Below are 57,671 nucleotides of genomic sequence, written 5' to 3' on the forward strand. Positions count from 1 at the left end.
ATCAAAATCTACTTTTTGGCGTAGTAACTCATCATATACATATTTAAAGTTACCTGATAAATTCGGACGTGAATCTGATGTGAATAATATTGTTTTGCTTCTTTTAATATGTAGTAACTTTGTAATATTAAAAATAGCTTTGAATAAGAAACTTCTACTTTCAAATGAAGCTTTATGGCCTTGTTTATGAAGCCAGTGTGCGCTTGTCGCAATGACCCCTGATTTCTCTTGAGGTAAGGTGATTTCAATATCAAATACAAATTCGTTAACGTCACTTGCTATTTCTGGAGTAATGGTATAAACCGTATGTTGTGATACGCCACCTTTGCGGAAAACTTTAGCTTCGTTGGCTAACACATAGTTTGCTTTTCCATTTTGTGTAGTCAGCTCATTGTATTCTTCAATTTGCTCTTCATTTAATGCCGCATAAGCTTGATCAATAATATTTGGATTAAGTTGTCCAATATACTCTAACTGGTCATGATAAACAAATAAATATTTATCCATTGGTAAATAATACCCATCGTCTAATATTGCGACGTTGAATCTACATATAAATGTATTACCGTCTATTTTCATTTCATTTGCTTCTAATGTTTTTGTTTCGGTTAAATTCCTCAGAACAAATTGTCCTGATGTTAAATCTACGCCTTCACTATGTCCTTCAATATATAACTGAACACGTTCCCAGTATATGTTATCAATATGTATTGCTTGTTTCGTTTTTGTCATTGTTATTCCCCCATCGGTTTATTAAATCGTCCATTTCAATACTGTTTTTCCCCAAGATGTCGATAAATCCATTTCAAACGCTTGGACGATATCTTGCATCGTACATACATTAATTTCATGTCCTTTTAATAATGCTAACTTTTCAACAATGTCTGGGTACTTACGATATAAATCAACAACTTGCTCAAAATCTTTAGAGCCGCTTCGACTACTACCAATCAACGTTAATCCTTTTTCAAGTACTAATCGTGTATTCACTTCCACGGGTAATTCACTTACGCCTAACAAAGCAATACTGCCTTCTGGTGAAATATGTTCAACTATTTGTTGAAGTGCAACTTGACTTCCTTTACCTCCAACACATTCAAATGCATGATCAATTTTAAGATCATCTGGTATTTGATTTACTGTAAAGATGTCATCTACAAATGAAAAATGACTTAATTTATAGTCTGTCTTACCAAATACATAAATTTTAGCTTCTGGGTACAACTTACGTAGCAAAATAGCAGTAATATAACCTAAGTTACCATCACCCCAAATACCAAAACTGGTTTTCAAAGGTATAGATTTACGTTCAAATCGTTGTATAGCATGATAACTTACTGACACTAACTCTGTGTATGAAATCGTACTCAAATCAATGTCATTAGGCAGCGGAACGATACGATCATGTGCCATCACAACGTAGTCTTGCATAAAACCATCATAACCACTAGATCTAAAATAACTAGAGGCTAAGTAATTCTCCGCAATCACGTCGTGTTTTTCTGTAGGTGTATTCGGTACCATTACTACTTTCATACCTTTTTCAAATACCCCTTTACTATCGAATACAACTTCACCAACAGCTTCATGAACTAGTGACATTGGTAATTTTTTGCGCAGTACATTTTCATCTCTTCGACCTGTGTAATACCTTTGATCAGCTGCACAAATAGACAAGTATAAAGGTCTTACGATGACATGATTACCATAAATATCAACATTATTATATGTGACGTCGAACTGTCTCGGTGCAACGAGTTGATATACTTGATTAATCATCGGCAATATCACCTTGAATAATGGCATTTGCTACTTTTAAATCATACGGTGTTGTCACTTTAATGTTGTATAGTTCTCCACGTACCAATTTAACTGCATGTCCAGATTCGACAATGATTTTACATGCATCTGATAAGATTTCTTTTTGTTCACTACTTAAGGCGCGATAACTATCTTGTAATAATTTAATATTAAATGATTGTGGTGTTTGGCCTTGATACATTTCATTCCTTACAGGGATACTGTGTATGTTCTGTTTATCTTTAGACATTACAATCGTATCAATTGCTTCAATGACTGTATCTACTGCACCATATTTTGCTGCTACTTCAATGTTCTCTTTAATAATACGTTGAGTTAAAAATGGTCTTACGGCATCATGAGTTACAATCACATCATCATTATTAATACCCTGCGTATTGCGAATATGGTCGATAATGTTCATAATTGTTTCGTTTCGATCCGTACCACCTGCAACTACTTTGACACGTTGATCTGTAATGTTATATTTTTTTAAAATATCCTGTGTATGGGAAATCCACTGTGCTGGCGTTGCGATAATAATCTCATTAAATTCACTCACTAAAATGAACTTCTCAATTGTATGGATTAAAATCGGTTTATTATCAATATCTAAAAATTGTTTTGGTAATGGCACGTTTCCCATTCTCGAACCAATACCTCCTGCTAAAATACCTGCATAAATCATGTTGTCCTCCATTCTGTCATTACATCATTTCCATTTATACATTACTGACCTATGCCCGTACATAAGCCTAACCTATTGCTCACTTTCCTCTCTTATTAATCCAAAGGCAGTTGTCACAATAGTGTGATAATTTTTTATAAAAATGTATTTTTGTAACTGACCATTCTAAGTTGTTTTGCAATGCAGTTAATCATTAACACTGACGATATTAAATTGTTAAAGGTATTAATGTTTACTCTTTTTCAAATTCATTATTACTGCCATCATTTTACCATATATTATAATAAATTTATCTTATTAAGTGGCTGTACTTGATTTTCACTTTAAAAATTATCAAATATTGCCATCTCATTTTAAGTATACAAAATGCAAAACAACCGATTCACAAGCATATTTCACACAAGTAAACCGGCTATTTAGCAACGTATATTCGAAGATGAATTATTTCGATAGTATCTGTAGACCAGACGGCATTCGCACTTTCATAGCTATAACTATACCAGCGTTTTCGTCCTCAAAGGTGCATACTAATAAATCGTAAACATGACTTTATCAAATCGTTCTTTCTTGTTAACTAATTTATCAAATGTCTCCGGGCCTTTTTCTAACGGTAAAAAATGAGAAATAATAGGCTTTACATTAATATCTTTCGTCTTCATATAATGTAAGGTTGCCGTCCACTCTTTCCCCGGAAAATTACTGGACAAACAGTTCCAAGAGCCACATACTGTCAACTCGTTACGCAGAATTTTTTCAAAATGAACGCGATCAATCTCAATATCATCATATGGTATTCCGAGTAATACCACCTCGCCACCTTTTTTCGGTAGCGTCAATATTTGACCAATCGTAACTTTAGAACCTGATGATTCTATAGCTAAATCGATTTGATTGGCGTAATGATTTTCGATGAATTTCTCAAGATTTTCTTCTTTTGAATTAATTGTTTGATGTGCGCCCAATGATGTTGCAATATCTAGTTTATGCGCATCTATATCTATAGCGATGATATGTGCAGCACCAAATATTCGCGCCCATTGAATAGCTAACAATCCTATACTGCCACACCCCATTACTGCAACAGTCATACCAGGTTGTATATTCGATTTATAAAACCCATGCGCAACAACGGCTGATGGTTCAACCATTGCTGCTTCAATGTAATCAACATTGTCTGGAACCTTTAAAACATTTTGCGCTGGCAATTTGACGTATTCCGCGAACGATCCAGGTTCATATGAGCCAATGACGAACAACTTTTCACATCGTGCATATTCACCTTTTAAACAATACTCGCATTGATAACAAGGTATGGCTGGGCAACCTGTCACTTTGTCGCCTACATTAACATGCGTAACATCACTTCCAATGGCATCTACAACACCTGAAAATTCATGACCAAATGGCATACCTTTAATGTATGGCCCCATTTTTTTGTATCGTGACGTGTCTGAACCACATATGCCAGTCGCTCGTACTTTAACAATAACGTCATTCACACTTTCAATGACTGGCTTTTCATTATCCTCATACCGTAAATCTTCCACGCCATATAATTTCAATGCTTTCACTTGTAAATCACCTCAAATTTGATTTAATTCACAACTTTTTTCTTTTTAAAAATACCTGTCGCAAAATAACCTACAATGACGATGGAATTACTTACGAGTAAATGTTCCATATAAAAATCAGTGATTTGTCTCAATGGCCCAAGCATAAAAGTTAGCATTGATTCTACCATATTAATTCTCTCCTTCATTTTCATCTAAATCGAGCGGCTTAAGTAATGCTTTAATACCTTCGCCAGATTTTAAATGTTGATACGCCTCGTCCCATTTCGAAATATCATATATTTTTGTCACCAAAGCTTCAGCATTTACTAAACCATCCGCCATAAGTTGCAATGAAGGTTCCCAATCTGCTGGCTTTTGACTTCTACTACCAACAACTGTTATTTCTTTTTGAATCACTTTTTCCATATCAAATGGAATTTCAGCATCCTTAAAAATACCTATTTGACTGTAGAAACCTTTTTTGCGTAAAATATCCAAACCTTGTCGTGCTGCTGGAACTGCACCTGAACATTCAACAACAACATCTGCACCGTAACCGTCTGTAATTCCATTGATATACGTTTTTAAGTCTGTTTGTTGTAAATTGACTACATAATCCATGTGCAATGCTTCTGCTTTATCTAATCTGACTTTGTCATTGTCCAATCCAGTTACCACAACAGTTGCGCCTTTACTTTTCAACACTTGTGCTACAAGTAATCCGATTGGCCCAGGTCCCATTACAACTGCTACATCGCCAGAGTTCACTTGAATCTTAGAAACGCCATGATGTGCACATGCTAATGGTTCTGTCATAGCTGCAGACTGATACGATACTTCATCTGGAATATGATGCAAACTTTCTTCACGTGCAATGACATAATTAGTAAATGCGCCATCAACTTGTGTTCCAATACCTTTTCGATGGTTGCATAAATTATAGTCTTTTGATTCACAGTATTCACACTCATTACAAACATAGAATGTCGTTTCAGAAGTGACACGGTCACCAACTTTAAAATCTTTAACGTCTGCTCCAACTTCAACGATTTCACCAGAAAATTCATGACCTAATGTCACTGGAAAATTAACTTTATAATGACCTTCATAAGTATGAATATCTGTGCCACAAATTCCTGCATAATGTACTTTAATCTTTACTTTATCATCTAGCGGTGTTGCAACTTCTTTATCAAGAAGTTCTAAGTTGCCATGTCCTTCTCTTGTTTTTACTAAAGCTTTCACCACAAACACCTCGATTTTTAATTGAATAGACTAAATAGTTTAAAGATAAGATAGTTAACGATATTACCACCTTGATCAATACTTGAAATTTCAGATGAACCTTTTGGCATTTGTACATTCGTACCTTTCGCCATATCTGTGAAAATAGGTGCTACGTCTGTTGCAATATATAGTGAAATTGCAATCATAATCGTACCCACAATGACAGAATGAATAATGTTTCCTCTTGCTGCACCAACAATAAACGCGACAACAAATGGTATAGTTGCTAAGTCACCAAAAGGTAGTACTTGGTTTCCTGGTAAAATAACGGCTAATAAAACAGTGATAGGTACTAAAATTAATGCTGTCGAAATAACCGCTGGATGACCTAAAGCTACAGCCGCATCCAATCCAATATAAATTTCACGTTCGCCAAAACGTTTATTTAGCCATGTTCTTGCAGACTCTGAAACTGGCATTAAACCTTCCATCAAGATTTTTACCATTCTAGGCATTAATACCATTACTGCAGCCATTGACATTCCTAAATTAATGATGTCTCCAGGTTTGTAACCTGCTAACACACCAATACCTAAACCTAAAATTAATCCGACAAAGATAGACTCTCCAAATGCGCCAAAACGTTTTTGAATTGTTTCAGGATCAGCATCTAACTTATTCAGACCGGGTACTCTTTGTAACAATTTAACTAAGTAAATACCTGGTGCATAAGAAATTGTACTTCCTGTAGCAATCGATACACCTGGTAAATCAAAGAACTCACTCATCATCGGTGCTGTCCAATCTGCTACTTTCAAACAGATAACTTGGAAAATAACTGCTGCTAATAACGCTTGCCAAATACTGCCTGATACGGCATAAACCATTGCTGCTGTAAACGTATAATGCCAAAAATTCCAAATATCTACATTCATCGTCTTTGTCACTTTAGTTACTAGCAATACAACGTTAACTATGATTCCGAGTGGAATAATAAATGCTGCGACAGATGATGCCCACGCGATAGATGATGTTGCTGGCCAACCTACATCAATCACATTCAGACTGACGCCTAAATTTTTAACCATCGCTTGTGCTGCTGGCCCTAAATTTTTAACTAATAAATCGATGACTAAGAAAATCCCTACAAAAGCCACACCTATTGTTAAACCAGACCTAAATGCCGCTCCAATTTTCTGCCTAAAGAATAGGCCAAGCAAGAATATGACAACCGGTAAAATAACAGTTGCACCTAAATCTAAAAATCCCCTTACAAAATCAGTGAAGTAACTCATATTTAAACCCTCCCTGTTATATATGCATTGTCACGATACTTTCCGATTGTGATTACATTTGACGTTACAGTCATTTCAACGACAACCCTTGCTACATTCGACTGCAATCCCTTTGAATTACAGTCACTGCGTTTCTATGTCATCAACAATCATTTGTCGTGATAGTCATTTATATGCAATTTGCATATATTTATATGTTATTGACCCACATTACATATCAATTCAGTTATTTTTGTAACTCTGTTAAGATTTGTTGTTTTGTTTCTTCAATACCAATACCAGTTAAGAAATTACGTGCGTTGATAACTGGGAATTTATATTCTTTCTTTGTCATTGCAGTTGTAACTAATAAATCTGCAGTGTCTTCATAAGGTCCAACTTCTGTAATTTTGATTTGTTTAATATCTACTTTAATATTGTGTTCCTTTGCCATTTCCTCAATTGCATTATTTACTACTGTTGACGTTGCAATACCTGCACCACACGCTACTAATACTTGTTTCATTTTCAATTCCTCCAATTAATTTTTAGTTATATTCCAAATAATCATTGATTAGTGTTGCTAAAATTGTTTCATCTTTCGTTCGCAGAATCTGCTCCAATTTTTCTTCACTTTGAAAAATTTGCATCAACTGTTGTAACAGCTTAAGTTGATCATCTACTTTATCCATTGCTAACATAAAAACGATTTTCACTTCTGTCTGTTGATCAAGTGTTCCCATTTCAATAAACGGCACTTCTTTTTCTAGAACAGCCACACCTATCGTTCTATGGTTAATATGTTCGACATCTGTATGCGGTATAGCGACCGAACACAGATGCGTTGGTAAACCAGTAGCAAACTCTTTTTCTCTGTCGATGACTGCATCTTTAAACGTTGACTTCACGAACCCATTTTGAAATAACACATCTGACATTTGTGACAATACGGATTCTTTATCAGTTGCCGACAAATTGAGCATTATATTTTCTTTATGCACTAATTGCTGTCCCATCCATTTTCCCTCGCTTCTTTATTTGAATAATTTTTTAAAATCTCATTTACATCAGAATTTTTGCGACTTTGTATGATGCGCTTAATTGCGTCATTGTCTTGCGCCACATCTCTCAATTGTAGTAACGCTCTTAAGTGTGTCACTTTATCAACAGCAGCAATAGGTACAATAATATGGATTGCTGTGCCATCTGACATGTATATTGGTTCTTGTAATATCAACATACTCATCGCTGTTTTATGTACATGCTTTTCAGAATATGCATGTGGAATAGCAATATTTTGCATGATAACCATATACGAATCATCAAATGCCTGTTGCATCTCATGAATATATTTAATATCAATAAAATGATTAGCAACTAACACATCACTTGCTTTAGCAATAGCTTCATCAATATTTTCAACATGATGTATTCTTTTCACGTGCCTTGCTGGTATCAAGTCAGCTAAATCTAATGTCTTATTTTGTGTGACAATCGATCCATTAATAGTTGAAATTGAATTATAATTCGCAATAAAATCTTCTAAACCATCACGTAGTTCTGTAATGTCATTAACTGTCGTTGTGCGTTCAATTAATGCCATTAACTTGTTTATTTCCTTATCAATGTCAGCCGATTCCTTATTAATGTACTTCATCACATCTTTACGTAACTTTCGTTGCTCATTTTCAGATAAAGCTACTTTTGTGATAAATAATTTTTTATGTGTTAGGACAAACATTGGTGAAAAGACGATGTCATAGTCTAATGTGTAATTTTCAAATGTTCTAAGTGAAATCGCATCTAAGAAAATAATTTCTGGAAATAAGTTTCGCAACTCGTATAACATCATTTGTGATACTGATGTGCCTTGTGTACACACGATAATAGCTTTTATCTTGCCATCAAAGTTTTCATCTTGACGTCTCAAACTACCTCCAAACAACATGGTTAAATATGCTATTTCATTATCAGGCAACGATTTTCCAAAATATTCAGTTAACGATTGACATGATTGTTTCACCATATGAAATAAGGATTGATAATTTCCTTGTAAAGGATTTATTAATTCATCACGATCCGTTAAGTTATATTTAATCCTATAAAAAGCAGGCGTTAAATGTAACAAGAGTTGCTGTGATAATTTCTCCTTATCTTCAATGTTAATAAAAGTAATTTGTTCAAAATGGTGAATCATTTGAGCGATGGCCATCGTTAAATTCGATATGTTATCTGATTCCTGCAAATCAGTCCATTGCACACTTGTTGAAAGTAAGTGTAATGTCAAATATAACTTTTCCGCTTCTGGCAAATCCGGCTCATGTTGCGTCATAATCTCCGTTGCTTGATATTCTTTCGTATCCCTCAAATACTGATAATTAATATTTAATGGATTAATCACATGACCACTTTGAATTCGTCTACGAATCACACAAAGGACATAAGGCAATGAACTAAGTGATTTGTCTATAAAGCGACTCTTCAAAAATTGTTCTACCTGTTTGATCTTGTCTTTTTGATATGCGATATCTTCGAATGTTAAGTTGAGCGCCTTTAAAACTTCACTTTTAGTAATATCATGATTCAACCTTTGATCAATCAACTTAATGAAGAAACGGCGAACTTCAAATTCATCACCAACAATTTCATAACCATGTTTTCGAGAATACTTAAGTGACAAACCATGATCTTCCAATTGCTCTTTCACATGATTTATATCATGAATGACAGTATTTTTACTGACTTGTAAATCAATTGAAAAATGGTTTAGAGACATTGCGTTTTCCTTACTAAAAAGCATGAGCATTAAATAATAACGACGTGTTTCTATGCTAAAAATGACATTGTTGCCGTTTAACATTTGCTGCTCCGATACATCTCGTTTGAATAACGTCATGATTTCAGAACTTACAATAAAATTTCCTTGGCTTGTTCTTTCAAGTTTTGGATAACCCTCTTGTTCAAGCCACAAATTGATTTTTTGAATGCGATATCCTAGTTGTCTACGAGACAAACCAAATATCGATTCAAGTTCTTTACCATGAATAGTAGGATTCAATACAATTTCTCTGAGTATTTGCTGATTATCCCCGTTCATGTTCGATCCTCCTTTGAGCATCTGAGCTCAATTTATCATCAATCGTCACACCGATGTACACACTTTGAACACATATTTTCAAAATGAGTATGTACATCATTGTGATGTTTTAACAACATTTCAATTATATCTATATTTTTTGTGATTTTAATCTTTTAAAATAAAGCAATTGAAATTTTTGCATATATTTTTGTATTTTGTGTTTTTTGAAGCATTTTTAACATACATATCTCAATCATTATCAAATTGTCATGACCATTGTAATCCAATACAAAAACCCTAAGGACGCTTAAATCAGGCACCTTAGGGCTAACTGTATCTATTTAATTAAGTATTATTATTCGTATGTACGTAACTTATGATCTATCAAGTTCCACACTTCTTCAACATCAACTGCTGTAGCAAAATAAGCATTAGCAGGCTTACCTGTAACATGATTTAAATCGACAGCCATAGTGCCATAAGTTAGTGGACTTTGATGTTCAATATCGATATTAACGGGTACCATTGTAAACAATTCTGGTTGTAACAAATACAAAATTGTACAAGCATCATGTATTGGACCACCGTCCATATTAAAGTGAGTCTTGTATGTTTTCTTAAAGAATTGCAATAATTCTACGACGAACTGTGCAACAGGATTATTGATACTTTCAAAGCGTTCAATCACGTGATCGTCGGCTAAAACTTGATGTGTTACATCTAAACCAAACACATTTATAGTAATCCCACTTTCAAAAACACGCTTCGCTGCTTCAGCATCTACCCAAATATTGAATTCTGCTGTAGGCGTCCAATTTCCAAATGTACCACCACCCATCAAAGTAATAGATTCAATATGCTCAGCGATTCTTGGCTCACGAATCAATGCCGTTGCTACATTCGTAAGAGGACCTGTCGCTACAATTGTTACAGGTGTATCACTCGTCATCACTTTGTTAATAATCACATCTGATGCTGGCATTGCAACTGCTTGACGTGATGGTGTCGACGGTAGTTTCGGACCATCTAATCCAGATTCCCCATGTATTTCAGAAGCAAAGGCAGCTGGTTTAATTAACGGCCTATCCGCACCTTTCGCTACTGCTATATCTTGGCGTCCCATAATATCCAATACGTTCAAGGCGTTTGTCGTATTCTTGTCAACTGATTGATTACCTGCGACTGTGGTTACAGCTAATATCTCTAGTGGACTGTCAATTGCCCCCGCTAAAATTAATGCTATTGCATCATCGTGTCCTGGATCACAATCCATAATAATCTTTCTTTTCATTTATATATCCACCTTTCTTAAGTTGTTATCGATAGCTTATGTATATTTATTTATGTGGTGAATCATGTTTATTTTGAAAAATAGTTTTAACTTTCTCATAGTTTTGGATACAAACACTATTTATCTATTTTATGGCTTATAAATTTATCCGATATGCTTTGTCACCCTACCTCGCTAAAAAATAGGATGTCTACAGATCTATACCGACTTTTGTCAACTCATTTTCACAACAATATAAACAGCAATTTATATGATTGTTACATGATTCAAACAATTTTTATGAAAAATATTTTCATCCACAGAATATATATTGATATTAATTTTCTCAAAAGCTATATTGAGAATAATTAGGAGGGATGTTGATGAAATCTTTATTTGAAAAAGCACAGCAGTTCGGCAAGTCCTTTATGTTACCTATCGCAATCTTACCAGCTGCAGGTCTATTGTTGGGTATCGGTGGTGCATTAAGTAATCCAAACACCGTTAAAGCATACCCTATTTTAGATATTACCTTATTACAAAATATTTTTACATTAATGTCAGCTGCAGGTAGTATTGTTTTCCAAAATTTACCAGTCATCTTTGCAATTGGTGTCGCAATCGGATTATCTAGAAGCGATAAAGGTACTGCAGGTTTAGCTGCACTGCTCGGTTTCTTAATTATGAATGCAACTATGAATGGCTTATTAACTATCACGGGCACATTGGCAAAAGATCAGCTTGCACAAAATGGACAAGGCATGGTGCTCGGTATACAAACGGTTGAAACTGGTGTTTTTGGCGGGATTATCACAGGTATTATGACCGCAATACTTCACAACAAATATCACAAAGTGGTATTACCACCGTATTTAGGTTTCTTTGGTGGCTCTAGGTTTGTCCCTATTGTCACAGCATTTGCCGCAATCTTTTTAGGTGTATTGATGTTTTTCATTTGGCCAAGCATACAAGCCGGCATTTATCATGTTGGTGGATTTGTAACGAAAACAGGTGCCATCGGTACTTTTGTTTATGGCTTCATCTTAAGATTGTTAGGTCCACTCGGTTTACATCATATTTTTTACTTACCGTTTTGGCAGACGGCACTTGGTGGTACTTTAGAAGTCAAAGGGCACTTAGTTCAAGGTACGCAGAACATCTTCTTTGCTCAACTTGGTGATCCAGATGTGACGAAGTATTATTCAGGTGTGTCACGCTTTATGTCAGGCCGTTTTATTACGATGATGTTCGGCTTATGTGGTGCCGCACTTGCAATTTATCACACGGCTAAACCTGAACATAAAAAAGTTGTCGGCGGTTTAATGTTATCCGCTGCACTCACTTCATTTTTAACAGGTATTACCGAACCTTTAGAGTTTAGTTTCTTGTTTGTCGCACCTATTCTTTATGTAATCCATGCCTTCTTTGATGGATTAGCATTTATGATGGCAGACATTTTCAACATTACAATTGGTCAAACCTTCAGTGGAGGCTTTATCGATTTCTTACTTTTTGGTGTGCTACAAGGTAATAGTAAAACAAACTACCTATACGTCATACCTATTGGAATTGTGTGGTTCTGTTTGTATTACATCGTTTTCAGATTCTTAATTACGAAATTTAATTTCAAAACACCTGGTCGTGAAGATAAAGTTGCAGCACAACAAGTTGAGGCTACTGAAAGAGCACAAACTATTGTTGCTGGTTTGGGAGGCGAAGATAACATTGAAATCGTTGACTGTTGTGCAACGAGACTACGCGTCACACTTCATCAAAATGACAAAGTCGATAAAGTATTACTCGAAAGTACTGGTGCCAAAGGTGTAATCCAGCAAGGCACTGGTGTGCAAGTAATTTATGGGCCTCACGTTACAGTTATCAAAAATGAAATTGAAGAATTGCTCGGGGATTAAGACTAACCGAAATATCAACAGAACTAATGGCAACGATGTACGAAGTAAGAAGTGACATCGTTGCTTTTATTTTTAATGTTACATTTGAAGCATTAAGTTCATCATGCACTGTAGTAAGCCCGCAAATCGCCTCTGCTAGACAATCATCTTAATGCTATGATTAAAGCTTAAGTGCCAGATTTGAATTTAATTTCAACAACGACTTTCACTACATTAAAAATAGGGCTACTCGACACATATAGTTGTATCAAATAGCCCTTTATACAATTTTTTGGGGTAAGGTTTTACAATTTTTGGAATGGTATAGATTTTATAAAAAGTTATTTAAGTTCTTCTGCTTCAGCCATAATATCTTTTAATGTTTTAGCTGAATGTGCGAACTTGCTTTGTTCTTCGTCGTTTAATGGGATTTCTACGACGTTGCGAATACCGTTTCTATTGATGACTGCTGGAACACCAATATAAACATCTTCTTCATCATATTCGCCTTCTAATAATGCTGATACAGTCAATACGGCATCTTCATTTCTGAAAATCGCTTCAGTAATTCTAGCTAATCCCATTGCAACACCATAATAAGTGGCACCTTTAGCTTTAATAATGTCATATGCTGCATCACGTGTTTGAACAAAAATTTGTTCAATTTGCGCTTTGCCCTCAGGACGTTGTTCAAGTAATGTCTTCAAAGGTTGACCCGCAATATTAGCGTGTGACCATACTGGTAATTCAGTGTCACCATGTTCACCAATAATTTGAGCATCGACGCTACGTGGCGCAACATCGAACGCTTCGCTTAACAATAATCTAAAGCGTGCAGAGTCTAAAATTGTACCAGAACCTATAACACGTTCTTTAGGTAAACCAGAGAATTTCCATGTTGCATACGCTAAAATATCAACAGGATTTGTAGCTACCAAGAAAATACCATCAAATTTTGATGCCATTACTTCACCAACAATTGATTTGAATATTTTCAAGTTTTTAGATACTAAATCTAAACGTGTTTCTCCAGGTTTTTGTGCAGCACCAGCACAGATGACAACTAGATCCGCATCATGACAATCACTGTATTCGCCAGCTTTCACACGAACTGTTGTTGGAGAATATGGTGTGGCATGTTTTAAATCCATAACATCTCCTCGAACTTTTTCAGTGTCTAAATCAATGATGACTAATTCATCAACAATGCTTTGGTTCACTAATGAAAATGCGTAGCTTGAACCTACTGCACCATTACCAATTAATACAACTTTGTTCCCTTTAAATTTGTTCATTACAAAAACTCCCTTATGATTAATTCACTAACATACATGTAGTTTCAAATATGTTAGTTTAATGCTGCTTATTGACGATACAAAAGCAAATAAACATCTCTTTTATTTTCAACGCATAACTTAAAAGGTCATGTGTCATCCGCTTTTAAGTTTGTGATTTATTTCACATATAAAATGTAACATGCATTAAGTACTGGGTCAATATTAAATTGTGATTTATTTCACATTTTATTTTAATTTTTACACCTTTTTAATTTGTATACGATTACATCTTAGACGTCTTTAGTCTTCGTACTTCGCCAGTGATTATTTACACTTTCACATTTTTATTATCATGTTTACTTTTTTCTAAGAAAACAACAATGTTTTTTGAATTAGTCAAATAAATGCGCGCAATCGTCGGTGTGCAAACATACAATTGTACACAATGCTTATTGATAAGTATTTAAAAAATTAAAAATGTCATACAATTATCAAATTTGCCATTTTATTTATATTTTCTCAAACCAATTAATTGAATATCGGAATTTTTAGTAGAATAATCAAAGTAGACAGATTAAAGGAGGAATATCATGCTTACAGAACAAGAGAAAGACATTATCAAACAAACGGTGCCTTTACTTAAAGAGAAAGGGACAGAAATTACGTCAATCTTTTATCCAAAAATGTTTAAAGCACATCCTGAACTTTTAAACATGTTTAATCAAACGAACCAAAAAAGAGGCATGCAATCTTCAGCATTAGCGCAAGCTGTAATGGCCGCAGCGGTTAATATCGATAATTTAAGTGTTATTAAACCAGTTATTATGCCAGTCGCATATAAACACTGTGCACTACAAGTTTATGCTGAACATTATCCAATTGTGGGGGAAAATTTATTAAAAGCCATTCAAGACGTGACAGGATTAGAAGAAAATGACCCTGTCATTCAAGCTTGGGCGAAAGCATATGGCGTTATTGCGGATGTGTTCATCCAAATTGAAAAAGAAATTTATGATCAAATGATGTGGATTGGTTTTAAACCATTCAAAATTACCAATATTAAACAAGAATCTGAAGACATTAAATCATTTACTGTTGAGACTGATGCATATGACTTTAGTCAATATATACCAGGTCAATACATCACAGTTGATGTTTCTAGTGATAAACTTCCATATAGAGCTAAACGTCATTATTCTATCGTATCAGGTGATAAAAATCATTTAACTTTTGGCGTTAAACGTGATGTCACAACAGAACATGAAGGCGAAGTCTCAACAATTTTACACGATGAGATTAAAGAAGGCGATATGATTAATTTAGCTGCGCCTGTAGGTGGATTCGTATTAGAGAATACGACTGAACCACAACTTTTCTTAGGTTCAGGTATTGGCGTCACACCTTTAGTAGCAATGTATGAAGCTGCCTCTGCCAAAGGTTTAGATACACAGATGGTTCAAGTTGCTGAAAATGAACAACATTTACCTTTCAAAGACAACTTCAACAGTATCGCAAATCATTATGACAACGCTAAATTATATACCCACTTAAAAGGTGAACAAGGTTATATCGGTGCTGAAGAATTAAAAGCATTTTTAGCAAATAAACCTGAAATTTATATCTGTGGTGGTACAAAATTCTTACAATCTATGATTGAAGCACTTAAATCTTTAAATTACGATATGGATCGCGTACACTACGAAACATTTATTCCAAGACTAAGCGTTGCAGTATAACTGAGAAAAGAGGTTTAGTGCTCATATGAAACTTAATCAACGTTACGTAAAAGTATTTGCATTATATTTCGTAAGTATTGTTACTGCAAATATTATTGTTAAAAATAATAATTTAATTAAAACATTGATACAAACCATAGCCGGGTACACGGTCTTTGCAGTTGGTTTGAAGTATTTAACTAAACGTAAAAATAAATAACATCTATACAAAAACAGCTATGACTTTACTTTGTCATGGCTGTTTTTTAATTGGGAGTTGGACAGTAATGATATTTTCGCAAAATTTATTTCGTCGTCCCAATCCAACATGCATTGATGTATGCTCACTGAATTTCATATGAAAGGAGTTCACACGATGACCGTAGATATTGGACGGATTTATGACAATAAAGATAATACAGACGCTATTCGTATCCTAGTCGATAGAGTCTGGCCAAGAGGTATTTCGAAAAGAACTGCAAACCTAGATTATTGGTTAAAAGACATTGCCCCTTCTACTGAGTTGCGACAATGGTTCCAACATGATCCTAAACTTTTTGGAGCTTTTAAAGAAAAATATGAAAAAGAATTACGTGATCAGGATGCGCAAAAAGATGCTTTTGAAAAATTAAAGGATATTGTAAATCAGCATAATCATGTTCTATTGTTATATGCAGCAAAAGATACTAAACATAATCAAGCTGTAGTACTACAGCAGTTGCTCAATACTTAGGTATATATGTTTATCGTGGATCACTATACATGTCGCTAACTTCATTTCTAATATTTATTTTTAAAAAGTATAATTACTACAATTAATTGAACTTTAATAATTACTAAACTTGAACAACATTTTACTTTAACAAAATAAAGTTTTAAAATATTAATTATTGGGTTTTACATAGTAATTAGAAAGAGAGTGTTAATGAAATGAAGTTTAAAAGACTAGCAACTATATTTTCAGCAGTATTAGTGTTATCAGGATGTGGCTCAATGCATTCATCTGGCAAAGACTTAAATATTTCGTTACCGTTAAAAACAAAGTCTATTGCACCTTATGAAACAGATGTACCAGTTAAGATTGGTGCTGCAGAATCATTGTTTAAAACAAATGATCAAGGAAAAATAGAAAAAGTATTAGTGAAATCGTACCATCAACCAAATGATACAACGTTAGATATAGAATTAAAAGATAATATTAAATTTCAAAACGGTCAAAAATTGACTGCAGAAAAAGTGAAATCTAGCCTTGAAAATAGCATAAAAAAAAGCGACTTGGTCAAATATTCATTACCAATATCATCAATTACCGCTAAAGGTCAAAAACTGACAATTAAAACCAGCTCCGCTTACCCTGAACTTGTATCTGAATTAGCCAATCCTTTTATGGCAATTTATGATACAGATGCTAAATCAGATGTTAATCAAACTCCTATTGGTACAGGGCCTTACCAAATAAAAGATTATAAGCAATCTCGAAAAATATCATTGTCGAATTTTAAGGACTATTGGCAAGGTAAACCGAAACTTGATCATATTACTGTGACGTACCAAGAAGATGGCAATAATCGCGTCAGAAATTTAGAATCTCAAAAAGATGATTTAATAACTGATGTCCCAGTTAATAAAGTTCAAGACATTGAAAATAATCAAAATTTAAAAGTGTCAAAAGAATCTGGATTTAGAACTTCTTTACTTATGTATAATCATACTAATAAAAAAATGACTAAATCCGTTCGTGAAGCATTAGATCATATCATTGATAGACAAGGTATTGCAGATCATATTTATCAAGGTTACGCGAAACCTGCAACGAGTCCATTTAATGATAAAATTCCATATATTAAAGAACCTAAGTTAACCAAACAAAATATCGAACAAGCAAAAACGTTATTAGCTAAAGATGGTTATACAAAAGAACACCCTTTAAAAATTAAGTTAATTACGTATGACGGTCGTCCAGAGCTATCGAAAATTGCGCAAGTATTACAATCAGATGCTAAAAAAGCAAATATTGAAATCGACATTAAAAGTGTTGATGACATAGAAGGTTACTTAACAGACCGTTCTGCATGGGATGCAACGATGTATAGTTTCGGAACGATTCCTCGTGGAGATACAGGCTATTTCTTTAATCAAGCATATAAAAAAGATGGTGCTATTAATAAAGGAGACTACAATAATAGCAACGTTGATGCTTTAATTAATCAATTGAATCACACTGTAGATGTTAAGGAACGTCACAATATTTCTAATGATATTATCAAATTATCAAGTCGAGATGTACCAAACAGTTATATTGCTTACAACGATCAAATAGTCGCTGCTAACTCTAAGGTTAAAAATTATAAAGTAACACCTGAAGGTATCTATTTAATCGATTATCGAACAACGATTGAACGATAAGGGAGTGTGGGACATTGATTTATGTCTCAGCCCCGCTTCAACTATAAAAACCACGCCGAGGTCATTCAATATGATTATGGCGTGGTTTAATTTGCTTATATGATTGTATTAATTTCTGTTTGATGAATTTCAATAAAATGATTATTACATACTTTCAGTGAATCATGTTCATTTTATATAAATCTAATTGTCACTATTTGTTTAACGTGAAACACTTTTTTAACTCCAAAAAGTATGCCGCTTCCACTCTTTTAAAGACAAATTATAAAAATAGCTTATGTCACAAACATATGAGCAACATAAGCTTTAATTATTATTCGTCTACTTTTTTCTGTTGTTCTTTAAATTCTTTCTGCAGTAAATTCACTTGTTTTAAACCTGCCCCCATTAAAATGAATACAAGTATCCACACAATAACGATTAAAATAAATATTTTCAACGTATCACTGCCAAGTATAGTTAAAGATGTATCCCAAATGCCATGTAAACCAACGGCTGATAAAAAGAATATTAAAAAGCGTTTATCAAAAATATCTTTGAATTCAAAGCCATGCTGTTCTTTCACAATAACTATTGCAGCACCAACAATCGCTGACCAAACTAAATGACCACCAATCGCAGTCCACGCACGTGTGAAGACAATATCTAATAATGGGACATTTTCCCCTAAAGCGAAATTCAAAATATAACCTGCTGATTCAAAAACTGCGAACCCTGCACCAATAGCAGCACCGATTAATAATCCATTCAAAATCTTATTTGTTTTCAATTTATTGACGAAATAAACAATAATGAGCGCTTTTCCAGTTTCTTCAACTAATCCTACTAAAAATGCATCGAAAAATGTTAAAGAACCAAACCTTTCGAATTGATCACTAAAAACGACAAATCTATATAATACCATCGTACTTAGTAATGAAAATACGCCGCCAATAAAGAACATGATAATAACTTCAAAAATGCTAATATTTTTAAACGCATTTGATTCATAAAAGAAGAACAAACCCGATAATGGTACTGTTAAAGCTCCTATAAAAATGAGACCCGGAATGGCGTTAGTGTTATTAAAAATCGCTGCCATGACCCATAATCCAATAAATGTTACTGTGAAAGCGATGAATACTCGAGAAAAGAGCCATGGCTTCCCCCATTCTTCTGATATGTCACAAATTGCTGGCGTAGTTTTAGCAGTACCCGCTATAAATATTTCATCTGCTTCGTTTTTAGTATGTGGCTTAAATACTTCAGAAAACATATCTTTTAAATTAAGATTTAAGCTTTCATCATTGCCCGCTAGTCTACCGATTGATTTGGTTGCATTATCAAATAAACTTCTTGCTTCATTTTTTAAATCTGCATTTTGAGCTGTTTCATGCGCTTTGTCTTCCATTTGTTTATCGATAGATTCATTATGTATGTCGGACGTCTTAGTTGATTGTGTAATTGCTGATGACATCACCTCTTCACCTGTATTAGGTGCAACTGATTGCGTTTGTGTTGTCTCTTCTTTTTCTGTATTTCTTCGATGATTAAGACCTTCCATAGACTTACCTACTTTCACTTTTCATAATAAAACTATTTTAATTTAATATTGATGGATTTTCCATATTTTAATATAAATACTTTGTTCGATTGGGCGCCTTGTATTCCATATTTGAAAATCAAAACCTATTTAACTTTTTATATTCCGAGCAATATTTTTATATAAATATTTTAATGATATTCAATTCATTACAAACCCTTGATATTACAATTGTTATCGACCATTAAAATGTGTCTATACTGTGTCTATTATCAGAATAAAAAGATATTTCTAATTGATTTTAAACGCCGTTATGTTATATTTCTTGTAAGGGTTTACACAAAGTGTAAAAACGCTATATTTTATCAAATGTGATGGAGGTGACTTGCTTGAAACAAATCACATGGCACGACTTACAACATATCATTAAGGATGGTGATGTGATTGGTTTACCAGCATTAGCTGTAGCCAACTTACCCGCCGAAGTTCTACGTGCTGTGTTAGCGCAACATGACACATATCATACGCCCAATGATTTAACGTTTATATTAGCGAATGATATCCATAGTTTAGGTGCCGCACCGGATTTAGATGATTTTATAGAACGTCGTATGATTAAACGTGTCATTATGAGCATTTTAACGGCTTCTTCCAAAACGGCACAAGCAATGAAAAATAATGACATTGAAGCTTATTTTTTACCACAAGGTATCATTGCAACTCATTATCGTCAGAGTAATCAATTATTACCTGGAGTTATTACTAAAATCGGATTAAACACAGCTGTTGATCCTAGATACGGTGGCGGTAAAGTAAATACACGAACAACTGATGATTTAGTTTCATTAGTAACCATCAACGATGAAACATACTTACATTACACATTCCCTAGCGTTGATGTGGCACTACTGAGAGGAACATACGCAGATCAACAAGGTAACATTTATTTAACTCAAGAAGCGTACTTGAGCGAGTGTTATCATGTCGCATTAAACACGAAAGCCAATCATGGGAAAGTTATTGTACAAGTTAAAGATTTAGTTGACGACTATCAACTAAAACCGAATGAAGTTGTTATCCCAGGAAATCTTGTCGATTATGTATACGTCACAGAAGATGAAAAGAATCACCGCCAAGTAATTCAGAGTCATTATTTACCAGCCTTGTCTGGAGAAGAACGAATTGATGGAATACCTGAACCCGCATTACCTTTTAATAGTCGCAAATTGATTCTCCGACGTGCTGCTCAGTTTTTAACTTATGGCGATACAATTAGCATCGGTTATGGCATCAATAATGAACTCTCTAATTTATTGCATGAAGAATGTGTTGAACATGATGTGCAACCGATTCTAGATGTTGGCATTTTCGGTGGATTCGTTGGGAGTCGTGAACATTTTGGTATGAATTACAATGCAGATGTGCGCATGCCTCATGATCGAGCATGGGATTTTATTTATAACAATGGCGTATCAGTTGCCTATCTTAGCTTTGCTGAGGTTGATCAATACGGCAATGTCAACGTGTCTTACTTCAATGACCGACTAAATGGATGTGGTGGCTTTATAGACATTACACAATCTGTAAATAAAATTATCTTTTCAGGTACTTTTGTAGCTGGCAGTCATGTCTCATGTCATAATCAACGATTAAACATTGAAACTGAAGGACAAAACCAGAAATTTGTATCAGATGTGAGCCATATCGACTTTAATGCACAATATTCACAATCACTCGAGCAAGAAGTCTATTTTGTTACTGATCGTGCAGTATTCGAGCTCACCAATCAAGGCTTGAAACTAATTGAAATTGCACCAGGTCTTGATTTGCATAAAGATATTTTGAATCAAATGGCTTTTAAACCAATTATTGCTGATCATTTAAAATTAATTGATACCAGCATTTACAAAGAAAAATGGGGACAACTTAAACAATCAATTCATAAAGTATGAAAGTGAAGCTAAAGGGGGTATACTAATGAATTTCGATTGGATAAAAACGCGTTCAGACTTCGATGATGACAAGCCTGCCGTTATTGATCACGCAAAACAAACATCTTGGACATACCAACAACTCAATGCACGCGCTGATAATATGGCACATTATTTAACATCTCAAGGTGTTAAAAAAGGCGATGTTATCGGTATTTTTGCGCCAAATGATATTGCAATATTAGATTTACTATTTGCTTGTTTTAAAACAGGTGCGGTTTTTTTACCATTGAATTGGCGGCTTAACCCAAAAGAAATTGCAGCCATTGTGGAAGATGCACAATTAAAACTGCTCTTCTATGCTGAAAAACATTTAAGTTCACTCACCGATATTGACCAAAACTTATTGCATATGGATATTGATGTAGCGCAATATGATGAAATCGTAAATCCAGACTATCACCAACCTTTTCAAGCAACACCTGTTGAACCACAAGATCTTGCAGCATTAATTTATACAAGTGGTACAACCGGATCACCTAAAGGTGTGATGTTCTCATATGAATCATTTGTTCATAACGGCGCAAACTTAGAGCTGACGTATAAGTTCAATTCAAACTATATTACGATTGTATCAACACCAATGTTCCATGTTTTAGGGTTTAACGATACTGTATTACCAGTATTAATGTCAGGTGGCACACTTATTCTTCAACGTTACTTTAATGGCGAAGAATTGAATGACATGATTGCACAATATCACCCTACATTTATTATCATGATTCCAACAATGTATTATAGTACGCTACGTGCTAGTAATTTTAATCCTGAAAATTTTAAAGCTATGGATTATATCATCCAAGGTGGTTCACAACCATTACCAAGTATCCAAGCAGCTTTTAAACAATATGGCATAAACATTATTAATGGCTATGGCTTAACTGAAGCACCTCTTGTACTTGTTAATACACCGGAAAATTCAAAACGTAAACCAATGAGTATTGGTAAAGCAGTCATGTTTGTTGATGCACGTATCCTTGATGATAACGGTGAAGAAGTACCTTCTGGCGAGATTGGTGAACTTGCAATTAAGGCTAAAAATGTCACGCCAGGATATTGGAATAAACCAGCAGAGACTGCTAAAGCGTTTCATGGTCGTTACTTATTGACAGGAGATTTAGCAAAAATGGACGACGATGGCGATATATTTATTATTGACCGCAAAAAAGAATTAATCATAACTGGTGGCGAAAATGTCTTACCATCCGAAGTCGAAAATGCTTTAGCTGAGCATCCACTAGTAGACCGGTGTGTGGTCGTTGGCTATGATCATCCAAAATATGGTGAGTCAATTGCTGCAGCCATTATACTTCGCGAAGATGAACCTCATTACGCTGAAATTTTAGATCAACATATGCGAAGTCGTTTAGCAGGTTATAAAGTTCCAAGAATGTATGTACCAGTGACACATATGCCGTTAAACAGTACGCAGAAACCAGATAAACTTGCGATTCGACAAATGATGAATGACAAAGTCTCACAAACACTTTAAAGGTGATAAAAATTTTTGATATTTAGTGTAAGCGTTTACATGTAAAGCGAGTTGTTTTTGAATTAAATGCATTTCACATTAGTATTCATATTATTTTTAGGAGGAATTTATATGACATTTGAAAAAGAAACAGTCTTAAAAACATTATTTCCTGAAGATGTACTTAGTATTGCTAAAGGTTTAACAGACGGTGAAGTCGAATTTTTACAACAAGTAGATTCATTGCTAGAAAGTAAGTACCGTGAAAATATTAATCAACATTGGATAGACGCTACTGTACCCGAGGACTGTTTTAAAGATCTGGGAGAATTAAATTATTTTAACAATCCATTACTATACGAGGATCGTCCAAACGCCAAAATGCCTAGTCAACTATTTCAGTTTTTCATGTCTTACCTACTCGCGCGATTTGATATTTCCTTAGCTACCCTACTCGGTGTTCACCAAGGTTTAGGGCATAATACTTTCTATTTCGGAGGTAGCAAAGAACAAATTGCGAAATATGTACCTAAATTACAGTCACATGAACTGCGTACATGCTTTGCTTTAACTGAACCAGAACACGGTTCGGACGTTGCGGGAGGTCTTGAAACAGTCGCTGAACGCCAGGGCGATACTTGGGTTATCAATGGTGAAAAGAAATGGATTGGTGGTGCACATGTATCTGATGTCATTCCAGTATTCGCAGTAAATAAAGAAACTGGCAAACCCCATTGCTTTGTAGTCAAACCAGAACAAGATGGCGTCGATATTGAAGTCATTGATAATAAAATCGCACTTCGCATTGTTCCTAACGCACTAATTAAATTAACTAATGTCAAAGTAAATGAAGCGGATCGCTTACAAAACATAACAAGCTTTAAAGATATTGCCAAAATTCTTTATTCAACGAGAGCAGGCGTTGCTTATATGGCTACAGGTGGTATGGCTGGCGCTTTACGTGCCACATTAGATTATGTCACTGAGCGTAAGCAATTCGGCAAACCAATTAGTAAATATCAGTTAATACAAGAAAAGCTAGCAATGATGCAAGGTAATTTAGCTCAAGCAATGGCAACATGTGCTCAATTAGCTAATATGCAAGCACATGGTGAATATGACGAGGTTGCAACTTCAACGGCGAAGATGATGAATGCCTTACGTTTGCGTGAGACAGTAGCTATGGGCCGCGGTATCACAGGTGGTAATGGCATACTAGCTGATGATTATGATATTGCACGTTTCTTCTCTGATGCAGAAGCGATTTACACGTACGAAGGTACACATGAAATTAATGCCTTAGTAATTGGACGCGCTTTGACTGGAGATTCTGCTTTCGTATAAATAGCAAAGAATTATATGAGATGCATTAATTTCACTAAAAAAAGACTTATTTTAAGCATAAAGCTTTTTCCTTAAATAAGAGGCTAAGATGACTGTCAAAGATACTCAATCAATTTTATAAAATAGCAACGTTATTCCAATTATCTTAATGGTTATCTTATCCTCAACTAAATTGGAGGAATCACTATGACAATTAATAAAGTAACCGTTCTTGGCGCAGGCACAATGGGCGCTCAACTGGCAGCACTCTTTGTGAATGCTGGACTTAAAGTAAAACTATTAGATATTGTAGTGGACAAAAACGATCCAAATCTCATTGCGAAAAAATCTTACGATAAAATTACAGATAAGAAACGACCGCTACTATTCGACTTAAATCTAGCGAGTCATTTAACATATGGTAATTTTGATGATGACTTGGTAAATGATGATGCTGATTTATATATCGAAGCAGTCAAAGAAGATATTGAAATTAAGCATGCTGTTTGGCAACAAGTTCTACAACATGCTAAAGAAGATGCTTTATTCGCTACAAATACATCAGGTATTCCAATTAATGCGATTGCTCAAGCATTTAACGAGAAGGATCAAGAACGATTCTTTGGTCTACATTTCTTTAACCCACCACGTATTATGAAATTAGTGGAGTTAATACCTACGTCACACACGAAGGAATCTATTATATTAGATGTAAAAAATTTCGCGCAAAATGTGTTAGGTAAAGGTGTCATTGTCGTCAATGATGTGCCTGGCTTTGTCGCAAATAGAGTCGGCACGCAAACAATGAATGATATTATGTATCGCGCCGAGCAACACAAGTTAAGCATTGTAGATGTAGATGCATTAACTGGGCAAGCGATTGGTCGCCCTAAAACAGGTACATATGCCCTATCTGACCTAGTCGGTTTAGATATTGCAGTGTCTGTAATTAAAGGCATGCAACAAGTACCTGAAGAAACACCTTATTTTCATGATGTCAAAATTGTAAATACGTTGTTTGAAAATGGCGCACTCGGACGTAAAACGAAACAAGGATTTTACAAAAAGGATAAAGAAACTAAAGCTCGACTTGTTTACGATGTTGAAAAGCAAGATTATGTACCTGTATCGCAACCGCAATTACCAATTTTGAATGAATTTAATAAAGATTTAGTGCATAACCTTGATGTCATATTCAATGCGCAAGACGAAGCGGGACTATTTTTATGGGAGACATTACGTAATAATTTCTATTACTCTGCTATCAATGTACCTAAAGCTACCGATGATTTCCGAGACATAGACCGTGCGCTTGTCTGGGGGTTCAACTGGAAACTTGGTCCATTCCAATTATGGGATGCAATGGGATATGAACGTGTTAAAACACGTATGGAAGACGAACTTGGAGACTTACCACAATGGATTAGTGATTTAGACGGTGGCTTTTATAAACAAGATGAGACCATCGAATATGCAACACCTGTTTCTCACTTCGTAAAAGATGAACTTTGGGATAAAGGTGATGCCAAACTTTCCGTAACTCATGATGATCAACTGTTATTGAAATTACAAAGTAAAAATAATGTCATTACCGATGAATTCAACGATGCGTTAGTTGATGCGATTGATTTACTGGAAAATGACCATTACACAAGTATGGTTATTTATGCAGATGGTAATAATTTCAGTGTGGGTGCTAACCTTTTCTTAATGAAAAAGGCGCATGAAGACGGTCTTGTAGATGATGTCGTTGCACAATCAATTGATAAATTACATTATAGCTTTAATCGTTTGAAGTATAGCTTGAAACCAGTAGTCACAGCTGTTCAAGGTCGTGCCTTAGGCGGTGGCTGTGAGCTTGTACTTTACTCACCTATTGTTGTCGCTGCAAGTGAAACATATATCGGTCTTGTTGAAGCAGGTGTTGGCTTATTACCGAGTGGCGGTGGCCTTGCAGAAATGGCTGATCGCATATTACGCACATCGCATAAGTTTGATGACAAACAAGCTTCCATGACAAAAGTACTGACGAATATCGCATTTGCGAAAGTCTCTACAAATGCCTTTGAGGCACGTCGTTATGGTTATTTACGTGATACAGATACGATTATTTTCAATACAGCACAACGTGTCGAAGTTGCGCTCAAACGTGCGAAATATGAAGCAGAAACAAACTATATTCCGAATCCTAGACATCAATATATCGCTTTAGGCGAAGACTTCAAAGCATTGATCCAAGGACAATTAGATGCGCAAAGACGGGGTCATTTTATTAGCGACCATGATTATCATATCGCCTTAAATATCGCCACAATTTTAGCGGGTGGTGATTTACCAAGAAACACATTTATCAATCAACGTTACATTCAATCGTTGGAGAAAATTGGCTTTATTGACTTACTAAAATCTAAAAAATCATATGAAAGAATTGCGCATATGTTAAAAACTGGTAAGCCATTACGTAATTAAAAGATAGTCATTAAGAGAGGATGATAACCATGCAAGAAGCATACATTGTAGCTTATGGGCGTTCAGCCGCAGCGAAAGCAAAGCAAGGCGCATTATTCCACGAAAGACCTGATGATGTCGCAGCCAAAGTATTACAAGGCGTATTGAAACGTATTGACGGAAAATTCAATAAGAATATGATTGAAGATGTCATTGTTGGTACGGCTTTTCCAGAAGGATTACAAGGACAAAACATTGCACGAACGATTGCATTGCGTACGGGATTATCTGACACGGTACCGGGTCAAACAGTGAATCGCTACTGCTCATCAGGATTACAAACCATCGCGATTGCAGCCAATCAAATTATGGCTGGTCAAGGAGATATACTTGTAGCTGGTGGCGTTGAATTGATGAGTGCCGTACCAATGGGTGGCAACGAGCCCACAAACAATCCTACCTTACAATATGATGATATAGGTGCGTCATATCCTATGGGTTTAACTGCTGAAAATGTAGCATCCCAATTTGACGTATCACGCGAAGATCAAGATGCTTATGCTGTCAGAAGTCATCAACGTGCCTATGACGCACAACGTGATGGTCGGTTCAAAGATGAAATTATTCCAATACAAGTAAACTCAGTTGAATATACAAACGCAGGACCAAAAGTACACACAAATATCTTTGACCAAGATGAATTTATACGACCTGACACCACGATGGAGGCACTAGCCAAATTACGTACAGTATTTAAAGCTGACGGCACTGTGACTGCAGGAACATCTGCCCCACTTTCTGATGGTGCAGGATTTGTAGTTTTAATGTCTGGAGATAAAGTGAAAGAACTCGACGTGACACCTATTGCACGATTCGTTGGTTATAAGGCAGTAGGCGTTGACCCGAAAATTATGGGTATTGGGCCTGCATATGCGATTCCTGAAGTATTGTCACTCAGCAATCTATCTGTTGAAGATATTGATTTGATCGAATTGAACGAAGCATTTGCTTCTCAAACGATTGCATCTATTAAAGAAGTAGGTCTAGATATATCACGTACGAATGTGAATGGTGGCGCTATTGCTTTAGGTCATCCATTAGGTGCTACAGGCGCAATGTTAACCGCGCGTTTACTTAATGAAATGGGTAGACGTCCCGATAGCCGTTACGGCATGGTTACGATGTGTATTGGTGTCGGTATGGGTGCAGCTGCTATATTTGAGTATGTGCGTTAGAATGGTTGATTTTGGATGAAGCGGATTCGTTTTGTTATTGAATGAAGTAGGCTGAATTTGAAGCGGATTGAAGCAGTTTCGTTTTATTATTGAAGCTGTGTGAAATATAGTGATTGAACAAAATAGTGGTTTAATAGGATAGCGGGTATTTCCGTTTTAGAATTTAACATTTACACGTCTAATTTTAATCATTGTTTTAAATTTTATGAATCGAAGCCCTTTGATTTAATAATATTTGCTAATGCTAGTAACTTATCTGATTGTTCATGTTTAAAATAAAGAAAACCACTCACATCAGTGTGTTCGAACTAGACTTGTAAGTTCCAGTTCGGTACGACTTTCTAAAGCAATTATTATTGCTGTGATTGTCGTATATCACATAGATGTGCGTGGTTTATTTTAATAGGTTAGTAATATATTAGGTCATGTTATGTTTAAGACTATAATGAATAAATAATTTAGAAATATGCTTTCGATTGTTCGATGCTTTAATTCAGTTAGAAGCATCATAGAATGCATGATTACTGTTGTAAAGATACGTAATGTTTTGTATTGACTGTATGTCTATGGATAGAGTTATAAACTTATTTTGTTACTCTAGGACCATATGTCGCAGTACCATCTGCATGTGTTGTTACATTGTATGCATTTGTTTTACTTGGCTTGTTGTATGTCGGACGAGCGCCGTATGACACTTGACCGTTTCCGTGTGTTGTTACGTTATATGCGTTTGTTTCGCTTGGCTTGTTTTGTGTCGGGCGAGCTCCGTATGATACTTGGCCGTTTGCATGTGTTGTTACGTTATATGCGTTTGTTTCTGATGCCTTGTTTTGTGTCGGGCGAGCCCCATATGATACTTGGCCGTTTGCATGTGTTGTTACGTTATATGCGTTTGTATTGCTTGGCTTGTTTTGTGTTGGGCGAGCCCCATATGATACTTGGCCATTTGCATGTGTTGTTACGTTATATGCATTTGTTTCACTTGGCTTCTTGTATGTCGGGCGGGCGCCATATGATACTTGGCCGTTTGCATGTGTTGTTACGTTATATGCATTTGTTTCGCTTGGCTTCTTTTGTGTTGGGCGAGCTCCGTATGATACTTGGCCGTTTGCATGTGTTGTTACGTTATATGCGTTTGTTTCTGATGCCTTGTTTTGTGTTGGGCGGGCGCCGTATGATACTGTGCCATCTTGATTTGTCATTACGTTGTATGCGTTTGTTTCTGATGGCTTGTTGAATCTTGGTCTCGCTTCATATCCAAATGTTCCATCGTTGTATTCACGGATACCTGTACCAGCATCTCTATATTTCACATACTTAGGTGTTTTGTTAAATTGCGGTCTCGCTGGATAATGTGATGCTTCTGTTGTTTCAGTTGCTTGAGGTTTAACTTCAATATCACTTGATTCTCCTTGAATACCTTTCAACGTTGATTCAGTACCTTGTGGTTTTATTTCAAGATTAGTTGAGTTTCCTTCAATACCTTTTAAAATAGGGTTCGTTAACGTTGGGTTTGTATAATTATCGCTTAGTGCTGGTCTGTTTTGTTCCATTGTTGGGAAATCTGGACCTTGAACGATTTCACCTTGTAACGTTTTATTTTCCATCGTTAGATAGTCGGGACCTTTTACAATTTCACCATAGATTGTGTGCTGTTCCATCGTTGGGTATTTTGGCCCTTCTACAATTTTACCTTGAGTCCCAATTTGTGGTAATTTAACTAGTGGTTGCGCAATTGGTAATGGTGCTTTTTCAGTTGTACCAACTGTAGTTTTATCCTCTTGCTGGTTTCCAACTTTAGGTAATTGAGGTTCTTCAACTTTCTTCTCTTCTTTTACAACATGTGCTTTTGTTTCAGTTTCACCGTATGTTTTGACAGTTTTAGTTTTCCAAGACTCATCTGCTTCTTTAACTGCTTTTTTCGTTTCTTCAACTAATTTATCGAAGCTTTCTTTGTTATCTTTAGGGCTATGAATATTTGGATTATATTTAGTGATTTTAACCGGTCTGTTTTGCCCAGTTTCCATAAAGAAGTCATCGATAATAGAATTCAAATCATCAGTCATTTCTTTTCTAATACGTTCATTAGTTATTCTATTTGGCTTTTTTTCTTCTCCAAGAATAATATCTAGCTTAGCTCTCAACTCTTTAGCATGCTCTCCATGATTTTTATCTCCATAATATGTTGCAACAATAGTATCAATTTCACTAACTAAAGAGTATACATTATCAGTTTCTTTATCTTCAGTTTTCTTATCATAAGTTTGTAAATCCGAATTCTTTGATTGAATATGTTTAACTTCTTGATAGAACTCTTCTACTGCATCTTTTAAAGACTGATGGATATCATTATATTCTTTCATTGTAAAATCATAAAGATTGTAATCATAAAATTTCACAGGACTTAATCCAGCTTTTAAATATCTTTCTCTATATTGTTTATATTCTTCTATTTTTTTCTTTAATAAGTATTGGTCCTCACCTAGTATTCTAGTCATTAGTTTATCTTTTGCATCTTTATATTCTTTTTCACCATATTGATAATCTTCTATAATATCTATTGCATCTGCAAATTGTGACTCCAAGGATTTAACCTTTCCCCAATAATACCAATTTGACATTGGCGAATCATATTTACTGTTCTCATTCACTCTTGATTCTTTACTATAATCCTTTGTTACTATCGCATCTGCTTTGTTATCCCATGTAAATAAGCTAGATGCAACTGCTAATGCGCCTAGCGAAATTATTTGCTTTTTCATATTTTTTTAATTCCTCCAAAATGTAATTGCCCAATCTACATTAAAGAAACAAAATATTAAAAGACATTAACTATATATTAACTAGAATAAACAAAGCATTAACTATCTTTTTGTTATAGTTAATTAGCTTTGCAATATACAATAGTGTATAATTTTTTTGATTAATGTACATCAAAGGAGTAACAAAGCATGACAACACAAATGAAAATCAAAACATATTTAGTTGCTGGTATTAAAGCGGCGCTCCTTGATACGACTGGTATTAAATTAGCAAGCAAATCTGAAACTACATCACATACGTATCAACATCAAGCGCTTGTAGATCAATTACATGAATTAATAGCAAACACTGACTTAAATAAATTATCGTACCTAAATTTAGACGCTTATCAAAAACGCGATATTTTAGCTGCGCACTATATTGCTAAATCCGCTATACGCACGAAAAATTTGGATCAAATGACTAAAGCGAAACATAGATTAGAAAGTATTTACGATTCAATTTCTAACCCTTTGCATTCACAAAACAATTAATAATTCACCAATAAATCATGTAAGTGTTTGTGACGCCAAATTACCTTATAAATACTTGTCATATGATTATAAACGAATGAAACGATTGCCTACCCCATAGAAGGCAACGTTAAAAAGACCTCTGAAAGTATCGTCATGATAACTTTAGAGGTCTTTGTTTTTATTATTCAAATAATATTCTTATAGAACGATCGAAGTATGTTTCGTCTTTCTTTTCTTCTTTAATCTGATCAGCTAATGCTGGGTCATCTGTGATAATACCATCAACATTGGTTTGTAAGTATTTCGTTAAATCTTCTTCGCCGTTAATAGTCCAAGTATAGACTTCTTTATTTTCCAAGTGTGCTTGATTAACAAGTCTTGGAGAATAAGAAAAATCTTCGATGACAAAGAAATCTAATGATGTTTCTTTAAAATGACCAAACTGTAACGGAATGATATAACCACACTTGAGATATGGTGCTTCTTTTTTTAACTTAGTCATCACATCATAATCCAATGACATCACACGATATTGATGTTCAACACCATGCTTTTTCAAAATATCAATAACACGTTGTGTATAATCTGCTGGTTCTTTACCATGTGGCTTTAACTCTACTAGTAGCTTCACATTTGATTGTTTAGCCGTTTCAATAAATTCGTCTAAGGATACAAGTTTTGCTTCATGTCCATTTTGACGCATTTTCAAACCGACGACATCTTTGAAATTAGATTCAGAAATATTTTTATTAACACCTGTTAAACGTTTCAAATTGTTATCATGACTAACAACAAATTGTTTATCTTTCGTCATAATTGTATCTAACTCAACGTATTCGACATTCGCTTTTGCAGCAGCTTTCAATGACGGAATAGAATTTTCAACGCCTTTATCTTCGAAACCACGATGGCCAATAATGGAGATATTTGTATTGATAGTATTATTGTAAAGTAAATACATGTTATAACCGATAAAACATGTCACTGCAAGCACCATTGAAATTATAAAGAACCTAGACTTCCGTTTCGGTTTTGGGTATTTAAATTCTAAGCCCGGTTGGTCTAATACATTCTCTTGTTTTAAGTGCAGTACTAACACACTGATTAATGATAATTTCGTAAATAAATAATAGAAGAACAATGAGCTTTTCAATACAACAAATAAAATTGATGAGACTAAAAACTTATCTCCTTCTTCATCTACACAAATAGCAAGATATGTTGCTCCTGAAATAATTAATGTTAAAATCGCACCAATGATGAGTTCCAATATAACTATTTCTATAACAAGTCGAAACTTATTTCGCTTCGTAATTTGCCAACTTAGTCTCATATTTTTAAATAAAGACTGACGGTTTAAAATCGTTAACGGTAAGGTAAATATTAATTTAAAGTTTAATATAAATACAGCAATCATAAAGGTACCGTAAATGATTATACCTTTCGTCGTTTTCATAAGTTCTTCCGTTAAAAATTTAGGTATGTAAATATTTTTTGTTAATACTGAACTTAGTCCTAGGTTGGCAATGGGTATCATTAACATTAAATAAATGACAAAGAAAATAACTGGTACACCTATGAGTTTACGCACATTTACAAAGGCATTTTTAAAAATGGATTTAAATGTAATAATTTGTCGATCAAAGCCGGCATAAACCATATAAACTAACAATGAAAACTCTACATAAATCAGAAAGGCAACACTTAATATGAATATAATAAGAAGTATCACACTGGCAGGATGACTAACGATTTCCGTCCAATTGTTAATCGTAAGTTGGCTTTGCCCAGCTACTTTTAACATCATATTAAATAGTAAAATTAAGTATGTACTACTAATAAAAATCATGATTAACTGCAATAGTAAGGCATTAATGCTAAAACGCCCTTTATTTTGATACAGTAATTTAAACACTGCCCATATATCTTTACTAATTCTCTTCATAATCACGCTCCGCATTGCTTTAATATTAAGTTTCATCTTAATATTTTTCATTACTCAGGGTCAATAAAAATTTGAAAAGACTCATATTCATATGCAAGTAGCAAATAATAACCCATTCAACATCAGCTAAATGATGATATTGGAACCCACCTTTAACAAGGCATCACATTCTTTATCAGCATAGCTACTTACAAAAACGTCTTCCTTCAACCTTTGTAGAAGTTGTCTCATATACCTACTACGTCTTGCTAATACTCTATACTCAATTGAAAAAGAAGCATATGTCCCTTCACTCTTGAAGTTACATATGCTTTCTTTTCGGTCTGAATTGTATTTATAATTCAACGGGAATTTTCCCTTTGAAGTTAACATAACGGTAGGCTGCTTTAACAGCTTCATCATCGGGCGCTTCGACATCTTCTAATTCATATGCAATGCCCAATGTTTTCCACTTATGAACACCTAACTGATGATATGGCAGAATTTCAAACTTCTCGACGTTATCAAGAGAATTAATAAATTCCCCTAGTTTAATTAAATCGTCTTTATCATCAGAATAACCAGGCACAAGGACATGTCGAATCCATACAGGTTGTTTCATATCTGACAGTTTGCGCGCGAAGTTAAGGATGTGTGTATTAGGCTTTCCTGTCAATCTAATATGTTTGTCATTATCAATATGTTTTATATCTAATAATATCAAGTCTGTATGTTTTTGTAATTCTTCAAAATGCCTTTGAAATGCTTTTGTATCATTAGCACATCCAGCCGATGTGTCTAAGCAAGTGTGCACACCATTTTCTTTTAATTCTGCAAATAATTTTTCTAAGAATGGCATTTGTAACAATGGTTCGCCACCACTGACTGTTACACCGCCACCAGATGCATCAAAGTATGGTTTGTATGGTAATATTTCATTCACCATTTCATCAACTGTGACTTCTCTTGATGGCTCACTAATTTTCCAAGTATCTGGATTGTGGCAATACAAGCATCTAAGTAAGCATCCTTGTGTAAATAATATATATCTTAATCCCGGTCCATCGACAGTACCTAAACTTTCGACAGAATGTAAGTGTCCCTTAAGCATAGTGCTCCCACCTTAAATTTTGTTACATACTTTCATGGAATGTACGAGAAATTACATCTAATTGTTGTTCACGTGTTAATTTAATGAAGTTAACAGCGTAACCAGATACACGGATTGTTAACTGTGGATATTCTTCTGGATGTTCCATTGCATCTATTAATGTTTCACGGTTAAATACGTTAATATTTAAGTGGTGACCACATTGCATTGCGTAACCATCTAACATACTAGTTAAGTTACGGTTTTGATCTTCTGGTTCTTTACCTAATGATTTTGGTACGATACTGAATGTATTTGAAATACCATCTTTACAGCAATCGTAAGGGATCTTAGCTACAGAACTTAATGAAGATAATGCACCTTTTTGGTCACGGCCATGCATTGGGTTTGCACCTGGTGCAAATGGTTCGCCAGCTTTACGTCCGTCTGGTGTGTTACCAGTTTTCTTACCGTATACAACGTTTGAAGTAATTGTTAATACACTCATTGTATGTTCTGAATCACGATATGTTTTATGACTACGTAATTTAGTCATAAAGCGTTCTACTAAATCAACTGCGATATCATCTACACGGTCGTCATTGTTACCGTATTTAGGGAAGTCGCCTTCGATTTCAAAGTCTACTACAAGACCTTCTTCGTTACGAATTGGTTTAACTTGTGCATATTTAATTGCAGATAATGAGTCAGCTGCTACTGATAAACCAGCGATACCTGTTGCCATTGTACGTACAATTTCTGTATCATGTAATGCCATTTCAATACGTTCATAGCTGTATTTATCGTGCATGTAGTGAATAACATTTAATGAGTTAATGTAAACACCTGCTAGCCAATCCATCATTTGATCAAATTTCTTGAATACTTCGTCATATTCTAATACTTCGCTGTTAATACCTTCGAAGTTTGGACCAACTTGTGCACCAGATTTTTCATCTTTACCACCATTGATAGCGTAAAGTAATGTTTTAGCTAAGTTCGCACGTGCACCGAAGAATTGCATTTGTTTACCAATTGTCATCGCTGATACACAACATGCGATACCATAGTCATCGCCATAGCTTTCACGCATAATGTCATCATTTTCATATTGGATAGAACTTGTTTTAATACTCATTTTTGCACAGTATGTTTTGAAGTTGTCAGGTAAACGTACTGACCATAATACTGTTAAGTTTGGTTCTGGTGCTGGACCTAAGTTATCTAATGAGTGTAAGAAACGGAATGAGTTTTTCGTAACAAGTGGACGTCCGTCAATACCTACACCACCGATAGATTCAGTTACCCAAGTTGGGTCTCCAGAGAATAATTCATTGTAATCAGGTGTACGAGCAAATTTAACAATACGTAATTTCATGATGAAGTGGTCAATAATTTCTTGAACTTCGCTTTCAGTAATAACACCTGCTTTAAGGTCACGTTCAGCATAGATATCTAAGAATGTTGATGTACGACCTAAACTCATTGCTGCACCGTTTTGTTCTTTAATTGCAGCAAGGTATGCTAAGTATAACCATTGAACTGCTTCTTTGAAGTTTTCTGCTGGACGGCTTAAATCGAAACCATATTTTTGTCCAAGTTCTTTTAATTCTTTTAATGCACGATATTGTTCTGATAATTCTTCACGTAAACGAATTACATCTTCTGACATTTCTGTAGACATCGTGTTGAAGTCGTGCATTTTTTCTTCCATTAAGAAATCTACACCATATAAAGCTACACGACGATAGTCACCGATAATACGTCCACGTCCGTATGCATCAGGTAAACCAGTGATTACACCTGCTTTACGGCAGTTCAACATTTCTCTAGAATATGCATCGAATACACCTTGGTTATGTGTTTTACGATAATCTGTAAAGATTTTTTCAGTTTCTTCGTCTAATTCGTAACCGTAAGCTTCACAAGCTGCTTTCGCCATACGAATACCACCGAATGGTTGCATTGAACGTTTGAATGGCTTTTCAGTTTGTACACCTACAATTGTTTCTAAATCTTTGTCTAAATAACCAGCATCATGAGATGTGATTGTTGAAGCTACTTTCGTGTCCATATCCCACATGCCGCCACGTTCACGTTCTTCTTTCGATAACTGCATTACTTGTTCCCAAAGTTTAGAAGTTGCTTCTGTTGGTCCTGCTAAAAATGAATCATTACCTTCATAAAGAGTGTAGTTTAATTGGATAAACTCTCTTACATCTACGTGTCTGTTCCATCTTCCATTTTTAAATCCTTGCCAAGCTGTTGCATGATTTTTATTTGTTTCTAACATACTAAACGCCTCCATCTGTATAATGTTGTGAATTTGAAATGCTATGTTAACGTTTTCATAGTCATTGTAGCATGTTTGTTGTGATTTTTTTCACATAAATTATGTACAATTTTCATCAAATGTATGTCAAAACATAGAAACTGTACTAATTTGTGTAACAGTAATATGCTAATTGCATTCTGTTACACAACAGTTATAATGTTCACTATTTTCATTGCTTTAAAAGTTAATTTAGGTGGATATATTTGTTTATAAAAAATGATTGTTAATAAGCGTTAAATCAATACTTAGAAAGATTTACTTTTATATATGAAGAGACAGGATTAAATACTTTTATTGACGTAAAAATTTACTTTTGAACCGTTCAATATCTTGCCAATTTTTATATAACAGCTTCAAATAAAATATAACAGTTTGATTTTTCAGCCTCGGTAAGTCGTCTTGACAAACAAAAATTATGTGCTATCACAACATTTGCAACGTCTTAACAAGTCATCTATAAACATTTCTAAATATTTAACATTACTTATGCGTCATTTATTGCTAAAATTATTGTATTAAAATATACATAGAATTGATGGGATATCATGAAATCAAAAATTTATATCTTGCTATTATTTCTCATTTTTTTATCAGCATGCGCTAATACGCGTCACTCTGAATCAGATAAAAATGTATTAACAGTTTATTCTCCGTATCAATCAAACTTGATTCGTCCAATTTTAAATGATTTTGAAAAACAAGAGCATGTCAAAATTGAAATCAAACACGGATCTACTCAAGTACTGCTTTCAAACTTGCATAATGAAGATCTTTCGGAGCGTGGTGATGTCTTTATGGGTGGTGTGTTGTCAGAAACAATTGATCATCCAGAAGATTTTGTTCCCTATCAAGATATATCTGTAACACAGCAATTAGAGGATTATCGCTCGAACAATAAATATGTTACTAGTTTTCTATTAATGCCAACAGTTATAGTAGTTAATTCAGATTTACAAGGAGATATTAAGATTCGAGGTTATCAAGATTTATTACAACCTATACTTAAAGGTAAAATTGCGTACTCAAATCCAAATACAACAACGACAGGCTATCAACATATGCGTGCTATTTATAGCATGCATCATCGAGTAAGTGATGTGCATCAATTCCAAGACCACGCGATGCAACTGTCAAAGACGTCTAAAGTCATTGAAGATGTTGCTAAAGGTAAATATTACGCAGGTCTAAGCTACGAACAAGATGCACGCACATGGAAAAACAAAGGTTATCCTGTATCAATCGTTTATCCAATTGAAGGAACAATGTTAAATGTTGATGGTATTGCTTTAGTTAAAAATGCACACCCTCATCCTAAGCGTAAAAAGTTAGTACAATATTTAACAAGCCGCTCAGTACAGCAGCGATTAGTTGCAGAGTTCGATGCCAAGTCAATTCGAAAGGATGTTAGTGAACAAAGCGATCAGTCTATCGAAAATCTTAAGAACATACCTTTAATACCGAAATCTAAATTACCGGACATTCCACATCATAAATTTTTGGAGATGATTCAATGACGGCATACAAACCTTATAGACATCAGTTGAGACGATCGTTATTTGCGTCTACTATTTTTCCAGTATTTCTAGTCATTATTATTGGACTAGTAAGCTTCTATGCCATTTATATTTGGATTGAGCATCGTACGATTCATCAACATGTTGATGAAAGTCAGTCATCTTTACATCATACTGAAAAGCAGATTCAGACATTTATTACACAACATAATAATTCGTTTCAAGAGCTCGATTTAACAAATCATCATGATGTTACCGCTACAAAACGTGAATTATTAAAATTAATACACCAACAGCCCGCAACACTTTATTATGAGTTATCTGGACCAAATCAGTTTATAACCAATAATTATGAACATTTAAACACTAAAAATATGTATTTATTTTCAACGCATCGGCTTAAATTCAAAAATAGTACATATATGCTTAAAATTTATATGGCTAACACCCCACGTTTAAGTGAAATCAAGAAAGATAGCCGACAATTCGCACTTATCGTTGATCAGTATGACAATATTTTATACGCCAACGATGACCGTTTTACTATAGGTGAAAAGTATAGACCACAACAATTCGGATTTATGAATGAATCTGTAAAATTAAACCATGCTGACCATCGTCTCATTATTTATAAAGATATCCATGAAAACATTGAAGATGGTATCACGTTGTTAATTGTTATGGCTGTAGTTCTTGTTTTACTAGTAATATTTGGTTTCATTAGTGCAGATAATATGGCTAAACGACAAACAAAAGATATCGAAACGATTATTCAAAAAATTTACTATGCCAAAAATCGTCATCTAGGTACATATACGCCTTTAAAAAACAACAGTGAACTAGAAGAAATTAATAATTATATTTACGATTTATTTGAATCAAATGAGCAACTGATCCATTCTATCGAGCATACAGAACGTCGCTTGCGTGATATTCAGTTAAAGGAAATAGAACGCCAATTCCAGCCTCATTTCCTATTCAATACGATGCAAACAATACAATATTTAATTACGTTATCTCCGAAATTAGCACAAACTGTGGTCCAACAATTATCGCAAATGTTACGTTACTCATTACGTACAAACTCACATACAGTGGAATTAAACGAAGAGTTGAACTACATTGAACAGTATGTTGCGATACAAAACATCCGTTTTGATGACATGATTAAGCTCCATATCGAAAGTTCTGAAGAAGCGCGTCACCAGACAATTGGTAAAATGATGCTTCAGCCACTCATAGAAAATGCTATTAAACATGGTAGAGATACTGAGTCACTGGACATTACTATACGCCTGACATTGGCACGTCAGAATTTACATGTTTTAGTTTGCGACAATGGTATTGGGATGTCGTCATCTCGCCTGCAATATGTACGCCAATCTCTTAATAATGATGTATTTGATACTAAGCATTTGGGATTAAATCATTTACACAATAAAGCAATGATTCAATATGGTTCACATGCACGACTCCATATTTTTTCAAAGCGTAATCAAGGTACGTTAATTTGTTATAAAATACCACTTTCAAGGGGGAATGTAGATGTTTAAGGTAGTTATTTGTGATGATGAGCGAATTATTCGAGAAGGTTTAAAGCAAATCATTCCTTGGGGAGACTATCATTTCAATACAATATACACTGCTAAAGATGGTGTTGAAGCATTATCACTAATTCAACAACATCAGCCAGAATTAGTAATTACTGATATTCGTATGCCACGTAAAAATGGCGTCGATTTACTCAATGATATTGCGCATCTAGATTGTAATGTCATCATATTATCGAGTTACGATGACTTTGAATATATGAAAGCCGGCATTCAACATCATGTTCTTGATTATTTATTAAAACCAGTGGACCATGCGCAATTAGAAGTTATTTTAGGAAGACTTGTCCGTACCTTATTAGAGCAACAATCACAGAACGGCCGTAGCTTAGCATCTTGTCATGATGCCTTCCAACCATTATTAAAAGTAGAATACGATGATTATTATGTAAATCAGATTGTTGATCAAATTAAGCAATCTTATCAAACGAAAGTGACTGTTTCAGATTTAATTCAACATATCGATGTTAGTGAATCGTATGCGATGCGAACATTTAAAGATCATGTTGGTATTACAATTGTCGATTATTTAAATCGCTATCGTATTTTACAATCTCTGCAATTGTTAGATCGACATTATAAGCACTATGAAATTGCAGACAAAGTAGGCTTTTCAGAGTATAAAATGTTTAGCTATCATTTTAAAAAATATTTACAAATGTCGCCAAGTGATTATTGTAAGCAAGCAAAATAGATTAACAAATAACTAATGATTATGGCGCATCCATTTTGTTCTATGAAAAAGCGGACTGATAGAGAAGTTTTCACTTTTCTTTCAGTCCGCTTTTTAGAAAGTTTAAATATAAAACAATACTCCCTACAATATTGACACCGCTATATGTCTTTATTGTAAGGAGTAAATTCATTGAGTCACCCTAAGTCGGGCAAATAAGGATACTTCATAACAGGGAATTATGATCTGCCCCGAGACATAGAGATGATATATTTGCAAGGGTAGAAGCAGTATCTTTCATCTCTTCACGCACATGCCATCGGGGCAGGATTGCCAACTATACTGCAATAAATTGGCGATACTTTTAATCCGATTGATATTAGATTTTTAAACTTCTAATTTTCTTTTCTTCATAGAAAGCAACGATTCCTAATAAAATCATGCCTAGGAATAATGCAACATAGAAGACGATGAAAACATCTGTCCATCCACTTAATGTATATCCAAAGATGTTTAAACCGTTACGTGTTGGATCAGCAATAGCCGCCAAACCAACTTTTGCCATTGAGTCACCGAATAGATACGCGAATGAACCTGTCATTCCGTTTGCTACACTGATGGCATTTTTAGGAACAAAACCAGTCAATGATACACCAATTAATAATTGCGGACCAAAGATTAACGCACCTAATGCAAACAATGAAATGTTAACCATCATTACACTTGTAGCATTTGTGTAGAATAAGACAACAAATGTAATCATAAACATACAGCCAATAGCTACAATTGCACGACGACCTTTTAATAAGTCTGATACGTAGCCCCATAATAAACTTGCAACTAAAGCACCAATTTCAAAGTAGAATATCGTATTAACTGCATCGCCTTTACTAAAGTGTAAATGCTCTGACACATATAACGGTGCCCAGTTATCAATACCGATTCGTACAATGTATACAAAGACGTTTGAAACACATAGAATCCATATAACAGGATTTCCCAGGATATATTTTTTAAAGATCTCCCATTTCGTCATACCTTGAGAATCAATATTTTCTTTATCGACCGGCTCTTCCCAAATTTCTTCAGCACGATTCCATCCTAATTCTTCTGGATCATCTTTTCCGATAAATAATGTTGCGATACCAATAAGTAATGCAATCACCGATGGGAAAATGAACATTCCTATAACATTTCCATGGAAGAATACATTAGCACCCCAAAGTGCAACACCACCTGCAATGGCACCACCGATATTATGTGATGTATTCCAGAATCCTAAATATCGGCCACGTTTCGTTCTTGGCGCCCATCTTGAAATCGTTGAATAACTTGCAGGTCCACCAACTGATTGGAACACCCCGTTAAGTCCCCAAAGTACAATTAATAATCCCATTACAGAACCAAAGTAACTTAAAACAAATCCCATAATTAAAACTGTAATCGCAGATAAGATAAGTAAGAATGAGATAATACGTTTTGTGTTACGTCCATCGACAAAATATCCAAGTAATGTTTTCCCTAAACCATACGTGATACTAAATGCTAATCCGATATAACCAAGTTCTAATGTAGATAATCCAATTTCCTCTTTTAAAAACGGTTGTGCCGCCTTAAAGTTGTTTCGAATTAAATACATAGCCATATAAACAAAGAACACTACGAAGAAAGCTTGCATGAAGTTTCTAAGCCATAATTTACGTTGTACCGATAATGGAATGCCTTTGTTCGGAATCTTATGGATATCAAAAAAGTTCATCTCTGTCACCTCAATCATTTTCGTTAAGCCAAATATATCACGTCGGTGTAAGCGCTTAATATCCTTAAAATTATTAAATTATCCAAAATACTGAACATAAACACATACTTAGAAACATATTTATGTACTAAAATTAATAAATAGTTAATAGTATTTGACAAGCTTTATCTATAAAATACTTTATGTTGTCAAAATCAACGCTTATACATATGACATAATGACGGAGGACATCATGATTCTATCTATATTACTTATCTTTTTCTGTATCAGACTTGTCAGCTTAAAGATATCTATTAATCACTCAAAACAATTAAAAGCAGACGGTGCAGTTGAATATGGCGTTAAAAATTCGAAGTTTTTAGCAATAACACACGTTTTAATTTATGTATTGGCTGGTGTAGAGGCATTTATTAATAAAGATACATTTAGCTTTGCAAATGGTATTGGCTTAGTTATATTAATCTTTGCTTATATCATGTTATTTATGGTTATTAAAACTTTAGGTGGTATTTGGACATTAAAATTATTCATTTTACCTAACCATCCTATTATTAAATCTGGATTATATAAAATTACAAAACACCCAAATTACTTCTTAAACATCATTCCTGAATTAATCGGTGTATTATTATTAACACACGCAACATATACAACTATTTTATTAGTACCGTATGCGTATTTCTTATATGTACGTATTAAACAAGAAGAGAAATTAATGAATATTTAAAAATGAAAGCCTGTCATCACATTAGTCGCCATCGACGTCCATCTTTAAAGTACGTTCTGAAATATTTTATTCAGAAACCTTTAAAGTATGTCGTGTCTATGACCATTGTGACAACAGGCTTTTTTATTATCATATACCTCACCATTGAAAAGGTTATATACTCTTTTCAATGGTGAGGATTGTTACTGTGAATGGGTATGACCATCGCTATATACTTATATAAAGTACACCTTCTTTACAAACAATGACTTGATTTAAGGTATGAAATTTTTGGCAATGGCTTGGCGACATATGCATTTATCCAACACTGCCACCAGTCTTACTTCAGACAAACTTCAGACTAACCTCGAGTTCATATTATGCCCACCACATGTCTGCTGGCTTATCGTAAATATTAACAGATTTCAAAGTTTGACAAGCTTTTTGGAAACCTTCTTCTACTGACATAATAGGATCTTCATGTTCAATACTTAATACATAATCATATCCATTAATAATAAGTTGGCTTATGATATCTGCCCATACATATGGACTATGTCCATAACCAACTGTACGGAATGTCCATGCTCTTGTTGCAACGTTACCATATGGTTGCATATCAGTTAGGCCATACATATTTACATTTTCTTGATTAATATACGTATCTTTAGCATGGAAGTGATGAATTGCATTTGCTTGGCCTAATATGCGAATCGCAGCAATTGGGTCAATACCTTGCCACCATAAATGACTAGGATCTAAGTTAGCACCGATATATTCATTTGTAGCCTCACGCAACTTCAACATCGTATATGGTGTATGAACTAAAAATCCTGCATGCAACTCTATGGCAATTTTTACATCTTGCTCTTTTGCAAACTCAGCTAAATCTTGCCAATATGGTATCAACTTTTCATTCCACTGATAATCATAAATTTCAGAGTAGGCTGTTGGCCAAGGTGTAACAGGCCAATTAGGCTTTTTAGCAGTATCATCTGATCCTGCAATGCCAGAAAATGTATTAACAACTGGCACGTCTAATAGATTTGCTAAACGGATTGTTTTACGTAACGTTTCATCCGCTTCTTTCGCTTCTGTCGGATCTGGAGAAATTGGATTGTTATGACAACTGAAACCACTTATTTGTAAGCCTCTGTCTGTGATTGACTTCATAAATGCTTGTCGCTTATCTTCATTTTCTAACAACTCATCTAACTTACAAAATTTATCTCCTGGGTTACCACCTGTTCCAACTTCAATCATATCCAATCCAGATTCTGCGACATAATCTAACATATCTTCAAAATTTTTATCGTAAAATAATACTGAAAATACACCTAATTTCATTGAAAAGCACTCCTTCTTTTTATATTGAGAATTTTGTATTATATATAATAATCATTAAAGTTGTATGCTCTTGTTATCAAGATCGCTACGATAAATCGCTTCTATAAGGGCATTTACATTGCGTGCTTCTTCCGGGTTCACCACAATCTCTTCTATCCCTAAACACGCATTGACAAAGTTACGCGCCTGTCTCTCACCAGCAATGTCTTCGTTATGCTCAACATTAGCTTTGCTTTCAAAAATAGTTCCAAAGCGGGGCTCATATATTTCAAATGGAAATAAATTGATACCGCCATCTTCGCCTGATAAACTAACGTGTACCTTATCTTCCTTTATATTTGCAGACCACGAACATTCAAACTGCATGCTTGCTCGATTGGCAAATGTCATATAACTAGTAACATGATCATCGACATCAAATTTAGTGTGATCAAATGTTCCCCAATCATTAATTTGATTCGGTTGTTTGCTCAATTGATTATATGTTTTTCCTAGAACTTCATGCGGCACCATATCTTTACCTAGTAGCCACAAAGATAAGTCTAACAAGTGGCAACCATAATCGATTAAACTACCACCACCTTGCAACGCTTTATTGGTAAAAACGCCCCAGCCAGGCACTTTACGCCTACGCATCGCTTGTACACGTGCTACTAAAGGTTTACCAACCACACCTGATTCAATTGCTTTTTTAGCAGTCATAGCGACATCCGTATGGCGATAATGATAAGCGACAGTTAGTAATTTACAATTTTTATTAGCCGCTTCAATCATGCGATCACACTCTTCTGTCGTCATTGCCATTGGCTTTTCGCATAAGACATGGACACCATGGTTCAATGCTTCTATAGAAAGATCAGCATGGAATTTATTAGGTGTACAAATGACCACCGCATCAACAAGTTTAAACAGCTCGCTAGGTGTCTCAACTGTATGAGGTATATTAAAGCGCTTCGCAACATCAATCATCTGCACTGTATTAATATCTTGTACTGCAACTAACGAGACTGTATCTTTGAGTTTCAGCAATGCTGGAATATGACGGTCTTGTGCAATACCACCAACACCTATCACACCAACTTTTAATTTTGTCATGATGTGCCTCCTTACCGTATGATGTTATTCAAAGTAAATTGCTTTGCCTGATTTTGCAGACTGATAAATCGCTTCAAGAATTTTTGTAACTACCATTGCTTGTTCCGGTTTCACAACTGGTTCAGTATCATTTACAACTGCATCAATCCAAGCTTTTGCTTCTTCTTCAGCTTCATCCACTTCATTACCTTCATAAAAGTCGACGCCTTTGTTTTCCAATTCAACGTGTTTGGTATAAAGTGTGCCCATATCTTCACCATGAATACGTAGACCATCTTTCATATCAGCACCTGCTTTCGTTCCTGATAATGAACATTTTGCCTCATCCACTTCTAAAGAATTAATCGCCCAAGCGGATTCTAAAATGATCGTCGCTCCATTCTTCATTTTAATAAAGCCAAACGCAGAATCTTCAACTGTAAATTCATCTGGATTCCATGAACCCCAAGCGTTTGCCGCATCATGCTGTTTATTTAATTTATGGAATGTTGAACCCATCACTGATTCTGGTTCATAATTATCCATCATCCATAACGTTAAATCTAAAGCGTGTGTACCGATATCGATTAATGGTCCGCCACCTTGAGCTTCTTCGTCTAGAAAGACCCCCCATGTTGGTACTGCTCGACGACGAATAGCATGTGCCTTTCCGAAATAAATGTCACCTAAGTCACCACGTTGCGCTGATTTATATAAAAATTGACTATCTGGTCTGAAGCGATTTTGATAACCTATTGTTAATTTTTTACCTGTTGATTTAGCTGTATCTATCATTTTTTGAGCTTCTGCTGTCGTTTTAGCCATTGGTTTTTCACACATCACATGTTTACCGGCATGCAACCCTGCTACAGTAATTTCACAATGCGAGTCATTTGGCGTACAAACATGGACAACATCAATCGTGTCATCTTTTAACAATGCTTTGTAATCATCATAAACCTTTGCATTGTCAGTACCGTATGCTTCTGCTGCACACGCTGCTTTCGAAATGTCTACGTCACAAAATGCGATCATTTCAACATTTTCAACTTTTTGTAAACTTGGCATGTGCTTGCCATTCGCAATACCACCACACCCAATGATTCCAACTTTAATCGTCATCATAACGTCCTCCTTTAAATCTTTATCGTCATTAGTGCGTATGTCGAGCCTTAAACATCAATCAACGTTCTAGGCTCTACAATGTTATATTGGCGGGGCCCCAACATAAAGAAATACTTTTTCTTTAGAAATTAGTATTTCTTATACATGAGTTTTACTCATGTATTCCTATTTTTAGGCACATATTAGCTGTGGCTAATTTGTAAGAGCCACTACACAATAAATTCATTAATGGTTCTTTATTATTTCTGCCCCGCTCCCAATTTCAAACTAACCTTTTGTCGCACCTGTTGTTAAACCTGATACTAAGTAGCGTTGCAAGAACAAGAATACGATTGCTATAGGTACTGCAATCATAATTGCCCCTGCTGCAAACACTGTGAAATTATTTGCATACTTATCATTAATAAAGTTGAACAATCCAACTGCTAATGTGAATTTTTCAGGACTTCTTAATAGTATTTTAGGTAATATAAAGTCCATAAATGGTCCCATAAAATTGAACAAAGCAACAACTGCTAAAATCGGCTTTGCTAATGGCAGCATAATTTGTAAGAAAATACGCATATGGCCAGCACCATCAATTTTGGCAGATTCATCAAGTTCTTTTGGAATCGTATCGAAGTAACCTTTCACTAAAAAGGCATTCATCGGTATTGACCCACCAATATATACAAGTGTTAGTCCAAATAAAGAATCTAATAATCCAATTGTATTTAGCAAAATATAGATTGCGACCATTGCCATTAATACAGGGAACATTTGTAAAATCAAAAATGTAATCAGCCCGTATTTACGACCAACAAAGCGATATCTAGAAAAAGCATATGCTGTTAACGTGACAAATATCACACTAAACAGTGCATTTGCAGATGCTACGATAAGCGTATTTTTATACCAAGTCAGGTATTGACTACTGTCATCGAATAGTAAGAATGCATAATTTTTAAATGTTGCATTGTCTGGTATCATTTTGGCACCATACAAGTTCGTACCTGGATTAAGGGAAATGCCAAATGTCCACAGTAGTGGATATAAAATGATGACAAACATCATCGCTATAAAACTGTAAATACCGATTACTTTTAATATGTTTTTCTTCTTTGTCATCTTATAAACCTCCCTCATCTTTAAACGTACTTGTACGTCTGAATTGAATAAATGCGACAATAGCAACAATAAATCCAATAATTAATGACACAACTGCACCCATGTTAAAGTTGTTAAACTCAAATGTCAGATTATACACCCAAGATATCAAGATATCTGTACTACCAGCATTCTGCCCTGACACTGGTGGACCACCTTTATTAAATAGATAAATAAGATTAAAATTATTGAAATTACCTGCATATTGCATAATTAACAATGGCGCTGTGGCGTAAATGACATGCGGGAATGTGATGTTTCTAAACTTTTGCCAACTAGACGCACCATCCATATCTGCTGCTTCGTACCAATCTGATGAAATACTTTGCAGTACACCAGTGAACAGTGCAAAGACAAATGGGAAACCAAGCCATACTTGAATGCCAATTAATGCCACTTTTGCCCAAAATGGATCACTTAACCATGCTGGTGCAACACCTAATAAAGGTTGCAATATATCATTATTTATCGCACCAAATTCATCATTAAATAACGCTACAAATATTAAAATTGTCACAAATGATGGTACAGCCCAAGGTAGGATTAATACAGTACGGATAAATTTCTTACCTTTGACGACAGGGTGATTTACAATAATTGCCAAAAACAGCCCTAATGCAATTTGAAGTGTCGTTGCAACAAGCGTCCATACTAATGTCCAAGTAATAACACTGAAAAATGTTTTACGCCAAACGCCAATTGTGAATAACGTTTTAAAGTTATCTAAACCAACCCATTCTAATGTGTGTCTCGGAGGCGCGTTGTATAAATTGTAGTTTGTAAATGCTACTCCAAACATAAATATTAATGGAAATACAACTACAAATATCAATAAGAATGTACCTGGTGAGATTAGTAAGTATGGGAACGTCTTGTCCCATGTTGCAACCATACGTGCCTTCGGATCCTTTATTTCCTCATTACGATTAAATCGTTCAGCATTACGATATGCATCTAAAATATTAATGATATATAGCATGATTGCAAAAGCAACGAGTAAGATAGAAATAATACCTTGTGCAAGTAAGACACGAGAATCGTCTAACTTAGGTACTGTCCCTAATGTGAACAATCCCCAAAAACCAATATTTAAAAAGCTATAAAATACAGAAATAAAACTGATGAAAAAGATAAAAAATATCGTCCCTTTAATGGGTCTTTTATTATAAAACTGTCCCAAACCAGGTATAACAGATAATAATGCCGCTAATTTAGGGTTACGTTTCGTCATAACTAATCTCCTTTCTTATCATTTTGTGACGGATGAAGAATCTTAATATTTTGCGTTATATCATTCGTCGCCTCATCTAACGCTTGTTTAGGATTCTTACCATTTGAGATAAATATGCTTGCATTGCCCATCGGTTCCCAAACTTGTCGCATTTCAGGAATATTAGGCATCGGTTCAGCATGACGTGCTTGCTTTTCAAACACTTTTAAATTTGGATTAGATGATTTCACGTCAACACGTCCAGTAATTTCGCTCATTTCATCTGTATATTTTTGTAATGTATCTTTACTAGTGATATACAGCATTAAATCTTTAGCCCAATACTTATGTTTACTATATTCAGATAAATACCAACCACGTACACCGAGAAATGGTTTCATAGGTTTGCCACCATCTGTAGGCAATGTTGTTACTCCTAAATCTTTACCAAACGTTTCTTGATATTCATTAATGTTCCATGGTCCAGTGACAAATTGTCCTACTTTTCCTTCTTTAAAAAGACCAATCATGACATCATGTGTTGCTGCCTTAGGAAGATACCCTTTGTCGTACCATTTTTGTAATCGTTCAGCATTCTTGACGACATGTTTTGAATTTAGTCCTAGCTGATGAATATCATATTCACTGCCATTTTTCTTGAAAATATAATCATCATTGCCGAATAAAAACGGATAATTAAAATAGAAATTTTTAGCATCAAATAACATACCGTATTGTTTCTTTTTACTATCAGTTAGCTTGGCAGCATTAGCTTCAACTTCTTCTAACGTTTGCGGTGCATTTTTCACTAATTTTTTATTATAAAAAAGTGCGGTTGTTTCAACGATAGCTGGCAATGCTAGTTGCTTATTGTCATAATTCATCGCTTTAAGTGCTTGCTTATTGAAACCTTTCAACTCATCTTTTGATAATTTGATTTCAGCAGCTAAGCCTTGTAGATAGGCACTTCCAGTATTATCATGTGCTAAGAAAAAGATATCTGGACCTTTTCCAGCAGGAGCGTCTAGCGAAATATTTTCTAGTTGATCATTTTGACCAATATTTACAAGCTTTACTTTTATGCCAGTTTTTTTAGTATATTGATCCGTAATTTTTTTATAAAACGCCATTTGCTTGTCGCCATCCACCCACATCGTAAGTTGGTTAGGCTTGTCTTTAGAATTATCTTTATTCAATGCTTTATCAATATCTTCTTTCGAACGATTAGGGCCACATGCAGTTACGATTAATAACATTACCACGGTTAACGTGATACATTTTAAAATTTTAGACATGAATACTCCCCCTTAGACGATACGATTTCCTGTTTTTTCATCAAAAAAGTGACACTTATTCATATCAAATGCTAGTGTAATCTTGTCGTTCGCCATCACTTGTGTTCTTGAATCTAATTTAGAAATCAATTCCATTCCTTGGAATGTGCTATGTACCATAATTTCTGAACCTAACAGTTCGGATACAACTACTTCAGATTCAAATTGTGTCTCTGGAGAAGTTTGAATAAATATTGGTTCTTCATGAATGTCTTCAGCTCGAATACCTAAAATAATTTCCTTGTCTAAGTAGCCAGCAGCTTTTAACTTTTCAAATTTTTTATTATGTAATTTAAAATGATGTGTTCCTACCTTCAATCCGTCCATTTCAACTGTAGCATTCAACATATTCATTGCTGGTGAGCCGATAAATTGCGCCACAAATATGCAATTAGGGGCATCATATATTTCTCTAGGTGTGCCGACTTGCATAATGTCGCCATCTTTCAAAACAACAATTCGACTAGCCATCGTCAATGCTTCAGTTTGATCATGTGTAACATAAATTGTCGTAGTATTAAGTCGCTTATGTAATTTCAATATTTCTGTGCGCATTTGTACTCGAAGCTTCGCATCAAGATTCGATAATGGTTCATCCATTAAAAAGACTTTCGCATCCCTAACAATAGCTCTGCCCAAAGCAACACGTTGACGCTGTCCACCAGATAACGCTTTTGGTTTACGACCAAGATACTCAGTTAATCCTAATATTTCAGCTGCTTCATTAACTTTTTGTTCAATCTCTTTTTTATTTACTTTACGTAGCTTTAGCCCAAATGCCATATTTTCAAAAACAGTCATATGTGGATATAATGCATAGTTTTGAAATACCATCGCAATATCTCTATTCTTTGGTTCAACATCATTCATGCGTTCCCCATCAATATAAAAATCTCCAGATGTGATAGACTCTAGTCCAGCAACCATTCGTAATGTTGTTGATTTACCACATCCCGATGGTCCAACAAATACAATGAATTCTTTGTCAGTAATATGTAGATTAAAATCTTTCACTACAGTATTGTTGTTATCATACGTCTTTTTAATATGCTCTAACTTTAGTTCTGCCATGTTATGCCTCCCATACTTTGTTTACAGTTTGATTGTGCAATACGCTTCGTGAAAACGTTTGCACAAATACTTACATAAATCATATAGTCACTCATTATTAATGTCAATCATAAATTGTAAACGTTTACATTACTGTCAGAATTAAACTTTTATACAGAAAATTGATATAGCACGCAACTATTTTTAGTGTGACAATAATGATTTTTTACGTGCGAAATTTCACTGCCAATGCTAACAACCTTGTCTTACATTTTAAGTAATATCTAAATCAAACAAGTATGCCTTAGCATTTCGATTTTCATTGAAAAAAGCAACCATTATGTAAGTATCATACTCACACAATGATTGCTTAATTTTTTAGACTGCGGGCACTCTTCTATAACTACAAATCATATAGGCTACGTTCCCCATCAGGTAACTGATCGATAAACGGTTTTGGATCTTCTGCATATGCATTACCTACGCCACCCTTCATTCTTTGAAAATGTAAATGTGCGCCTGTCGTTTGTTTACCTGTATTGCCTGAATATGCAATAATATCACCTGCTTTGACTCGATCACCTACTTTGACATTATATTTGTCTAAGTGTAGATACCACTGGTGATATTCTCCATTGTCTTCGGCAATCTGTAATACCTTGCCGCCTAATTCATTATTAAAGATACGTGTTACTTTACCATTCGTCGGCGCTTTAATTGGTGTACCTTTTGGCAATGCAAAATCAATGCCATAATGCTTACCATCAAATGGTGAATGCTGATATTTACCAAAAGTCTCAGTAATCCGACTCCCTCTAAAAAAGTCTTCCCATTTTGAGTGTCCTTGTCCTTTATGATTTTGTGTCAATTTATCGGTATATTGGTTAAACCATTTTTGAATGTCATCTATATAAATAATCGTAAATAATAGTGAAAGAAAAATGATAATTGTTGCCAAAATACGTTTTGGTCGCTTTGTCATAGTGGCATCCATCCTTCATATATTTTGGGTATTAAGTATATATTCTAAATCAACTATTTCATAATTAAATGCACTCATACTTTAGTAGTACTGCCAAATATAGATGAAGAAAATGATGGTAATTTGAATATTTTGATTGATATTAATTTTATATTGAGTATAATAATTATACTTAAGAAAATAACAGAAACAGAGGAGAATTTTCAAATGGCAAAAGTATTATATATTACAGCACACCCTTTTAATGAACTGGTATCAAATTCTATGGCGGCTGGTAAAGCATTTATCGAAACATATCAACAACAACATCCTGATGATGAAGTGAAACATATTGATTTATTTGAAACTTATATTCCAGTTATTGACAAAGATGTATTAACTGGTTGGGGAAAAATGAGTAATGGCGAAACGTTAACTGATGATGAACAAATGAAAGTTTCAAGATTGAGTGACATTTTAGAAGAATTTTTAAGTGCAGATAAATATGTATTTGTAACGCCTATGTGGAACCTTTCTTTCCCACCTGTAGTTAAAGCATATATTGATGCTATTTCAATTGCAGGTAAAACTTTTAAATATTCTGCTGAAGGACCACAAGGTTTACTAACTGACAAAAAAGTATTACACATTCAATCACGTGGTGGATATTATACTGAAGACCCCGCTGCTAATTTTGAAATGGGCGACCGTTATTTAAGAACAATTATGACATTCTTAGGTGTGCCATCATATGAAACAATCATTATTGAAGGACACAATGCCGAACCGCATAAAACTGAAGAAATTAAGGCAACTAGTATTAATAATGCTGAAAAATTGGCAACAACATTTTAATTGTTATCTACACTGTGTGACTAATCAAACGTCATACAGTGTTTTTTTGATTTTCTTACAATCCTTTTCAACTTTTTATATACATCTATTGTTTTTACAAATTTAAATTTTGACATTCACTTTAGTTATGATGTAAATATTTTTAAAACATATGATAGTGTTGATGATATATTTTGAGAGTAGGTATGAAAGTATGAAAGCACATAAAAACTTCTGGTTAAACTTAGTAGCGAACATTAATACTTATGCTGTAATTATAGAAACATCCAAATTATCTATTAAAATCTCATATTATAAAAACACCTCACATAACTCGTTCAACTGTACCAAACCACATCACGTTAGATTTTAGACTAACTATTGTGATGTACATCAAAAACGAATTTGTGAAGCGTTGTATATTTTACAAAGGTGAATAGCGTTTCGTATAGCATTTTCAACATTACTACACCCAAGCGTCACGCTAAAGTTCGAAATCGAATCCTTTCATTCAATAAAAGCCCTTATCCACTACAAACTCCATATCAAACGCATAAACTATCTTGTGATACTATCTCGATCATATCTATAGTACGCATGTGTATTTCGCTTCACTGAATGATATGCTTCATCATTTAAATATAAACCGTCATCTTTCAATGCCACTTGATAACCTTTCTTTCGTGCTAACCAGACAACATCTATATAATTTTCTCCTGCGTTTTCATAACTTCTTAAATCTTCAATATGTGCACTAACTTCAGGGAAAATGATTCTAATAACACTCTCCTCAATCCAACATTTGCCATGCATCCATCGCACTTGATCTGCCAATAAAGGTAACTGCACATCATTGAAATATACACGAAAGCCGTCATTATCATACATTTGCCGATATGGTAATGGCTGTTTTCTAATCACTAACACCTCGCCACCCATTACGGTGCCTTCTCTAGTATCATCACTGCCACCCGAAGCTTCATACGTTGTTGTGTCAACTTGTAGTCCATGTACATCTCCAATATAGGCATCTGGTTTATGTTCCATTGCATGTCCACGTGCAATCAATGCTAATATTGTAGATTGTGAAAATTGAGGCTCCCATTCAATGCGATTAGGATGGCTACTATAAATTCTAGGTTCATCTATAGCCTGCTGAATATCCATGCCAAACACTAATACATTGATTAATGTTTGCGCAACACTAGCAATGATACTTATAGCACCAGGTGCACCTACTGTTAATATTGGCTTCCCGTGATGCATCACAATCGTTGGAGCCATGTTACTTAGTGGTCGTTTATAAGGTGCAATTTCATTGATCCCACCCGCCACAACATCAAAACCATCCATTGTGGTATTCAATAACACGCCGTAGCCTGGAATCGTAATACCCGACCCGTAAATCATACCGATTGATGTCGTAAATGAAGCAATATTACCTTCCTTATCAATCACACAAAAATGAGTTGTTTCGGTATGATTTTCTTCAACATCTGTATGACTAATGCAATCAGACACAACACCATGCTCTATATCAATATTTGCTTTATTGCTATCAATGAGCTTACTGCGTGCTTTTAAATAATCGTCATCAATTAATGACTGTACAGGCACCTCATGAAAATTATCATCCGCCAAGTATTGCGCGCGATCACTATATGCTAAATGCATTGCCTGTATCAAATGATGCAAGTAATCGACAGATCTTGGACCCATAGATGGTAAATCGACATGTTCTAATAACTTCAATATTTGAATTACCGTGATACCGCCAGAACTAGATGGTCCCATTGAATAAATGTCATAGTCTTTAAATGTTGCACTGATTGGCGTTTTAATCTGAATGTCATAATTGGCTAGATCCTCTAAAGTGATTGTCCCACCACATTCTTTAACAACATTAACTAATTGTTTCGCAATGTCACCTTTATAAAATGCATTAAACCCTTGTTCTCTTAATATTTGAAATGTCTTGCCTAATTCGGGTTGTACAATCCAATCACCTTCACGCCAATATTGATTTTCATGCGTAAATACTTGCGCCGTTTCGTGATACTTTGTCAATCGTGCGTGTTGCTGGCGCGAATATTTTTCAGTAGCCCAATTGGCTGAATGACCTTCAATGGCTAGTTCAATTGCAGGATTAATTAAATCTTCCAATGACAATTTAGCATAACGCTTGTGAATATAATCAAACAGCTTTGGAATTGCTGGCACAGCGACAGTTTTACCATGTGTAGTCATATCAAAAAATGATTTATATTCGCCTGAATCATCTAGATAAAATTGTTTATCTACATGTGCAGGGGCTGTCTCACGCGCATCAAACGCAGTTATACTGCCAGTACTTTGCTCATAATATAGCAAGTATCCGCCACCACCAATACCTGATGCAAATGGTTCTACCACATTCAATGCCAGTTGAATTGCAATCACGGCATCCATGGCGTTGCCACCTTGATCTAATACATCCTTACCAATTTTAGCCGCAAGAGGATGTGATACGGAAATTAACCCTTCTTTAGATGTTTTTGTCTGTTTGTCATTTAAGTTAATGACCATACTATATCCTCCTACTTTCTGTTAAATATTTAAAACATTATTGATTAATAGCTTTTTCTACTTTTTCTAAATCTTGACGTTGCTCGTTACCAGTATCGACAAGTGGTGTAATCGGTGATGCAATTTTAAATTTATCGCCACGATAAAACTTAATAAATTGATCCTGATCTATCGCATTAACTACTGCTTGTCTCAAGTTTGGATGCGTCTTAAATATACCTTTTTTAATATTTAGCATTAAAAAGACTGACTTGCGTCCATTTTTGCGAATAATGCTTAAATTTTTATCCGACTTAATTAAATCAAAATGTTTTTGATTCACATCTGCCAACATATCAATTGAATGATTTCTAAGTTCTGACAATGCATTATTCGGGTCACCATTAAACTTCAATGTAATATTTTTAATTTTAGCTGGTCCATAACTACCTTTTTCTGTTTCGTTGAATCCTGGATTACGTTGAAACGTTGCTTGATATGCATTTTTCTGTGTCATAATGTATGCGCCACTTGCATAAAGCGCATTTTTTCCATCTGAATTTGCAGGAATTGTACTGCTATCCCCATATCCTTTTGGATATTCTTGATTTACTTGATTAACAAATTTTTTAGATAAAATGCCTGCCGAAGAGTGTGTTAAGTAATTTACCTCTCGAGGCATCGATTGATCTGTCGTAATTTTAACAATTTGATATATACCGCCTTTATTATTTACTTTTTGACCATCTGTCGTTAACGATTTGACGTTATAAGCTTTAATCAACTTATCATAGATTGATTTATCGTCCTTGTCTTTCTCTTTACGCAACTGATCGATGTCCTCATCTTTTAATATCTTGATGTCATTTATATGTTTGTGCATATTATAAGTATTATTGTTAGGCACAGACTTTTTATCACGTGCTCTATCTAAAGAAAACTTAACATCTTCAGCCGATACACGCTCTCCAGTATTACGTGCTTGTCCATTGACCACTTTCGCAAAATAATCATCATCTCTTAACAAGAAATAAAACGCTTTATTGTCCTTATTCACAGCATAATCACGACTTAACGAACCTTTCGTTGTTAAGTGGTCATTTTCATCTAATAATAATAACCTTGTGTACATATTCATATTAATTGAATATACTGACGGCGCAATTGAACGTATTGGATCCAATGTAGGAATTTCACCATCTTGTTGTGTCATCACAAGTGGACGCGTATCTCGTTCTCTACTATTGTTGTAATCAAATTGTTGCCATATTAATGCACGTGAATTTGGCAATCCAACACTATTTTTATCTAACACTTTATTGTCATATACTAAATTCTTTTTTGATCCATATAAAGGCGCAATATACCCTTTATCAAATACAACTTCATCTTCAATTTGCTTATATGTTTGTTTAACATCTGCTTCATTTTGAGTAGAAGCTTTATTTAACAACTGGTCTACATGTTTATCTTTCAATAAACTATTTGATCCTGTAGAACTAAATAATGCCGTCATAGCATAGTTCGGGTCACCGAATACTGTCATCCAGTCATCGATTTGGATATCATAATTGCCGGCTTGACGTTGTGTACGATAGCTACCATAGTCTGGTTGGATATTCATCTTCACGTTAAATCCTGCATTTTCCAATTGATCTTTGACGATATTCATATCATTTTCATAACTTGCTTGTCCTAGGAAATGTATCGTTGGTCGCTCGCCTTTCACTTCAACTTTCGATGACTTTTGAGCCACTTCTGATTTCGTAGGGACACCACAACCACTTAATACCAACGCTAAAACTATAATTGCGATACTAATGATTTTCTTCACATCTATCCCTACCTTTTTAATGAATTCTTGGATCTAGTGCATCACGCACTGCATCACCTATAAAATTAAATGCTAAAACGACGAACATAATACAAATACCAGGTACAATAGCTAAATTACTGTGCGTTTCCAAGTAGTTACTACCGGTACGT

At 34.7% G+C, this 57,671-nt stretch carries 47 protein-coding genes and 3 pseudogenes (2 of these 50 running past the window's edge); 18 read left to right on the top strand and 32 right to left on the bottom strand.

Annotated features, from left to right (window positions below):
• From tarK to IDG45_RS02965, 12 genes and pseudogenes are all read right to left on the bottom strand, one after another.
• Nucleotides 1–732, bottom strand: the beginning of a protein-coding gene (gene tarK / locus IDG45_RS02910) for a teichoic acid ribitol-phosphate polymerase TarK (RefSeq protein WP_206171551.1). 963 nt of this gene lie to the left of the window's left edge; only the first 732 of its 1,695 coding nucleotides appear in the window; it begins with the start codon at nt 730–732; its stop codon lies off the left edge, out of view.
• Nucleotides 733–753: 21 nt separating this feature from the next.
• Nucleotides 754–1,779: an alcohol dehydrogenase catalytic domain-containing protein gene (locus tag IDG45_RS02915; protein ID WP_000610166.1), complete on the bottom strand. Its 1,026-nt coding sequence runs from the start codon at nt 1,777–1,779 to the stop codon at nt 754–756.
• Nucleotides 1,772–2,488: a 2-C-methyl-D-erythritol 4-phosphate cytidylyltransferase gene (locus IDG45_RS02920; RefSeq protein ID WP_000638471.1), complete on the bottom strand. Its 717-nt coding sequence runs from the start codon at nt 2,486–2,488 to the stop codon at nt 1,772–1,774. Before IDG45_RS02920 ends, IDG45_RS02915 begins: the two co-directional genes overlap by 8 nt.
• 527 nt (nt 2,489–3,015) lie before the next feature.
• Nucleotides 3,016–4,059, bottom strand: a complete 1,044-nt coding sequence (locus tag IDG45_RS02925; RefSeq protein ID WP_111063685.1) for a galactitol-1-phosphate 5-dehydrogenase — start codon at nt 4,057–4,059, stop codon at nt 3,016–3,018.
• A gap of 23 nt (nt 4,060–4,082) precedes the next feature.
• Nucleotides 4,083–4,229 (bottom strand): hypothetical protein, encoded by a 147-nt coding sequence (locus IDG45_RS02930; RefSeq protein ID WP_000230360.1) that lies wholly within the window; start codon nt 4,227–4,229, stop codon nt 4,083–4,085.
• Nucleotide 4,230: 1 nt separating this feature from the next.
• Nucleotides 4,231–5,286 (bottom strand): zinc-binding dehydrogenase, encoded by a 1,056-nt coding sequence (locus IDG45_RS02935; RefSeq protein ID WP_000646193.1) that lies wholly within the window; start codon nt 5,284–5,286, stop codon nt 4,231–4,233.
• A 17-nt stretch (nt 5,287–5,303) separates the two neighbouring features.
• Nucleotides 5,304–6,563 carry a PTS galactitol transporter subunit IIC gene (locus IDG45_RS02940; RefSeq protein ID WP_000120115.1) on the bottom strand — a complete coding sequence of 420 codons (1,260 nt, stop codon included), beginning with the start codon at nt 6,561–6,563 and terminating at the stop codon, nt 5,304–5,306.
• A 226-nt stretch (nt 6,564–6,789) separates the two neighbouring features.
• Nucleotides 6,790–7,068, bottom strand: coding sequence for a PTS sugar transporter subunit IIB (locus tag IDG45_RS02945; protein WP_000815795.1), 279 nt, complete (start codon nt 7,066–7,068; stop codon nt 6,790–6,792).
• A 22-nt stretch (nt 7,069–7,090) separates the two neighbouring features.
• Nucleotides 7,091–7,558, bottom strand: coding sequence for a PTS sugar transporter subunit IIA (locus IDG45_RS02950; protein WP_000531476.1), 468 nt, complete (start codon nt 7,556–7,558; stop codon nt 7,091–7,093).
• Nucleotides 7,543–9,639 (bottom strand): BglG family transcription antiterminator, encoded by a 2,097-nt coding sequence (locus tag IDG45_RS02955; protein WP_042907840.1) that lies wholly within the window; start codon nt 9,637–9,639, stop codon nt 7,543–7,545. Before IDG45_RS02955 ends, IDG45_RS02950 begins: the two co-directional genes overlap by 16 nt.
• Before the next feature lie 130 nt (nt 9,640–9,769).
• Nucleotides 9,770–9,867, bottom strand: a pseudogene (locus IDG45_RS02960) (hypothetical protein).
• A gap of 109 nt (nt 9,868–9,976) precedes the next feature.
• On the bottom strand, nt 9,977–10,912 hold the full coding sequence (locus IDG45_RS02965) for a nucleoside hydrolase (RefSeq protein ID WP_000823215.1): 936 nt from the start codon (nt 10,910–10,912) through the stop codon (nt 9,977–9,979).
• Between the two features lie 362 nt (nt 10,913–11,274).
• On the opposite strand from IDG45_RS02965, the gene IDG45_RS02970 reads away from it, so the two are divergent.
• The gene (locus tag IDG45_RS02970; protein WP_000838207.1) at nt 11,275–12,804 is read left to right on the top strand and encodes a PTS transporter subunit EIIC; all 1,530 of its coding nucleotides are present in this window, start codon (nt 11,275–11,277) and stop codon (nt 12,802–12,804) included.
• Between the two features lie 26 nt (nt 12,805–12,830).
• Nucleotides 12,831–12,956, top strand: a complete 126-nt coding sequence (locus IDG45_RS14005; RefSeq protein WP_001789457.1) for a hypothetical protein — start codon at nt 12,831–12,833, stop codon at nt 12,954–12,956.
• Between the two features lie 168 nt (nt 12,957–13,124).
• Here IDG45_RS14005 and IDG45_RS02975 read toward each other — a convergent pair whose 3' ends face one another.
• Both IDG45_RS02975 and IDG45_RS02980 read right to left on the bottom strand, forming a co-directional pair.
• Nucleotides 13,125–14,078, bottom strand: coding sequence for an L-lactate dehydrogenase (locus IDG45_RS02975; RefSeq protein WP_001031879.1), 954 nt, complete (start codon nt 14,076–14,078; stop codon nt 13,125–13,127).
• A gap of 310 nt (nt 14,079–14,388) precedes the next feature.
• Nucleotides 14,389–14,496 (bottom strand): hypothetical protein, encoded by a 108-nt coding sequence (locus IDG45_RS02980; RefSeq protein ID WP_031927850.1) that lies wholly within the window; start codon nt 14,494–14,496, stop codon nt 14,389–14,391.
• Nucleotides 14,497–14,650: 154 nt separating this feature from the next.
• On the opposite strand from IDG45_RS02980, the gene IDG45_RS02985 reads away from it, so the two are divergent.
• The 4 genes from IDG45_RS02985 to nikA all read left to right on the top strand — a co-directional run bounded on the left by IDG45_RS02985 (nt 14,651) and on the right by nikA (nt 18,181).
• Complete coding sequence (locus IDG45_RS02985; RefSeq protein ID WP_000954801.1) at nt 14,651–15,796, top strand: globin domain-containing protein; 1,146 nt, start codon at nt 14,651–14,653, stop codon at nt 15,794–15,796.
• Nucleotides 15,797–15,821: 25 nt separating this feature from the next.
• Nucleotides 15,822–15,995, top strand: coding sequence for a hypothetical protein (locus tag IDG45_RS02990; protein WP_000773989.1), 174 nt, complete (start codon nt 15,822–15,824; stop codon nt 15,993–15,995).
• A gap of 156 nt (nt 15,996–16,151) precedes the next feature.
• A complete protein-coding gene (locus IDG45_RS02995) occupies nt 16,152–16,508 on the top strand; it encodes a DUF488 domain-containing protein (RefSeq protein WP_000215216.1) in 357 nt (118 codons plus the stop codon).
• Between the two features lie 197 nt (nt 16,509–16,705).
• A complete protein-coding gene (gene nikA / locus IDG45_RS03000; protein ID WP_001807064.1) occupies nt 16,706–18,181 on the top strand; it encodes a nickel ABC transporter substrate-binding protein in 1,476 nt (491 codons plus the stop codon).
• 313 nt (nt 18,182–18,494) lie between these two features.
• On the opposite strand, the gene IDG45_RS03005 is transcribed toward nikA, so the two are convergent.
• Nucleotides 18,495–19,637 carry a PrsW family intramembrane metalloprotease gene (locus IDG45_RS03005; protein ID WP_072357665.1) on the bottom strand — a complete coding sequence of 381 codons (1,143 nt, stop codon included), beginning with the start codon at nt 19,635–19,637 and terminating at the stop codon, nt 18,495–18,497.
• A gap of 455 nt (nt 19,638–20,092) precedes the next feature.
• Here IDG45_RS03005 and fadX point away from each other — a divergent pair, with 455 nt between their 5' ends.
• The 6 genes and pseudogenes from fadX to IDG45_RS03035 form a co-directional block, all read left to right on the top strand.
• Nucleotides 20,093–21,655 carry a fatty acid degradation protein FadX gene (gene fadX, locus IDG45_RS03010; RefSeq protein ID WP_446289335.1) on the top strand — a complete coding sequence of 521 codons (1,563 nt, stop codon included), beginning with the start codon at nt 20,093–20,095 and terminating at the stop codon, nt 21,653–21,655.
• Between the two features lie 25 nt (nt 21,656–21,680).
• Nucleotides 21,681–23,186, top strand: coding sequence for a long-chain-fatty-acid--CoA ligase FadD (fadD, locus tag IDG45_RS03015; protein WP_001008389.1), 1,506 nt, complete (start codon nt 21,681–21,683; stop codon nt 23,184–23,186).
• A gap of 111 nt (nt 23,187–23,297) precedes the next feature.
• The gene (gene fadE / locus IDG45_RS03020) at nt 23,298–24,509 is read left to right on the top strand and encodes an acyl-CoA dehydrogenase FadE (protein WP_168784196.1); all 1,212 of its coding nucleotides are present in this window, start codon (nt 23,298–23,300) and stop codon (nt 24,507–24,509) included.
• 186 nt (nt 24,510–24,695) lie between these two features.
• Nucleotides 24,696–26,957, top strand: coding sequence for a 3-hydroxyacyl-CoA dehydrogenase/crotonase FadB (gene fadB, locus IDG45_RS03025; RefSeq protein ID WP_000154527.1), 2,262 nt, complete (start codon nt 24,696–24,698; stop codon nt 26,955–26,957).
• 29 nt (nt 26,958–26,986) lie between these two features.
• A complete protein-coding gene (locus IDG45_RS03030) occupies nt 26,987–28,171 on the top strand; it encodes a thiolase family protein (protein ID WP_001154627.1) in 1,185 nt (394 codons plus the stop codon).
• 298 nt (nt 28,172–28,469) lie between these two features.
• Nucleotides 28,470–28,574 (top strand): annotated as a pseudogene (locus tag IDG45_RS03035) (hypothetical protein); the annotation flags it as partial.
• A 181-nt stretch (nt 28,575–28,755) separates the two neighbouring features.
• On the opposite strand, the gene coa reads toward IDG45_RS03035, so the two are convergent.
• Entirely contained in the window at nt 28,756–30,933 is a 2,178-nt protein-coding gene (coa, locus tag IDG45_RS14150; protein WP_047213093.1) for a staphylocoagulase, read from the bottom strand.
• Nucleotides 30,934–31,122: 189 nt separating this feature from the next.
• On the opposite strand from coa, the gene IDG45_RS03045 reads away from it, so the two are divergent.
• Nucleotides 31,123–31,467 carry a complement inhibitor SCIN family protein gene (locus IDG45_RS03045; protein ID WP_000211600.1) on the top strand — a complete coding sequence of 115 codons (345 nt, stop codon included), beginning with the start codon at nt 31,123–31,125 and terminating at the stop codon, nt 31,465–31,467.
• 163 nt (nt 31,468–31,630) lie between these two features.
• Here IDG45_RS03045 and IDG45_RS03050 read toward each other — a convergent pair whose 3' ends face one another.
• From IDG45_RS03050 to pflB, 4 genes and pseudogenes are all read right to left on the bottom strand, one after another.
• A complete protein-coding gene (locus IDG45_RS03050; protein WP_000822609.1) occupies nt 31,631–33,394 on the bottom strand; it encodes a glycerophosphodiester phosphodiesterase in 1,764 nt (587 codons plus the stop codon).
• A 50-nt stretch (nt 33,395–33,444) separates the two neighbouring features.
• Nucleotides 33,445–33,625: pseudogene (locus IDG45_RS14050) on the bottom strand (hypothetical protein).
• Nucleotides 33,626–33,728: 103 nt separating this feature from the next.
• On the bottom strand, nt 33,729–34,484 hold the full coding sequence (pflA, locus tag IDG45_RS03055) for a pyruvate formate-lyase-activating protein (protein ID WP_000911657.1): 756 nt from the start codon (nt 34,482–34,484) through the stop codon (nt 33,729–33,731).
• 22 nt (nt 34,485–34,506) lie between these two features.
• Complete coding sequence (pflB, locus tag IDG45_RS03060) at nt 34,507–36,756, bottom strand: formate C-acetyltransferase (protein ID WP_000894660.1); 2,250 nt, start codon at nt 36,754–36,756, stop codon at nt 34,507–34,509.
• 587 nt (nt 36,757–37,343) lie between these two features.
• Here pflB and hptA point away from each other — a divergent pair.
• From hptA to hptR, 3 genes are read left to right on the top strand one after another with little or no spacing between them, the layout of a single operon-like run.
• The gene (gene hptA, locus IDG45_RS03065) at nt 37,344–38,312 is read left to right on the top strand and encodes a hexose phosphate-binding lipoprotein HptA (protein ID WP_000837098.1); all 969 of its coding nucleotides are present in this window, start codon (nt 37,344–37,346) and stop codon (nt 38,310–38,312) included.
• Complete coding sequence (gene hptS / locus IDG45_RS03070; RefSeq protein WP_000127994.1) at nt 38,309–39,865, top strand: hexose phosphate transport sensor histidine kinase HptS; 1,557 nt, start codon at nt 38,309–38,311, stop codon at nt 39,863–39,865. The genes hptA and hptS overlap by 4 nt, the downstream gene beginning before the upstream one ends.
• A complete protein-coding gene (gene hptR, locus IDG45_RS03075) occupies nt 39,858–40,616 on the top strand; it encodes a response regulator transcription factor HptR (protein ID WP_000477521.1) in 759 nt (252 codons plus the stop codon). Before hptS ends, hptR begins: the two co-directional genes overlap by 8 nt.
• 358 nt (nt 40,617–40,974) lie before the next feature.
• On the opposite strand, the gene uhpT is transcribed toward hptR, so the two are convergent.
• A complete protein-coding gene (gene uhpT, locus IDG45_RS03080) occupies nt 40,975–42,354 on the bottom strand; it encodes a hexose-6-phosphate:phosphate antiporter UhpT (RefSeq protein WP_001008722.1) in 1,380 nt (459 codons plus the stop codon).
• A gap of 232 nt (nt 42,355–42,586) precedes the next feature.
• Between uhpT and IDG45_RS03085 the strand changes: the two genes are divergently transcribed.
• Nucleotides 42,587–43,081 carry an isoprenylcysteine carboxyl methyltransferase family protein gene (locus tag IDG45_RS03085; RefSeq protein ID WP_000603755.1) on the top strand — a complete coding sequence of 165 codons (495 nt, stop codon included), beginning with the start codon at nt 42,587–42,589 and terminating at the stop codon, nt 43,079–43,081.
• A gap of 357 nt (nt 43,082–43,438) precedes the next feature.
• Here IDG45_RS03085 and IDG45_RS03090 read toward each other — a convergent pair whose 3' ends face one another.
• The 8 genes from IDG45_RS03090 to IDG45_RS03125 form a co-directional block, all read right to left on the bottom strand.
• The gene (locus tag IDG45_RS03090) at nt 43,439–44,407 is read right to left on the bottom strand and encodes a sugar phosphate isomerase/epimerase family protein (protein WP_000766048.1); all 969 of its coding nucleotides are present in this window, start codon (nt 44,405–44,407) and stop codon (nt 43,439–43,441) included.
• Between the two features lie 54 nt (nt 44,408–44,461).
• Nucleotides 44,462–45,502, bottom strand: coding sequence for a Gfo/Idh/MocA family protein (locus tag IDG45_RS03095; protein WP_000163817.1), 1,041 nt, complete (start codon nt 45,500–45,502; stop codon nt 44,462–44,464).
• A 24-nt stretch (nt 45,503–45,526) separates the two neighbouring features.
• On the bottom strand, nt 45,527–46,603 hold the full coding sequence (locus tag IDG45_RS03100) for a Gfo/Idh/MocA family protein (RefSeq protein ID WP_000153463.1): 1,077 nt from the start codon (nt 46,601–46,603) through the stop codon (nt 45,527–45,529).
• Nucleotides 46,604–46,873: 270 nt separating this feature from the next.
• Nucleotides 46,874–47,713, bottom strand: coding sequence for a sugar ABC transporter permease (locus IDG45_RS03105; RefSeq protein ID WP_000162665.1), 840 nt, complete (start codon nt 47,711–47,713; stop codon nt 46,874–46,876).
• A gap of 1 nt (nt 47,714) precedes the next feature.
• A complete protein-coding gene (locus IDG45_RS03110; RefSeq protein ID WP_000166888.1) occupies nt 47,715–48,983 on the bottom strand; it encodes a sugar ABC transporter permease in 1,269 nt (422 codons plus the stop codon).
• Nucleotides 48,984–48,985: 2 nt separating this feature from the next.
• Nucleotides 48,986–50,257 carry a maltodextrin ABC transporter substrate-binding protein gene (locus tag IDG45_RS03115; RefSeq protein ID WP_000034971.1) on the bottom strand — a complete coding sequence of 424 codons (1,272 nt, stop codon included), beginning with the start codon at nt 50,255–50,257 and terminating at the stop codon, nt 48,986–48,988.
• A gap of 12 nt (nt 50,258–50,269) precedes the next feature.
• Nucleotides 50,270–51,367, bottom strand: coding sequence for an ABC transporter ATP-binding protein (locus IDG45_RS03120; protein ID WP_000818914.1), 1,098 nt, complete (start codon nt 51,365–51,367; stop codon nt 50,270–50,272).
• 382 nt (nt 51,368–51,749) lie between these two features.
• Nucleotides 51,750–52,328 carry a M23 family metallopeptidase gene (locus tag IDG45_RS03125; RefSeq protein ID WP_000166919.1) on the bottom strand — a complete coding sequence of 193 codons (579 nt, stop codon included), beginning with the start codon at nt 52,326–52,328 and terminating at the stop codon, nt 51,750–51,752.
• 207 nt (nt 52,329–52,535) lie between these two features.
• Here IDG45_RS03125 and IDG45_RS03130 point away from each other — a divergent pair, with 207 nt between their 5' ends.
• Nucleotides 52,536–53,162 (top strand): FMN-dependent NADH-azoreductase, encoded by a 627-nt coding sequence (locus IDG45_RS03130; protein ID WP_001151449.1) that lies wholly within the window; start codon nt 52,536–52,538, stop codon nt 53,160–53,162.
• Nucleotides 53,163–53,699: 537 nt separating this feature from the next.
• Here IDG45_RS03130 and ggt read toward each other — a convergent pair.
• The 3 genes in view from ggt to IDG45_RS03145 are tightly spaced (at most 37 nt apart) and all read right to left on the bottom strand, a layout consistent with a single transcriptional unit that may run on beyond the window.
• On the bottom strand, nt 53,700–55,706 hold the full coding sequence (ggt, locus tag IDG45_RS03135; protein ID WP_000236420.1) for a gamma-glutamyltransferase: 2,007 nt from the start codon (nt 55,704–55,706) through the stop codon (nt 53,700–53,702).
• 37 nt (nt 55,707–55,743) lie between these two features.
• The gene (locus IDG45_RS03140; RefSeq protein WP_031927693.1) at nt 55,744–57,519 is read right to left on the bottom strand and encodes an ABC transporter substrate-binding protein; all 1,776 of its coding nucleotides are present in this window, start codon (nt 57,517–57,519) and stop codon (nt 55,744–55,746) included.
• Between the two features lie 16 nt (nt 57,520–57,535).
• Nucleotides 57,536–57,671, bottom strand: the 3' end of a protein-coding gene (locus IDG45_RS03145) for an ABC transporter permease (RefSeq protein WP_000240093.1). It continues 1,028 nt past the right edge of the window; only the last 136 of its 1,164 coding nucleotides appear in the window; its start codon lies beyond the right edge, outside the window; its stop codon occupies nt 57,536–57,538.

Source organism: Staphylococcus sp. EG-SA-10, from assembly GCF_017151945.1.
GTDB lineage: Bacteria > Bacillota > Bacilli > Staphylococcales > Staphylococcaceae > Staphylococcus > Staphylococcus aureus.

Coding starts and splice junctions, on each gene's coding strand:
- IDG45_RS02915 (WP_000610166.1), bottom strand. CDS start 1,779: ATGATTAATCAAGTATATCAACTCGTTGCACCGAGACAGTTCGACGTC.
- IDG45_RS02920 (WP_000638471.1), bottom strand. CDS start 2,488: ATGATTTATGCAGGTATTTTAGCAGGAGGTATTGGTTCGAGAATGGGA.
- IDG45_RS02930 (WP_000230360.1), bottom strand. CDS start 4,229: ATGGTAGAATCAATGCTAACTTTTATGCTTGGGCCATTGAGACAAATC.
- IDG45_RS02940 (WP_000120115.1), bottom strand. CDS start 6,563: ATGAGTTACTTCACTGATTTTGTAAGGGGATTTTTAGATTTAGGTGCA.
- IDG45_RS02945 (WP_000815795.1), bottom strand. CDS start 7,068: ATGAAACAAGTATTAGTAGCGTGTGGTGCAGGTATTGCAACGTCAACA.
- IDG45_RS02950 (WP_000531476.1), bottom strand. CDS start 7,558: ATGGGACAGCAATTAGTGCATAAAGAAAATATAATGCTCAATTTGTCG.
- IDG45_RS02955 (WP_042907840.1), bottom strand. CDS start 9,639: ATGAACGGGGATAATCAGCAAATACTCAGAGAAATTGTATTGAATCCT.
- IDG45_RS02965 (WP_000823215.1), bottom strand. CDS start 10,912: ATGAAAAGAAAGATTATTATGGATTGTGATCCAGGACACGATGATGCA.
- IDG45_RS02970 (WP_000838207.1), top strand. CDS start 11,275: ATGAAATCTTTATTTGAAAAAGCACAGCAGTTCGGCAAGTCCTTTATG.
- IDG45_RS14005 (WP_001789457.1), top strand. CDS start 12,831: ATGGCAACGATGTACGAAGTAAGAAGTGACATCGTTGCTTTTATTTTT.
- IDG45_RS02975 (WP_001031879.1), bottom strand. CDS start 14,078: ATGAACAAATTTAAAGGGAACAAAGTTGTATTAATTGGTAATGGTGCA.
- IDG45_RS02985 (WP_000954801.1), top strand. CDS start 14,651: ATGCTTACAGAACAAGAGAAAGACATTATCAAACAAACGGTGCCTTTA.
- IDG45_RS02990 (WP_000773989.1), top strand. CDS start 15,822: ATGAAACTTAATCAACGTTACGTAAAAGTATTTGCATTATATTTCGTA.
- IDG45_RS02995 (WP_000215216.1), top strand. CDS start 16,152: ATGACCGTAGATATTGGACGGATTTATGACAATAAAGATAATACAGAC.
- nikA (WP_001807064.1), top strand. CDS start 16,706: ATGAAGTTTAAAAGACTAGCAACTATATTTTCAGCAGTATTAGTGTTA.
- IDG45_RS03005 (WP_072357665.1), bottom strand. CDS start 19,637: ATGTCATCAGCAATTACACAATCAACTAAGACGTCCGACATACATAAT.
- fadD (WP_001008389.1), top strand. CDS start 21,681: ATGAATTTCGATTGGATAAAAACGCGTTCAGACTTCGATGATGACAAG.
- fadE (WP_168784196.1), top strand. CDS start 23,298: ATGACATTTGAAAAAGAAACAGTCTTAAAAACATTATTTCCTGAAGAT.
- fadB (WP_000154527.1), top strand. CDS start 24,696: ATGACAATTAATAAAGTAACCGTTCTTGGCGCAGGCACAATGGGCGCT.
- IDG45_RS03030 (WP_001154627.1), top strand. CDS start 26,987: ATGCAAGAAGCATACATTGTAGCTTATGGGCGTTCAGCCGCAGCGAAA.
- coa (WP_047213093.1), bottom strand. CDS start 30,933: ATGAAAAAGCAAATAATTTCGCTAGGCGCATTAGCAGTTGCATCTAGC.
- IDG45_RS03045 (WP_000211600.1), top strand. CDS start 31,123: ATGACAACACAAATGAAAATCAAAACATATTTAGTTGCTGGTATTAAA.
- IDG45_RS03050 (WP_000822609.1), bottom strand. CDS start 33,394: ATGAAGAGAATTAGTAAAGATATATGGGCAGTGTTTAAATTACTGTAT.
- pflA (WP_000911657.1), bottom strand. CDS start 34,484: ATGCTTAAGGGACACTTACATTCTGTCGAAAGTTTAGGTACTGTCGAT.
- pflB (WP_000894660.1), bottom strand. CDS start 36,756: ATGTTAGAAACAAATAAAAATCATGCAACAGCTTGGCAAGGATTTAAA.
- hptA (WP_000837098.1), top strand. CDS start 37,344: ATGAAATCAAAAATTTATATCTTGCTATTATTTCTCATTTTTTTATCA.
- hptS (WP_000127994.1), top strand. CDS start 38,309: ATGACGGCATACAAACCTTATAGACATCAGTTGAGACGATCGTTATTT.
- hptR (WP_000477521.1), top strand. CDS start 39,858: ATGTTTAAGGTAGTTATTTGTGATGATGAGCGAATTATTCGAGAAGGT.
- uhpT (WP_001008722.1), bottom strand. CDS start 42,354: ATGAACTTTTTTGATATCCATAAGATTCCGAACAAAGGCATTCCATTA.
- IDG45_RS03085 (WP_000603755.1), top strand. CDS start 42,587: ATGATTCTATCTATATTACTTATCTTTTTCTGTATCAGACTTGTCAGC.
- IDG45_RS03090 (WP_000766048.1), bottom strand. CDS start 44,407: ATGAAATTAGGTGTATTTTCAGTATTATTTTACGATAAAAATTTTGAA.
- IDG45_RS03095 (WP_000163817.1), bottom strand. CDS start 45,502: ATGACAAAATTAAAAGTTGGTGTGATAGGTGTTGGTGGTATTGCACAA.
- IDG45_RS03100 (WP_000153463.1), bottom strand. CDS start 46,603: ATGACGATTAAAGTTGGAATCATTGGGTGTGGTGGTATTGCGAATGGC.
- IDG45_RS03105 (WP_000162665.1), bottom strand. CDS start 47,713: ATGACAAAGAAGAAAAACATATTAAAAGTAATCGGTATTTACAGTTTT.
- IDG45_RS03110 (WP_000166888.1), bottom strand. CDS start 48,983: ATGACGAAACGTAACCCTAAATTAGCGGCATTATTATCTGTTATACCT.
- IDG45_RS03115 (WP_000034971.1), bottom strand. CDS start 50,257: ATGTCTAAAATTTTAAAATGTATCACGTTAACCGTGGTAATGTTATTA.
- IDG45_RS03120 (WP_000818914.1), bottom strand. CDS start 51,367: ATGGCAGAACTAAAGTTAGAGCATATTAAAAAGACGTATGATAACAAC.
- IDG45_RS03125 (WP_000166919.1), bottom strand. CDS start 52,328: ATGACAAAGCGACCAAAACGTATTTTGGCAACAATTATCATTTTTCTT.
- IDG45_RS03130 (WP_001151449.1), top strand. CDS start 52,536: ATGGCAAAAGTATTATATATTACAGCACACCCTTTTAATGAACTGGTA.
- ggt (WP_000236420.1), bottom strand. CDS start 55,706: ATGGTCATTAACTTAAATGACAAACAGACAAAAACATCTAAAGAAGGG.